Genomic DNA, 57,671 nt, shown 5'->3' with positions numbered 1-57,671 from the left:
CGCCGCGATCGCATTGTCGAGTCCTTCAAGGTTGCTGGCACGTCGGCGTAGTATCCGCTTCGCCGCGCTCGGCATAGCCTCGTTCGCGGTGGCGATCGTCGCGACGCTGCCGGCCAGCCTGATCGCGGGCAATACCGACTGGCGCAGCGGCGTCGGCGGCACGGTGTGGAACGGCGAGGTCGGCATCGCCGGCGGCAGCCGCCTCGAATGGCATTTCGCCCCCTTGCGCAGCCTGACCAGCCTCGGCTTCGCGGTCGACTGGACCGCGACCGGGGCCGATACCGATCTGGGTGGGCAGGCGCTGCTGCGTCCCGGCGGGGTACGGCTCGACCGGGTGAGCGGCTCGGCCGACGCCTCGCTGCTCGCCGCGCTGCAACCCAATCTGCCCTTCGCCTGCGATTCGACGTGGCAGGTCGACCTGCCCGTCCTGTCGACGATCGCCGGGTCGGCGATGGCCGACGGCCGCGTCGCGATCGATCCGGGCAATTGCGTGACCAGGCCCGGCAACGTCGCGACGCCGACTCCCGCGATGCTGCTGACCGCCGAGCATATTGGCACCCAGACCCGCGTGCGGCTGGTGCCCGAAGGGCAACGCCGCCGCACGTTGATGGACGCGACGATCGAGGAGGACGGCGCCCTCCGCTTTGCCATGACCGGCGACGGTGCGGCGATGCTCCCGTTCACCGGCCTCCCCGCCGGCGCGAGCGTCCAGGGCAGCTTCTAGCGTCCTGCTTCCGGCTTGCCCCGGACATGAATTGTCACCGAACTAGGTAGCGTTACCACCATCGTCAGGGCTTGGCGTACGGTGCCGCACACGATAGCCCTCGTCCATGAGCACCAACCCATCCGCCCCCCCCCGATCGCGCCGCCCGCCTGAAGGCGATCATCGGCGGGTCCACCGGCAATCTGGTCGAATGGTTCGACTGGTATGTCTATGCCGCCTTCTCGCTCTATTTCGCGCCGCATTTCTTCCCCAGCGACGATCGCACCGCGCAGCTGCTCGGCACCGCGGCGGTGTTCGCGGTCGGGTTCGTCATGCGGCCGATCGGTGCGTGGGTCATGGGCATCTATGCCGACCGCCACGGACGCAAGGCGGGGCTGTCGATCTCGGTCACGCTGATGTGCGCCGGCTCGCTGATGATCGCGCTGACGCCGGGGTTCGAGACGATCGGCGTCGCCGCGCCGATCCTGCTGGTGATCGCGCGGTTGATGCAGGGGTTGTCGGTCGGCGGCGAATATGGCGCCAGCGCGACCTATCTCTCGGAAATGGCGGGCAAGGACCGGCGCGGTTTCTTCTCGTCGTTTCAGTATGTCACGCTGATCTCGGGACAGCTGCTCGCGATCGTCGTGCTGCTCGTGCTGCAATCGACGATGAGCGAAGCCGCGCTGGATGCATGGGGCTGGCGCATTCCGTTCGCGATCGGCGCGGTACTGGCGGTCGTCGTGTTCTGGATCCGCCGGGGTCTCGCCGAAAGCCATAGCTTCACCAACGCCAAGGCGGCGGGCGCGCCCAAGTCGGGTTTCCTCGAACTCGTGACCAAGCATCCGAAGGAAACCGCGGTCGTCATGCTGCTGACCGCGGGCGGTACGCTCGCCTTCTACGCCTATTCCATCTACATGCAGAAATTCCTCGTCAACACCTCGGGCTTCAGCCGCGAGGTGGCGAGCCAGATCAACGGCGTGACGCTGTTCGTCTTCATGCTGCTGCAACCCGTCGCCGGGGCACTCAGCGACCGGATCGGGCGCAAGCCGCTGATGATCGCGTTCGGCCTGGCCGGCGTATTGTTCACCTACCCGATCTTCTCCACGCTGGAATCGACCCGCGATCCGGTGACCGCCGGGTTGCTGGTGATGGGCGCTTTGATCATCGTCACCGGCTACACGTCGATCAACGCGGTGGTGAAGGCCGAGCTGTTCCCGGCGCACATCCGCGCGCTGGGCGTGGCGCTGCCCTATGCGCTCGCCAACACCATCTTCGGCGGCACGGCAGAATTCGTCGCGCTGAAGTTCAAGGATGCCGGCTTCGAACGCGGCTTTTATTGGTATGTCACCGCGATGATCGGTGTGTCGCTGGTCGTGTATCTGCGCATGCGCGATACGCGCACTAACAGCCAGATTCTGGAGGATTGAGGGAAAGCTCACCCGTTACAAGTGCCGTTTGGTTCGAGTAGCGATCGAGCGAAATCGAGAACGCGGTTCCGCTGGATCGACGTTCTCGACAGACGCTTCTCGACAAGCTCGAAGCTGCTCGAACCAAACGGTTGGCGGGAAGGACGTCAGTCCCACTCCTCCGACGGCAAATCATCCGGCCACCACTCCGGCGCCATATCGTCCTCCTCGGCGACCGGACGCGGCAACACCGGCACCGCGCCATCGAACGCCACCCGGATCGCCGCGCCCATCGGCGTCGCCTGCTGGAACACCGCCGTTACCTCGCGCCCGCCGCGCAGCATGCCCCCGATCCACACCGCCCGGTCGGCGGTCAGGTAACCGATCTGCACGCCGCGCACGCTGACCACCATCACCGCGTTGGGATCGACCGGGTTGCGCGGCTCGGGTAGCAGCGTCACCGCTTCGCCCGGCGAACACAGCAGGATTTCGAATCGCCGATTGCCGCCCCCGCGATTGGGATGATCGGCACCGACGACATGCAGGCTCAATTCACGCAAACCCCACCTCCCGCGCGAACCGCTCGGTCAGACTGCGAAAAGTGATCGACCAGCGCGTTTCCGTCATCGGCGCGATGCCATGTTCCCAGTCCCATCGCGCAGCCCCGGTCATGTGATACGCCGCCCCCGCCACCAGCGGCAGCGCGAACCGCTCGAACCCCTGGGGCCGGCGCCGCCGGAACCGCAACGTCGCCGGCGCGCCGATCGAGACGCCGACGACATGCTCGAACACCGGCCGGTCACGGTGCCAGCCGATTCCGGCGCCCGGATCGTAGCGGGTCAGCAACGCCTGCACGAGCGCCTCGGCCGACACCCCGGCAAACCCCGCCGCCGCCGCGCGTACCGCCAGCAGCCAGTCGGGCATCGGCTCGGCCAGCGCGACCTGCCCGCGTTCGAAATCATAATGCCAGCCATAGGATGCGGTCAGCCGCAGTCCGGTCCATTGCTGAAACCGGAACGGGGTCAGCGGCGCGGCATCGATCGCCGCGGCGATGGCCGACAGCCGGTCGTCGGCCACCACGCCCGTACGGTGCGACAGGCCGGCCAAGCCCGGTTCGGCGGCAAAGAGGTCGAGTTGCGGCATCGATGGAACGCAACATGGGTCGGCGGCGTCTGTCCATCAACAAGGGGCGACGGATACGATCGCCCGGAAACGGGGACACCTTCATGCCACAGCATAGCGCGGGCATCCTGCTCTACCGCCGCACGCCCGAACCGGCGGTGCTGCTCGTCCATCCCGGCGGCCCCTATTGGGCACGGCGGCAAGAGGGCGCGTGGCAGATTCCGAAAGGGCAGGTCGAACCCGACGAAGCGGTCGAGGATGCCGCCCGCCGCGAAGTCGCCGAGGAACTGGGCGTCGCCGTCGTCGCCCCCCTCGCCCCGCTCGGCATGGTGCGACAGGCGGGCGGGAAGTCGGTGTCCGCCTTCGCCGCCGAACAGGATGTCGATACCCAGACGATCACCAGCATGACCTTCGAGCTGGAATGGCCGCCGCGCAGCGGCCGCCGCCGCGCCTTTCCGGAGGTCGACGCCGCCCGCTGGATGCCGGTCGCCGAGGCGCGGACGATGATGCTGAAGAGCCAGTTGCCACTGCTCGACCGGATCGAGCCGCTGCTGGGATAGGCGCCGTCCCCATCCCTGTTCTCCCCGTTCAGTTCGAGCAGGTTCGAGCTTGTCGAGAAGCGTCCGTCGAGAACGCTCCGTTTGGGGCACCCCCTTCTCGACTACGGTTCTCGACAAGCTCGAACCTGCTCGAAGCAAACGGGGGGCATGTAAGGAGAATACGGCGAGAACTAAGGCCGAACCCGAGGTCAGCGCGCGGGCATGCCCAGCCCTCCTCAATCCCCAACCACCAACCCCCAACCGTCATTCCCGCGAAGGCGGGAATCCATACACGCAGAGCCATCGACCCCATCCGCCACCACAGCGTCTATGGACTCCCGCCTTCGCGGGAGTGACGAAGGAAAGGGGAGCACGGCACATCGCCCGCACCGTCATCCCGGCGAAGGCGGGGATCCATTTTGTCAGGCGTCATCGGCGGAAGCGCCACCGTCCCGCTTCCATGAATCCCGGCCTTCGCCGGGATGACGAAAAAAGCTCAGGGCCTGTCCCTCACAACTCCCGAACCGCCACCGGCACCTCAGCCGCCCGCGTCAGCCGATTCTTCAACGGCAGCGTAAACGGCGCAGCCGCGATCTCGAACACATCGCCTTCCTCCGTCCGCACGCCGTCCGAAAACGACAACGTCGCCGTCCCGAAGAAGTGGACGTGGATATCCCCCGGCCGCCGGAACAGCGCATATTTGAAGTGATGATGCTCGAGGTTGGCCAGGCTGTGCGACATGTTCGCTTCCCCCGACAGGAACGGCTTTTCCCATATCGTCGCGCCATCCCGCACGATCCGGCTCGTCCCCTCGATATGCTCGGGCGGGGTGCCGATCAGCAGCTCGGGACCGATCGACGCCTGCCGTAGCTTGCTGTGCGCCAGCCACAGATAGTTGTGCCGCTCGGTCACATGGTCCGAAAATTCGTTGGCAAGGGCCAGGCCGATACGGTGCGGCGTGCCGTCGGGACCGATCAGGTAGATGCCGGCCAGCTCGGGCTCCTCGCCCCCGTCCTGTGCGAAATGCGGCATGGCGAAGTCGCCGCCGGGCGCGACCAGCTGGCTGCCATCACCCTTGTAGAACCATTCGGGCTGCTGCCCGACCGCGCCGGCCGCCGGCTTGCCGCCCTCGACCCCTTCGAGGAACATCCGCATCGAATCGGTCTGCGTCGCCGCTTCCGCCGCCGCGCGGTGCATCTTGTCGCGCCCCTCGGCCGAACCGAGATGGGTGAGCCCGGTACCGGTCATCACCAGATGCGCCGGATCGTCATGGTCGATCGGCGACCCGATCGCGCCGGCATCGAACAGCGCGGGCAGGTCGACCGCCTCGCCTCGCCCTGCGGCGGCGATCGCGTCGGCAATGCCCTGCCCCGCCTCGATCGCGCACAGCGCCAGCGCCCGGACGCTGTCGACGCCGGGGACGAGATACGCGCCGTCGTCGGTCGCGGCGATGACGGCGCGCGACGGGGCGACGCGCTGCAACAGGCGGAGGGACATCGGGGATTCCTTATGCAAAGACGTCGGTGTCGGCGGGCACGTCGGCGATCGGGTTCGTTACCTTCGATCCCCACACGGCATAGAACAGGATGTAGAGCTCGCACGCCGCGGTCAGCAGGAACGAGTTCTGCAGGCCGTAATGATCGGCCAGCCAGCCCTGCACCGCGACCAGCGCACCGCCGGCGATTGCCATGATCAACAGCCCCGACCCTTCTTCGGTCAGCGGCCCCAGCCCCTTGATCCCCAGCGTGAAGACCGTCGGGAACATGATCGAATGGAACAGCCCGACGAGAATCAGCGACCACATGGCAAGCGGACCGGTGGCGAACACCGTTACCAGCATCGTCACGAACGCCCCGACCGCGAACACCGCCAGCACGGTTTCGGCGGGCACTTTCTGCATGATCGCCGACCCGGCGAAGCGCCCGATCATCATCCCGCCCCATAGCAGCGTCAGGTAACGGCCGGCCTGTTCGGTGGTCATGTTGCCGATCTCGGGCAGCGTGACGAAGTTCACGAACAGGTTGCCCACCCCGATCTCGGCGATCAGGTAGATGAAGATCGCGCCCACCCCGAAGACCAGGTTGCGGTGGCTGAGCAGCGAATGGTTCTTGCGCTCGGCCTTGGCGACCCGCGCGGTCGCCGCGCCCATCGCCGGCAGCGGAAAGCGCGCGATGATGATCGCCAGCACCAGCAGCACGACCGCGACCAGCGCATAGGGCAGGATCACCGACTGCGCATCGGCCAGCCGCTCGGCCTCAGTCAGCACCGTGCCGGCCTCCGCCGTCCCGCCCTTCGATCGGCCGAGGATCAGATACGCGCCGAACAGCGGGGCCAGCATCGTACCGGCCGAATTCATCGCCTGCACCAGATTAAGCCGCGACGACGCCGTCTCCGCCGGACCGATCACCGCGACATAGGGGTTGGCCGCGACCTGCAACAGCGTGATGCCGCTGGCGATGACGAACAGCATGAACAGCGTGACGCCATAGGACGGCAGGCTCGCCGCCAGTGTCATGCCCAGCGATCCCGCCGCCATGATGAGCAGTCCGGTCACCAGCGACTTCTGATACCCGATCCGTTCGATCAGCTTGGCCGACGGGATCGAGGCGAAGAAATAGGCGATGAACCATACGCTTTCGATCAGCGCCGCCTGGAAATAGCTCAGTTCGAACACGCTGCGCAGATGCGGCAGCAGCGTGCCGTTGATGACGGTGATGAACCCCCACATGAAGAACAGGCTGGCGAGCAGCGTCAGCGCGGGCGCGTAGCTGGCACCGGCGGGGGCACTCGCCCCGCCCGGGCGCACGGAAATGGGGGCCGGCATCCTGTTCGTCTCCCTGTCGTCGCGGCATCGCGGGACGGTTTGTTCCGTCGCATCGCTTGCCCAATTCTATTTTGTCTGACTATATGCGGCAACGCATGGCGTCAACGGCGCGCGGGAGCGGGCAAACGGGATCAGGCGGGACGACGGTCCGCCGGTTCTTGCCTCCGCTCCGCCCCGGCGGCGTCCTGCGCGCCACCTTGCTGGACCGGAATTCCGATGACCGACATGCCCGCCCTGCGCAGCCGCGCCTGGTTCGACAATCCCGACAATATCGACATGACGGCGCTCTATATCGAGCGTTATCTGAACTTCGGTTTGAGCCAGGAGGAGCTGCAATCGGGCAAGCCGATCATCGGCATCGCCCAGACCGGCAGCGACCTGTCGCCGTGCAACCGCCACCACCTCGTGCTCGCCGAACGGCTGCGCGAGGGGATTCGCGAAGCGGGCGGCATCGTGCTGGAATTTCCGGTCCATCCGATTCAGGAAACCGGCAAGCGCCCGACCGCCGGGCTGGACCGCAACCTCGCCTATCTCGGGCTGGTCGAGGTACTGTACGGCTATCCGCTCGACGGCGTGGTGCTGACGATCGGCTGCGACAAGACGACACCCGCCTGCCTGATGGCCGCCGCGACGGTCAACATCCCGGCGATCGCGCTGTCGGTCGGCCCGATGCTCAACGGCTGGCACAAGGGCGAGCGGACCGGCTCGGGCACGATCGTATGGAAAGCGCGCCAGATGCTGGCCGCCGGAGAGATCGACAACAAGGAATTCATCCGCCTCGTCTCCTCCTCCGCACCCTCGACCGGCTATTGCAACACGATGGGTACGGCGACGACGATGAACTCGCTGGCGGAGGCGCTGGGCATGCAGCTGCCCGGATCGGCCGCGATCCCCGCGCCCTATCGCGACCGGCAGGAAATCGCCTATCGCACGGGCCTGCGCATCGTCGACATGGTCCGCGAGGACCTCAAGCCCTCGCAGATCCTGACGAAAGACGCGTTCCACAACGCGATCAAGGTCAATTCGGCGATCGGCGGATCGACCAACGCGCCGATCCACCTGGCGGCGATCGCCCGCCATATCGGCGTCGACCTGCCGATCGAGGACTGGCAGGAACAGGGGCACAAGGTGCCGTTGCTGGTCAACCTGCAACCCGCCGGCGAATATCTGGGCGAGGATTATTACCGCGCGGGCGGCGTGCCCGCGGTCGTCAACCAGCTGATGGGTCAGGGGCTGATCGCCGAGGACGCGCTGACCGTAAACGGCAAGTCGATCGGCGACAATTGCCGCGACGCCACGATCGAAGACGAAAAGGTCATCCGTCCGTTCGGCCAGCCGCTGAAGGAAGAGGCCGGCTTCATCGTGCTGAAGGGCAATCTGTTCGACGCGGCGGTGATGAAGACCAGCGTCATCGGCCCCGAATTCCGCGACCGCTATCTGTCCAACCCCGCCGACCCGGATGCGTTCGAGGGACCGGCGGTCGTGTTCGACGGGCCGGAGGATTATCACCACCGCATCGACGATCCCGCACTCGGCATCACTCCCGAAACGCTGTTGTTCATGCGCGGCGCGGGGCCGATCGGCTATCCCGGCGCGGCGGAAGTCGTGAACATGCGCCCGCCCGCGTACCTGATCACCGAAGGCGTCCACGCGCTGCCGTGCATCGGCGACGGGCGCCAGTCGGGAACGTCGGGCAGCCCCTCGATCCTCAACGCCAGCCCCGAAGCGGCGGCAGGCGGCGGCCTCGCGCTGCTGCGCACCGGCGACCGCGTCCGCATCGACCTGGGCAAGGGCCGCGCCGACCTGCTGCTGGGCGACGAGGAACTGGCCGCGCGTCGCCGCGAACTGGAGGCAGCAGGCGGGTATCAATACCCGGCGTCGCAGACCCCGTGGCAGGCGATCCAGCGCTCGGTCGTTGGCCAGATGGCCACCGGCGCGATCCTCGAAGGTGCCGAGGCGTTCCAGCAGATCGCCCAGACGCAAGGATTGCCGCGCGATAACCACTAAGGGGTCCGCCCTCTTCACCCTCTCCGAAAAACCCGTTCGGTTCGAGCAGCTTCGAGCGAAGTCGAGAAGCGTCCGTCGAGAACTCCCTGCTTGGGGCACCCCTTCTCGACTTCGGTTCTCGACAGGCTCGAACCTGCGCTCGAAGCAAACGGGGGGGAAGCGGGGGAGTGGGGGTGATGGACACCCCCCGTCTTGCCAATGCAACATCCCCCCGCCACACTCGGCGCAATCAACGGGGGGGATGCGCATGACAACAAAGTGGCTCTTGCTGGCGACGCTGCTCACCCCGCTCCCCGCCGCCGCGCAGGAAATCCTGCGCGACAACCCGCTGCCCGCACCCGCCAGCATGCCGGAAGCGATCGGCGGCAATGCGCAGGGTGACGTGTCGGTCACCATCTATAACGACGACATCGCGCTGGTGCAGGACATCCGTCCGCTCACCCTGCGCACCGGTCAAGTGCGACAGGACTTTCCCGACGTCAGCGCGCAGATCCGGCCCGAAACCGTCTCGCTCGCCGTGCCCGACGCGCGGATCGTCGAACAGAATTTCGACTTCGACCTCCTGTCCCCTTCCAGCCTGATGGAAAAGGCGGTGGGGGAGACGATCACCCTGCTGCGCACCAACCCCGCGACCGGTGCCGAGACGCGCGAACGCGCCCGCGTGCTGGCGGTCAATGGCGGCGTGGTCCTGCAGATCGGCGACCGGATCGAGGTGCTGCGCGACGACGGCCTGCCGGTGCGCGCGATCTTCGACAAGGTGCCCGCGTCGCTGCGCGCCCGCCCGACGCTGTCGGTGACGCTCGACAGTGCCCGCGCCGGCACCCGTCCGGCGACGCTGTCCTATCTCAGCCGCAATCTGGGGTGGAAGGCCGACTATGTCGCGCTGCTCGATCGCAAGAGCGGCACGATCGACGTGCAGGGCTGGATCACGCTTACCAACACCACCGGCACGACCTTCACCAATGCGCGCACGCTGCTGGTCGCCGGCTCGGTCGAATCGGTCGAGGACGATAACGTCTATCGTCCCAACCGTCCGCAGCGGCGCCCGACGATGCAGGCCGGCACCGAGACGAGCAGCCGCGAACAGCTGGGCGATTTCTACCTCTATCCGCTGCCCGAACGCACCACGATCGCCGACAAGCAGACCAAGCAGGTCAGCTTCCTCGACGTGAAGGGCGCGGCGGCGACCAGCGGCTATCGCTTCGTCAACGGCTGGCTCGGCACCGCCGAACAGCCGCGCAGCGCGCAGAGCATCGTGCGCTTCAGCAATGCGGCGAAGGGCGGCCTGGGCGACGCGCTGCCCGCCGGCACCATCCGCGTCTATATGCGCGACGCGCGCGGCCAGTCGCAATTCACCGGCGAAGCGGCGATCGATCACACGCCGCAGGGGTCGAAGATCGCGCTGGCGACCGGCGATGCGTTCGACGTGAAGGTCCGCCCGGTCGTCGAAAGCCGCACCCGCATCAATGCCAACCGCTGGCAGACGAAGATGCGCTACACCCTGACCAACGCCATGGCCGCGCCGGTGACGGTCGAACTGGTGCAGGGCGGGCTCGACTGGAGCGACACCCGCGTCATCGAACAGAGCCGCGCGGGCGAACGCGTCGATGCCGGACAGAATGTCTGGCAGGTGTCGGTCCCCGCCAACGGATCGGCGGTCGTCACCGCGACGTTCGACACCCGCTACTGATGCGCGCGCGTTGTGATTTCTGGTCCCCCGCATCAACGACGTACCCCCGCGTAGGCGGGGGTCCAGGGTTGCCGGGCGCAACGGTTGGTCTGCGTGGCTCTGGCCCCCCGCCTGCGAGGGGGTACGGCCTTAGTATCACACGAACCGCGACCCTTATCCCCATCCTGCTGGCAGTTGCCGTTCCCCTCCCCGCCAAAGAACCCAACTGGACCCCGGCCTTCGCCGGGGTACGGGTAGCAAGCGAAGGGCAGGTTCCGACCGCCATCCCCACCACCGTAACTTCCCCCGCCCCACAAACCGTCGCGGTCACCCTCTACCGCGCCCCCTATCGCGGCGCCCGCGACCCGATGAACCTGCGCAATCTGCAGGGGTACGCGCTGGTCACCGAAACCCGCCGCATCACCCTGCCCCGCGGCCGCGCCGTGCTGCGCTTCGAAGGGGTGGCCGGCGGCATCATCCCCGTCAGCGCGGTGATCGACGGCCTGCCCGGCGGGACGGTCGAAAAGAATCGCGACGCGCGCCTGCTCTCGCCCGCCGCGCTGGTCGACGGCACGCTCGGCAACCGCGTGACGCTCCGCCGGACCGACCGCACCAGCGGGGTGGTGCGCGAGGAAGCGGCGACCATCGTCTCCGGCCCGACCGGCGGCGTGGTCGTGCAGACCGCGAACGGGATCGAGGCGCTGGGCTGTGCCGGCCTCGCCGACAGCCTCAAATACCGCCGCATCCCCGCCGGCCTGTCGGCCAGACCGGTGCTGAGCGTCACCACCGACAGCCCGTCGCGCCGCACCGTCACCGTCCGTTTGTCCTATCTCGCCACCGGGTTCGACTGGTCGGCCAGCTATGTCGGCACGCTCGCCGGCGATCGGCTGAACCTGTTCGCATGGACCACGCTCGCCAACGGCAACGCCGAAGGCTTCGCCGATGCCGAGGTGCAGGTCGTCGCCGGCCGGCTGAACCGCGAACGCGTCGCTGCGCTGGAGGCAGCGGCGACCCGGTTGCAACTGCGCTGCTATCCGCTGGGGACGACGACGTCGGACCTGCGGCTGGAAACCTTCGACGTTGCGGAGGAGATCGTTGTCACAGGATCGCGTCTCCGGGCACCGCCACCGGTGTACGCGCCCTTGCCGGTCGCGGCGCCCCCCGCCCCCCCGGCACCGCCCGCCCCCGAAAATCTCGGCGACGTAAAGCTCTACCGCCTCCCCGGCCGCACCACCGTCGCGGCAAACGGGCAGAAACAGGTCGCACTGCTGCGGCAGGACGGCGTCGCCTATACCCGCGTCTATCGCCGTCGCGTCGGCGTCGGTCAGCCGATCGCGGGCGGCGCGCTCGACATCATGCTGCGCGTGAAGAACGAAAAGGCGGCGGGGCTCGGCATCCCCCTCCCCGCCGGCACTACCGCGCTCTACGCGCCGCGGGGGCAGGCCAATCTGCTGGTCGGCACCGGCACCATGACCGACCGGGCGGAGGGCGAGACGCTACTGATCGGCGCGGGCAGCAGCCGGCAGGTGCTGGTGACGCAGGTCGGGCTCGCGCCCTCTCATGCCCGCCTGACCCTGACCAACGCGCGCGGCGTGCCGGTCGATGTCGAAATCCCGATCGGCTATCCCGGCGCCAAGGTCGAAGGTCCGGGCCTCGAACGGATCGACGGCATCATGACGTGGCGCGTCACGCTCCCCCCCGGCGACACCGCCACGCTAGACTATCGCTATTGAAGCATCCCTCTCCCGCCGGGAGAGGGAGGGAGGCGCGCAGCGCCGGAAGGGTGAGGGCGACCACGCGACCGTCACCCCCCAAAAAACCCCGTTCAGTTCGAGCAGCTTCGAGCTTGTCGAGAAGCGTCCGTCGAGAACCGTCGCCTCGCCCGAAGAGAACCCTTTGCCGGAACACGTCATGCCAGCGAAGGCTGGCATCTCCTGCGGCGAGGCGCGCGCTTCAAAACCGAGAGACCCCAGCCTTCGCTGGGGTGACGTAAAGCCGGTGGGACACTTGAACGACTGTGGCATACGCGCCTTCACTACCCCGCCGCCATCGCCCCCATCGTCACATAATCCAGCTTCCCCGTCCCCAGCACCGGCAGCGCCGCCACCACCCGCACATCCCGCGGCAGCGCCAGTTCGGCGACGCCATTGGCCCGCCCCCACGCCGACAGCGCGCTCGCCTCCGCCCCAGGCTGCGTGGTGAACAGCACCAACTGCTCGCCCTTCCGGGCATCGGGCCGGGTCACCACCGCATGCTCCGCCCCCGGCCAGACCTTCGCCGCATAGCCCTCGACCGCCGGCAGCGAGACCATCTCGCCGCCGATCTTGGCGAAGCGTTTCGCCCGCCCGCGGATCGTCACGAACCCTGCCTCGTCGATCGTCACGATATCGCCGGTATCGTGCCACCCCTCCGCCGGCGGTTGCAGCACGCCCGGCGCGTCGACTTTCAGATACCCCGCCATCACATTCGGTCCGCGGATCGCCAGCCGCGCGCCCTCGGCGATCCCCGGCACCGCCTCCAGCCGCGCCTCGATCCCCGGCAGCAGCCGCCCGACGCTACCCGCGCGAAAATGCATCGGCGTGTTGACCGCAATCACCGGCGCCGCCTCGGTCGCGCCATAGCCTTCCAGGATGCGCAACCCGAACTTCCCGGCATAGACCGCCCGCGTCTCCGCCCGCACCCGCTCGGCCCCGGCAAAGATGTAGCGCAGCGCATAGAAGTCATAGCCATGCGCCATCCGCGCATAGCCCGACAGGAAGGTATCGGTCCCGAACAGGATCGTCGCATTGGCGTCATACGCCAGCGCCGGCACGATCCGGTAGTGCAGCGGGCTCGGATACAGCACCGTCCTCACCCCCGACAGGATCGGCAACAGCGTACCCCCGGTCAGGCCGAAGCTGTGAAACACCGGCAACGCGTTCAGCACCACATCCGCCCGGCTGAAATCGATCCGCGACGACAGCTGCAAACAGTTGCTCAGCAGGTTGCGATGGGTCAGCACCACCCCCTTGGGCACCCCCTCCGACCCGCTGGTGAACAGGATGACGGCGGGCGCATCGGCCGCCACCCGCTGCCGCCGGTGGAGCCGCCCCGCCATCCGCGACCGGACCAGCGCCACGATCTTCGCACCCGCACCGATGGTCTCGCGGATATCCTCCAGATAGCGGACCGCGATCCCTTCGCTCGCCAGCCCGGCGACGACCTCGCCGAGCTTCGCCTGTTCGACGAACGCCCGCGCGGTCACGATCGTCCGAATCTGCGCCGCGGTACATGCCGCCCGCAAATTGGCGAGGCCAGCGGTATAGTTCAGCATCGCCGGCACGCGGCCGGTGGCCTGCAACGCAAAGAAGGTTACCACCACGCCATTGACGTTGGGCAGCAGCACGCCGACCGCCTCCCCCTGCGCCGTCCCCTGCGCCAGTGGAGCGGCAAGCGCCTGCGTCCCCGTCACCAGCCGGTCATAGGTCAGCGGCACGCGCTGCACATCCTCGACCACGGCCATGCCGTGCCCGTGCAGATGCCGCGCGTCGATCAGCGCGTCGTACAGCGTCCGGTCGGTGTCCGACGTCGCGAAGATCATCTCGCTCATCACGTCGTACAGCCGCCGCCCGGCGATCGCCCGCCGCTCGCGCGCGCTCACCCCCTCGGGCAATTCGAAGCGGCGCTGCGGCAGCACGGTCAGTGCGATCTTCGGGAACCAGTGCAGCCGCGCCTTACCCTTCAGGCGCGAGAAACGGGTATATTGCGCGCCATCGATCCTAACCGGCACGATCGGCGCATCGGCGCGGTCGGCGACCATGCCGGGGCCGTCGAACACCTTCATCAGCGCGCCGGTGACGGTGATCCGCCCCTCGGGGAAGATCACCAGCGTGGCGCCATCGCGCACCGCCTTCACCATCGCCTTGGCCGACATCGGGTTGGTCGGATCGACCGGGAACGCGTCGAACAGCTTCAACAGCGGCTGCATCCACCATTTGCGCGCGAAACGGCTGTGGATCGCAAAGGTCGGCTTGCCCGGCAGGAACGCGGCCAGCAGCAGCCCGTCGAGGAACGACACATGGTTGACCACCACCACCGCCCGCTCGCCCGGCGCCGGCATGTTCTCGCTGCCATGGACCTCGACCCGGTAGAACCGGCGCAGCGCCATGCGCACTACGCCCTTGAACACCGTCTCGGGCAGCAGCCAGCACGAGATCAGCGCGATCGACAGCGTGGCGAAGCCCAGCGCGCCGAAAATGCCCGCCACGCTGCTCCCGCCCGCCAGCATTGCCGTCACCACCGCGACCATCGCCACCGTGACGATCGCGTTGATGACGTTGTTCGCGGCGATCACCTGCGACCGTTTCTCCGCCGGGCTCCACGTCTGGAGGATGGCGTAGAGCGGCACGACGAACACGCCGCCGCTGATCGCGATGCCCGCCAGGTCGATCAGCATGTGCCAGCTGCCGGGCGTGGCGAGGAACGCGGCGATGTCCGCGCCCGGCGTCACCACCACGAACCGGCGGCTGGTGATCCACAGATCGATCAGGAACACCGCCAGCCCGATCGCCGCGATCGGCACGTAGCGCGCCGACACCTCGCCCTTCAGCAGCCGGTTGACCAGCAGCGACCCCGCCGCGACCGACAGGCTGAACACCGCGAGGAACAGCGTCACCACCTCCGCCTGCGCATTCAGCGTGCCGGCGACCAGCGGCGCGAACTCCGACAGCACCACCGCACCGACCGAAAAGAACCAGCTGATGCCGAGGATCGCCAGCCACACCCCGCGCCCGCCGTGCGCCGCGCGCAGGATCGCCCAGGTGCTGCGGAGCGGGTTCAGGTCGATCCGCATGTCGGGCGCGGCCGAGGGTGCGGCGGGCACTGCCAGCGCGGCGAGGAACCCCAGCACCGCGACCCCGAACGCCACGATCCCCGCCTCCCATGGCGGGATGATCCCGGCCAGCAATTGCCCGGTCAGGATCGCGACGAACGTCCCCGCCTCGACCAGACCCGTGCCGCCCATCAGTTCATGGGAGCGCAGATGCTGCGGCAGGATCGAATATTTGACCGGCCCGAACACCGTCGAATGCACGCCCATCAGGAACAGGCAGGTCAGCAGCACCGGTACCGATTCGAACCAGAAACCGGCCAGCGCCAGCGCCATGATCGCAATCTCGGCCGCTTTGACGGCACGGATCAGCCACGCCTTGTTCCACGCATCCGCCATCTGCCCGGCAAGGCCCGAGAACAGGAAATAGGGCAGGATGAATAGTCCGGTCGACACCGTCGCCAGCGTCGCCGCCCGCGCCGGATCGGCGCGGTACAGCGTGAAGTTGGCGAGGAACAGCAGTGCGAACTTCAGCAGATTGTCGTTCATCGCGCCCAGGAACTGGACGACGAACAACGGACCGTAGCGACGTTTGGCCAGCAGCGAGAAATCGGGTGCAGACATGTCTTTCCCTCGTCCGGGTGCGATCGTCGTCCCGCCGGTTGGACGGAACCCCCGTCTTCCCGAATCAGACCGTGGGAACAATGCCTAGCATAAATTTATCACTGTTCAATACATCAGTTCGATCGCGTCGGATCGGTCATCGGGTCGGCCATCTCACGCGATCCCGGCAAACGGGTGATCGGCAGCGACCCGGTCTGGCGCTCGATCATGCGGTGGACGCGCGGCGGCTCGGTCCCCTGATGCAGCGCCAGCAACGCCTCGCTGTTGGCGCGATCCGCCTCGGTCCGGCGCTGGTTATGGCGGATATATTCGAGCCAGGTCGACACATGATAGCGCTCGATCCACAGCTCGGGATCGTTCAGGTCGCGCAGCAAGGCCCAGTGATGCGCCCCGTCGCGCCGCCGGATGCGCCGCCGCTCGTTCATCACGCTCAGGAACTGGACGACGTCCGCCGGCGCGATCCGGTAATCGATCGTCACCACCACCGGGCCCGACCGCGGCTCGACCGGCACCTGCGTATCGGGCGCCTCCCACCCGCGCGGCGCGAGGTTGCCGGTCTCGATATCGCGCAACGGCAGCCACAGCCCGGTGACGACGCTCAACAACTGCACCCCCGCCGCCGCCAGCAACGCGACCTGCACGCCCGACCCTTCGGCGATCGACCCGAACAGCCAGCTGCCGATCGTCATGCCGCCGAACGCCGACATCTGGTACAGCGCCAGCGCGCGCGCCACGACCCAGCGCGGTGCGGCCATCTGCACCGATACGTTGAAGGTACTGAGCGCCGACACCCATCCCGCCCCGGCCAGCACCAGCGCGAGCAGCGTCAGCGGCAACCACGGACTGATCGCCACGACGGCGCCCCCGCTCGCCAGCGCGGTCGCCGCGACGCGGACCAGCCGCTCCGGACTCCACCGCCGCCGCAACCGCACGCTGCCCAGCGCCCCGATCACCGCCCCCGCCCCGAACCCGCCGAGCAGCGCGCCATAGGTCAGCGGCCCGCCGGTCACCACGTCGCGCGCGACCAGCGGCATCATCGCCGGCACCGCACTCGCCGCGATCCCGAACAGCGCCGCGCGCAGCAACACCGTGCGCAACGACGGCGACATCCGGACGTACCGGACCCCGGCGGCCATCGCGAGGCCCAGCGTTTCGCGCGGGAGCAGGCGCGGCGCATAGTCCGGTTTCCACCGCGCCAGCACCGCGATCAGCCCGATATAGCTCAGCGCATTGGTCAGGAACGCCGCCGCCGCGCCCGCGATCGCGACGATCGCCCCGCCCAGCGCCGGCCCGACGCTGCGCGCGATGTTGAACCCCATCGAATTGAGCGCGACCGCACTCGGCAACACGCTACGCGGCACCATGTCCCCGACCGATGCCTGCCATGCCGGTCCGTTGATCGCCGTCCCGCACCCGATCAGGAAGGTGAATGACAGCAACAGCCACGGGCTGAGCCACCCCGCCCATGCACACACCGCCAGCGCGACCGACACCAGCAGCATGAAACTCTGCGCCGCCAGCATCACCCGCCGCCGGTCGAGATTGTCGGCCACCGCCCCGGCCCATAGCGACAGCAACATGATCGGCAGCGTCGTCGACGCCTGCACCAGCGCGATCATCTGGGGCGATGCCGCCAGCGACGTCATCATCCACGACGCACCGACCGACTGGATCAGCCCGCCGAAGTTCGACGCCATCGACGCGATCCAGATGGCGCGGAAGATCGGGATCGACAGCGGCGAACTATGCGTCGCCTGCGCGGTCGTAACGGGGGTCGATGCCATGCAGGGGGAATGCGGCAAGCGCCGCTTTGTGCCAAGGATTCGATGCCGGCTTGTGCGTTCGTCCGATCGGGCGCAGGCGCGGTGACGATGCGGCCCCCCTTCACCCTCGACGCCGACGGTGCGACCCTCACGATTCGCGCGACGCCGAAGGCATCGAAAACGGCGGTGACCGGGGTGGTTGCGCTGGAGGGGGATACGACGGCGCTCGGTCTGCGGATCGCCGCGCCGCCGGTCGACGGGGCGGCGAACGACGAAGTGGTGCGCTTCGTGGCGAAGCAGTTGCGGGTCGGGCGGGGGTCGGTGACGCTGGTCGCGGGGCAGGCGGCGCGGGTGAAAAGGCTGCGGATCAGGGGGGATGCGGTGGCGCTGGAGGCGGCGTTGCGGGCGCTCCTCGTTTAATCGTCATTCCCGCGCAGGCGGGAATCCATACACGCCAACGCTGCGGCACCAGCGCAACCGTCAGCGGCAATGGGTTCCCGCCTGCGCGGGAACGACAAAGGGCACCCCTCCGTCATCCCGGCGAAGGCCGGGATCCATTGTGTCGGGTGCTATCGATGGAAACGCAACGTGGCCGCGTCCATGGATTCCGGCCTATGCCGGAATGACGAGGGGCCTAGACAATCGCATGCGGCACGAACCGCGCGAGGTCGCGCGTGATCGGTCCATCATCCTCGCGCACCGACAGCGCGACCGCTTCGTCGCCGACGATCCACGACCCGACCACCGCATGGTTGCCATCGAACACCGGCAGCGGCGCCAACGCCTGCACGACATGCCCTTCCTCGCCATAGCCGCCCTCCGGCCCCCGCGCCGTCGCGGCGCCGTCGACCAGTTCGATATCCCAGCCCTCGCGCGAAAAGATCGGCTTGCGCACATAGGCGTCGCCAATCTCCGCCAGCGCCGCCGTGTCATCGGCAAAGGCGGCAGGCAACAGGTTCGGATGCCCGCGATGCCGCTGCCACAACAACGGCAGGATGCCCTTGTTCGACAACAACGCCTTCCACGCCGGTTCGAGGAACAGCGTCTTCGTCGCCGCCAGTTGCTTGGCGTACGGCTCGCGCAGCATATCCTCCCACGGATACAGCTTGAACAGCGCGCCGATCAGCACGTCGTCGCCATCCACGAACGCGCCATCGCCATCGACGCCGATCCGGTCGATCGCGACGAACGCCGGGTCCAGCCCCGCCTGGCGCGCGACATCCTCCAGATAGCGCACCGTCTGCCGATCCTCGACATGATCGTCGACCGACGCGAAATGCACCGTGCTGCCCTTGGTGAAGAGTGCGCCAAAGCGTTCGACCAGCGCGTCGTGCAGCCGGTTATACTGGTCGGCCCCCGCCGGCAGCGTGCCGTCGGCGATGCGATCCTCCAGCCACTGCCACTGGAACAGCGCGGTCTCGAAAATGCTGGTCGGCGTATCGGCGTTATATTCCAGCATCTTCGCCGGACCGCTGCCGTCGAATGCAAAATCGAACCGCCCGTAGAGCGACGGCGCATGGCGTCCCCACGACGCCGCCACCACGTCGCGCATGTCCTGCGGAATGGCCAGCCGGTGCATCAACGCATCGCTGCGCACCACCTCGTCCACCAGCTCGCGGCACAGGCTGTGCAGCTCGGCACTGGGGGCCTCGATCCCCTGCTCCACCTCGTCGAGCGAGAAGGCGTAATACGCCCCCTCCTCCCAATATTTCTGGCCGTCCTGATGGTGGAAGGTGAAGCCCATCCGCTCGGCGGTCGCCCGCCAGTCGGGACGGGGGGCGACCGCATGGCGCTGCATCAATCGCGCCCGATCGTTCCGCCGTCGCGCGTCCCGTCGGACAGGCGCGGTGCGGCGTCCTTGGGCTGCGACAGCCGGGCGAGAATGTCGTCGGCGCTCGAATTGCCCGGCAACAGCCCGGCGGCCTTCAGCTTTTCGTCGAGATCGGCGCCGGTGCGCATATCCTCCAGCTCGGCCGATGCCTTGAACTTCTCCTCGCGGATCGCCTGCCGTTCCTTGAGGCGAGCGAGGCTGTCCGCCGCCGACCCCAGCGACGACGCCGCGCCGCCATAGCTGCTGGCGACCGAGGCCTGTGCCTTCTGCACGCTCTCGTTCGCGCGGACGACGTCGACCTCGCGGCGCAGCGCGTCGATCTTGCTATCGCCGGTCTTGATGATGCCGCGAATCTTGTCCTCGGCGGCGCGCATGTCGGCGATCTGCGGCGTCTTGAGCGTCGCCTCGCTCTCGATCGTCGCCAGCCGCTGTGCGACCTCACGCGCCAGGTCCATGTCGCCGCGCGCCATCGCGGCGCGTGCCGAGGACTCGTACTTCTCGCGCTGCGAGGTGAGGCCTTCCAGCTCCTTTTCGATCATCCGCCGCTTGGCGGTCAGCGTCGCCAGGTCGTCGCGCGCCTTGGCCTGCAACGATCCGGCATCGCGAATCTGCTGGTCGAGGATCGTCAGTGCCTTGGCATCGACGATCGACTGTCCGGTTTCGTGCGCCGTACCGCGCACCAGCGCCACGAGGTTCTTCCACATCGACATCAGTCTACCTTCCGTTACGCGGCGAATTCGGTGCGCAGCTCGGACGCCGCCTCGATCGCATTCTGCGCCAGCACGCGCAGTTCGATCAGCACGGTACGCAGCGACGATTCGACCGACAGCTCACCCACCAGTTCATAATATTCGCGTCCGCCGACTTCGGCGATGGCGAAATTCGACAGCGGCACCAGCTTCTGCGTTTTCAGCAGGAAGCGGTTGAACGCATCCGGCTCCTCCTGTTCGTCGACCGGCCACAGCAGCGACGACACGATGATCTGCTCGCCCGCGACCGAGGCGAAGATGGCGAGGTCGCCGAACTGATGCATGGTCAATTTAAGGACGGGTTCGGCCTGCTCGATCCGCTCGACGCTCAGTTCGTCGCCAAACTCGGCCCCGCGCAGGGCGTCGGCAAGGCCAGTGATCGTCCAGCTACGGGGTGCGTCGTCCATCCATCCCTCCGAAACGTGTCTGGCCACGGTGTGTTGGCCGCGCTTGACACCCCAAGCATAAGGCGCGACCAAAAAGCAAGGTGCGGGGGCAGTCGAGGGATGAAGCCATTCAGTCTGGGGTCCTATCTGCGGCGGCTCTACCTCGCGGCCAGCGAACTGCACCGTGGCGTGCTGTTCGCGCTGCTCGTGCTGCACATGACGATATCGTGGGAACTGCTGTCGTTCGCCGGCGAAGCCGACCTGCGGCCGCTGCCCGCCTATCTCTACTGGTACGCCACCACCGCCTCGACGGTCGGCTATGGCGATCTGTCGCCGAAATCGGACATGGGTCGGATCGTCACTGCGCTGTTCGTGATGCCCGGCGCGATCGCGCTGTTCACCGTGTCGATCGCCCGCGCCTTTGCCGGGGTGTCGGCGCGCTGGCGGCGGCGGCGCATGGGTCTGGGAGACTATAGCGCGATGCGGGGCCATATCGTCCTCGTCGGCTACGACCCCGACCGCACGCCGCGGATGATCGCGGAGATCGTCGCCGACGGGCAGGGCCACGAACTGGTGCTGGTCGCGACCGAGGAACTGGCGGGCGACGCCACCACCCACCGCTTCGTCCGCGTCCCCTCGTTGACCGCCCCCGCCGACCTGAAGCGCGCCGGGATCGCCACCGCCGAGCGGGTGATCGTCTATGGCCCGTCCGACCCCGATACGCTGGCGGCGACTTTGGCGGTGACCGCGCTTAACGACACCGGCCATGTCGTCTGCTTCCTGCGCGATCCCGACACCGCGCACCTGCTGACCGCCCATTGCCCGCAGGTCGAGGTGGTGCTGACCCCGACCGTCGAACTGGTGGTCAAGGCGCTGAGCGATCCGGGCTCCAGCCGCCTGATCGCGCAGCTCGCCAGCCATACCGACGATGGCGGCACGCTCTACGCCACCACCGCGCGCACGTCGGGCAGTTTCGACGACGCGGCGCGCGATCTGCGGGCGCGGGGCGGAATATTGGTCGCGACCTGTGGCGCGGACGCCCATTCGCCGGTATTCGACCCCGAAGGCCAGGTCGCGGCCGGCGACCGGCTGTTCTACATCGCGCGGACAAGGATCGCGGCATGATTTTCGGCAGCCTGTTCGGCGGCAACACCCGTGAAGAGACCCCCGCGGTGGCGGTCGTCCGCAACATCACCATCGGGCGACAGGTGCGATTGGACGGGCTCGCATGGCGGCGGCTGACCGGCGCCGCCTTCACCCTCGACCGCGACACGCTGGAAATCACCGCGCAGGGACTGATCCGGCTCGACGACGGCAGCCATGTCCACCGTTTCTACACCGACGACGAACTGATGTTGCAGGCGGTGAGCCAGTCGGCCGACGGGTCGGACGCCGACGACTTCACCCTGTTCCGCCCATGGTCCTCGACCTACCCGGTCGACTGGGCCAATACCGGCGCATTCCGCAACCGCCTGTCGCAGCCGGTGTGGGACGAACCCGGCCTCGCCCGCTTCGATCGCTTCTGGTACCCCGACGACGACCGCGCGCAGCCGCCGGTCGAACTGTGGGAAGCGGTATATGAGGAACGCACCGGCCGCCCGGTCCGCCATATCAAGCAGGCCTGCATGCTCTATGCCCGCGAAGTCCCGCCCGAGGGGCAGGAACTGCTGCTGGCGCTGGCGATGCAGCCCGAGGGTGGCGACCTGACGCACGAAATCATGGTCGGGCTGCCGCTGCTGCCTGCCGAATTCAACGCCTGAGCTTGGGCGACCAACAGGGGATCGGGATGTTCGATATTGCCTATTTCACGAACGGGGCGGTGCATTTCATCGTCGCCTTCGGCCTTGCCTGCCTGTTCCTCACCGTCTTCAAATGGCTGTACCAGGTCTCGACCCCCTATGACGAACGCGCGCTGATCGCCGCCAACAATACCGCCGCAGCGGTGGCGCTGGGCGGGGCGATCCTCGGTTTCGCCCTCCCGCTCGCCTCCGCGCTGGAAGTGACCAGCAGCATCGTCGAATTCGCCGCGTGGGGCCTGCTCGCCGGCGTGATCCAGATCGTCGCCGCGTTCATCATCCGCCGCCTGATCGTCCGCGACATGACGGCACGGATCGAGGGCGGCAACATCGCCAGCGCGATCTACAGCGCGGCGACCTCGATCGGCGTCGGGCTGCTCAACGCCGCGTCGATGACCTATTGAGGGGTTTGCCATGACCACCCTGCCCCCCCGCCGCAAACGCTCGGTCGCCGCCGGCCTCACCGCCGTCGGTGCGGTCGCGATGCTGTCGGGCTGCGACGACAACAACGAACAGGCGCGCTTCGGCCCGCCGACCGAAGTCGCCGCGTTCCAGACGATCCAGCAATGCGTCGACAGCGGCCAGTACGACCGGGCCACCTGCACCGCCGCCCAGCAAAAGGCGTTCAATGAGGACGGCAAGGTCGCGCCGCGCTTCGACAGCCAGCAATTGTGCGAGGAACAGTTCGGCGCGGCGCAATGCCAACGCCGCAGCGAAGGCGGGCAGAGCTTCTTCACGCCCCTGCTCACCGGCTTCCTGATCGGCCAGATCCTCAACAACAATTCGTCGCGCTACACCTATGGCGGCCTCTACCGCGACCGGCGCCAGCAGGGTGGCGGCTGGTACACGCCGGGCGGCGCGTATCTCAGCCCCAGCAACGGCTATCGCTACAATGTCGGGCGCGAGGCGATCACGACCCCGGTCACGACCCAGCGCATCCAGACGCGCAGCTCGGTCGTCTCCCGCGGCGGCTTCGGTGGCCGGGTGAGCGCAAGGTCGAGCGGCGGCTGGGGCGGCGGACGGTCGTTCGGGGGGTAGGCCAACCCACCGCAGGCAAGACCACCCCCACTCTTCCCACCCGGCTGCGCCGGGCGGGCCCCTTCCTCTCCCAATGGGAGAGGGAGGGAGCGGCGAAGCCACGGAAGAGTGAGGGTGAACCGATACTAGCGAGAAACGCGCTCCCCTATCCACAAACGTCACCCCAGCGCAGGCTGGGGTATCCCTGTCACAACAGGGCACAGGCGCCGCACGAACCCCAACCCATCTGCGTCATTCCCGCGCAGGCGGGCATCCATACACGCTGACGTCCCGGCTCTGATCGCAGCCTCGGCGTCTATGGGTTCCCGCCTCCGCGGGAACGACGATCCGGGACCAACCCCGCCACGATCGCCTCAGCCGCCGCCGACACATCCGCCCATGTGACGTCGAACCCGGCAGCGTCCCCATAATAGGGATCGGCCACCGCCGCCCCCTCCCGCCCCGGCAGCACATCCAGCAACAAACCGATCCGCGCGGTCGCATCCGCCGGCGCCCGCCGCCGCAACTCGGCCAGATTGTCGCGATCCAGCGCAAGGATATCGGTAAACCGCCAGAAATCCGCCGCCGCCACCTGCCGCCCGCGATAGCGCGAAATGTCGATGCCGTGCGCCAGCGCCACCGCCTGCGCCCGCCGGTCGGGCGGATCGCCGACATGCCACGCCCCGGTCCCCGCCGAATCGACCTCGATATCGACCCCGGCCCGCGCCGCCGCAGCACGCAGCGCCGCCTCCGCCAGCGGGGAGCGACAGATATTGCCGAGGCAGACGAGCAGGAACGAGCGGGTTTGTATCATCGATTTCTCTATTGACCCCTGCTCCAACCCTCCCCGCTCGGTTCGAGCAGCTTCGAGCTTGTCGAGAAGCGTCCGTCGAGAACGCCGTAGTTTGAGGCACCCCCTTCTCGACTTCGGTTCTCGACAGGCTCGAACCTCCGCTCGAAGCAAACGGCAGGGGTAATCATAACGAGGTTACGAAACCCATGGCATCCCCCGCCACCTTGCGCCAAGTGTATCCCAAAAGGGAGAGGCGCATGGCAACGGCAGCACGAACACCGATCGCACCCACCAGCATCGGCGGCTGGCTCGGCTGGGCGGCGGTAGCGATCGTCGGCGCGGTGGCGCTCGGCTGGATCGCGCTGATGCGGGGCGAGCCGGTCAACGCGCTGTGGATCGTGGTCGCGTCGCTCTGCGTCTACGCCATAGCCTACCGCTTCTACGGCCTGTTCATCGCCAGCCGCGTACTGCGCGTCGATCCCTCCCGCCCCACCCCGGCGGTTCGCCGCGACGACGGCCTCGACTATGTCCCGACGCACAAGGGCGTGTTGTTCGGCCACCATTTCGCCGCCATCGCCGGCGCCGGCCCGCTGGTCGGACCCGTGCTCGCCGCGCAGATGGGCTACCTCCCCGGCACGCTCTGGCTGCTGGCCGGGGTGGTGTTCGCGGGCGCGGTGCAGGATTTCCTGATCCTCTATTTCTCCACCCGCCGCGATGCGCGCTCATTGGGCGACATGATCCGCAGCGAAATGGGGCTGATCCCCGGCACCATTGCCCTCGTCGGCGTGCTGATGATCATGGTCATCCTGCTCGCGGTGCTGGCGCTGGTGGTGGTCAAGGCGCTGGCGGGCAGCCCATGGGGCACCTTCACCGTCTTCGCGACGATCCCGATCGCGATCCTGATGGGGCTGTATGGGCGCTTCCTGCGTCCCGGCAAGATCGCCGAAATGTCGGTGATCGGCTTCGTCCTGCTGATGGCGGCGATCGTCGGCGGCGAACCGGTCGCCCATTCGCCGGTCTTCGCACCGATGTTCACCTATTCGGGCACCGCCCTCGCGCTGATCCTGATGGCCTACGGCTTCGTCGCCTCGGTCGCGCCGGTATGGCTGCTGCTGGCGCCGCGCGATTACCTGTCGACCTTCCTCAAGATCGGGGTGATCGCTGGTTTGGCGCTCGGCATCCTGATCGTCCGCCCCGACCTGCAGATGCCGGCCGTGACGAGCTTCATCGACGGCACCGGCCCGGCCTTTTCGGGCAAGCTGTTCCCGTTCCTGTTCATCACCATCGCCTGTGGCGCCGTCTCCGGCTTCCACGCGCTGATCGCCAGCGGCACCACGCCGAAAATGGTGGCGAGCGAGGGCGACCTGCGCTTCATCGGCTATGGCGCGATGCTGACCGAGAGCTTCGTCGCGATCATGGCGCTGATCGCCGCCTGCGTCCTCGACCCCGCCGTCTATTTCGCCATGAACGCCCCGCCCGCCCTGATCGGCACCACCGCCCAGTCGGCGGCACAGGCGATCGCCGGGTGGGGCTTCGTCGTCACCCCCGACATGCTGACCCAGCTGGCGCGCGACGTCGGCGAAAGCAGCATCCTGTCGCGTGCGGGCGGTGCGCCGACGCTGGCGGTCGGCATGGCGCATATCCTGTCGCAGGTCATCGGCGGACAGGCGATGATGGCGTTCTGGTATCACTTCGCGATCCTGTTCGAGGCGCTGTTCATCCTGACGACGGTCGATGCCGGCACCCGCGTCGCCCGCTTCATGATCCAGGACCTGCTCGGCAGCTTCATTCCCGCGATGAAGGAGACGCAGAAGCTCGGCCCCAACCTGATCGGCACCGCGCTCGCCGTCGCCGCCTGGGGCTATTTCCTCTACAGCGGCGTCACCGATCCGCTGGGCGGCATCAACACGCTGTGGCCGCTGTTCGGCATTTCGAACCAGATGCTCGCCGCCATCGCGTTGATCCTGTCGACCGTGCTGCTCTTCAAGATGAAGCGCGACCGCTATGCGTGGGTCACGATCGTCCCGACCGCGTGGCTGCTGATCTGCACGCTGACCGCGGGCTGGCAGAAGCTGTTCGACGCCAATCCGAAGATCGGCTTCCTTAGCCATGCCCGCGTCTTCTCCGACGCCTTGGCCCGAGGCGAAATCCTCGCCCCCGCCAAATCGGCGGCGGAGATGCAACGGATCATCCTCAACGACCGCATCGACGCGGCACTGTGCGTGCTGTTCATCGTCGTCGTGCTGTCGATCCTCGCCTACGGCATCGGCGCGATCCGCAAGGCCAAGGCATCGCCGACCCCGACCACGCAGGAGGTCGGCGATGCCATTCCTGCATAAGCTCGCCGAAACCGCACGGCTGATGGTCGGCGTCCCCGACTACGACCGCTACGTCGCGCACCGGACCGCGCACCATCCGGGCGAACCGGTGATGACGCTGAAGGAATTCCACCGCGACCGCATCGCAAGGCGCTACGGCACCGGCCCCGGCGCCCCGCCAAAGTGCTGCTGAGAGGCCCAAGCCAAAATCGTCACCCCAGCGCAGGCTGGGGTCTTCCGCGGCTCCTGTCCCGTCCGACAACCGGGAGATCCCAGCCTACGCTGGGATGACGTGGTTGGTGCGCGATCACCGTAACCCAACAAACAACCGTACCCCCGCGCAGGCGGGGGTCCAGAGCCAAGCCAAGCTTCGATAGCGTGTGCCGCCCTGGACCCCCGCCTGCGCGGGGGTACGGTCGTTTCAGTTGCCCCTAATCCCGAATATTCCGCCGGAACGTCTCCGGCAGGAACAGCACCCCCAGCACCAGCGTCACCACCGCCAGCACCACCGGATACCACAGCCCGTAATAGATATCCCCGGTCGCCGCGACCATCGCGAACGCCGTCGTCGGCAGGAACCCGCCGAACCAGCCATTGCCGATATGATAGGGCAGCGACATCGACGTATAGCGGATGCGGCTGGGGAACAGTTCGACCAGCAGCGCGGCGATCGGACCATATACCATGGTCACCAATATCACCATGAACCACAGGATCAGGATCACCAGCGGCTTGTCGATCGTCGCCGGATCGGCCTTCGCCGGATAGCCCGCCGCGCTGAGCGCCGCCGCGACCTCGCCCTGATAGGCCGTGATCGCCGCCGCCCGATCCGCGCCGGTCACCTCCGCCGGGTTCGGCGCCACCAGCACCCGGTCGCCGACCGCGACGCTGGCGATCGTCCCCGCCGGTGCCTCGACATTGGTGTAGCTGATGCCGTTCTTGGCCAGATACGACTTGGCGATGTCGCAGCTTTTCGCGTCGAACTTGTTGCGCCCGATCGGATCGAACTGCACCGAACAGTCCTCGTCATGCGCCGTGACCCGCACCGGCGAGGCGACCTGCGCCGCCGCCAACGCCGGATTGGCCGCATCGGTCAGCGCCCCGAACAGCGGGAAATAGGTCAGCGCCGCCAGCGCACAGCCGGCCATGATGATCCATTTCCGCCCGATCTTGTCCGACAGCCAGCCGAAGAACACGAAGAACGGCGTCCCCAGCGCCAGTGATACGGCAAGCAGCACGTTCACCGTCGCGCCATCGACCTTCATCATCTTTTCGAGGAAGAACAGGACGTAGAACTGCCCGGTGTACCACACGACCGCCTGTCCCATCGCCGCGCCGAACAGCGCGATCAGCACGACCTTCAGGTTCGGCCAGCGCAGGAACGCCTCGGTCAGCGGCGCCTTCGACGTCTTGCCCTCTTCCTTCATCTTCAGGAACACCGGGCTTTCCGACAGCTGCAGCCGGATCCACATCGACACGCCCAGCAGCAGGATCGACACGAGGAACGGCAGCCGCCATCCGAACCCGCCGAACGTTTCCTCGCCCAGCAGCGTGCGGAACCCGATCACCACCAGCAGCGCGGCGAACAGTCCCATCGTCGCCGTCGTCTGGATGAAGCTGGTGTAGAGGCCGCGCTTCCCGTCGGGCGCATGTTCCGCGACATAGGTCGCCGCCCCGCCATATTCGCCGCCCAGCGCCAGCCCCTGCAAAATCCGCAGCAGCACCAGGATGATCGGCGCCGCGACGCCGATACTGGCGTAGGACGGCAGCAACCCGACCGCAAAGGTCGACAGGCCCATGATGCCCATGGTGACGAGGAAGGTGTTCTTGCGCCCGACCAGATCGCCGATCCGCCCGAACACCAGCGCCCCGAACGGCCGCACCGCGAAACCGGCGGCGAATGCGCCGAGCGCAAGGATGAACCCGGTCGTCTCGTTCACGCCCGAGAAGAACTGTTTCGAGATGTACGTCGCCAGCAGCCCGTACAGGTAGAAGTCGTACCATTCGAACACGGTGCCCAGCGACGACGCCGCGATCACCAGCTTCTCGTTCTGGCCCTTGGGGGCTCCGGCAATCGCCTCTGCCATGGCGGCATCCTCTCGTTTTTCCGGTGCAGTCTGTCGCCACACCTCGTGCCGCGCCAGTGTCATGTCCGCGCGCCATGGCGGCCAGTACGACCTTGGTCGTAGCCGCGTGGCGCTTGACGCGCGCGCCTGCGACCGCACATCAGGCGCACAGGAGAGCGATATGACCCAGACGATCCATGCGGCACCGCAGGACGCCGCCGCCCGAGTGGACAAGGCCGAGTACGACGCGCGCTACGCCGCATCGGTTGCCGATCCGGAAGCCTATTGGCGCGAGGGCGGCCGCTGCATCGACTGGTCGCGACCCTATACGCAGGTGAAAGACACCTCGTTCGACGAGGCCGATTTCCGCATCCGCTGGTTCGCCGATGGCCAGACCAACGTGTCGGCCAACTGCCTCGACCGCCACCTCGCCGAACGCGGCGACCAGGTCGCGATTATCTGGGAAGGCGACGAACCCGGCGAAACCAAGCGCGTCACCTACCGCGAACTTCACCAACAGGTCTGCTGCTTCGCCAACGTCCTCAAGGCGAAGGGCGTGAAGAAGGGCGACCGCGTCACCCTCTATCTGCCGATGGTGCCCGAAGCGGCAGCGGCGATGCTCGCCTGCACCCGCATCGGCGCGATCCATTCGATCGTGTTCGGCGGCTTTTCCCCCGACAGCCTCGCCAACCGCATCGTCGATTGCGACAGCCGTCTGGTCATCACCGCCGACGAAGGCTGTCGCGGCGGCAAGCGCATCCCGCTCAAGGCCAATGTCGACAAGGCGCTGGAACACGCCCCCGGCGTCGACACGGTGATCGTCATCCGCCGGAGCGGCAGCGACGTGCCGATGGTCAAGGGCCGCGACTTCTGGCTGCACGACCTCCTCGCCGACGCGTCGCCCGACTGCCCGCCCGAACCGATGGACGCGGAGGACCCGCTGTTCATCCTCTATACCAGCGGGTCGACCGGCAAGCCCAAGGGCGTGCTCCACACCACCGGCGGCTATCTGGTCTGGGCGCACACCACCTTCCGCGACGTGTTCGATTACCGCGACGGCGAAATCTTCTGGTGCACCGCCGATATCGGCTGGGTCACCGGGCACAGCTATGTCGTCTACGGCCCGTTGAGCAACGGCGCGACCACCGTGATGTTCGATGGCGTGCCCAACTACCCGGACCATGGCCGTTTCTGGGAAACGATCGATCGCCTCGGCGTCAACATCTTCTACACCGCCCCCACCGCAATCCGCGCGCTGATGCGCGAGGGCGACAGCTGGGTCACGAAGTCCAGCCGCCAGTCGCTCCGCCTGCTCGGATCGGTCGGCGAACCGATCAATCCGGAGGCATGGGACTGGTATCACCGCGTCGTCGGCGACCGCCGCTGCCCGATCGTCGATACCTGGTGGCAGACCGAAACCGGCGGCATCCTCATCTCGCCCCTCCCCTATGCCACCGACCTGAAACCCGGCAGCGCGACCAAGCCGCTGCCCGGCGTGCCGCCGATGATCGTCGATGCGGAGGGCAAGGAGCTGACCGGCGCGACCGAGGGCAATTTGTGCATCACCGACAGCTGGCCCGGCCAGATGCGGACGGTGTGGGGCGATCACGACCGCTTCTTCCAGACCTATTTCACCACCTATCCCGGCAAATACTTCACCGGCGACGGCGTGCGCCGCGATGCGGACGGCTATTACTGGATCACCGGCCGCGTCGACGACGTCATCAACGTCAGCGGCCACCGCATGGGCACCGCCGAAGTCGAAAGCGCGCTTGTATCGCACCCCAAGGTCGCTGAAGCGGCGGTGGTCGGCATGCCGCACGACATCAAGGGGCAGGGCATCTATGCCTATGTGACCTTGAACGCCGGCGAGGAACCCGGCGACGATCTCCGCGCCGAACTGCGCCAGTGGGTCCGCAAGGAAATCGGCCCCGTCGCCACGCCCGACGCGCTGCAATTCGCCCCCGGCCTGCCCAAAACCCGCTCGGGCAAGATCATGCGCCGCATCCTGCGCAAGATCGCCGAGAACGACACGTCGAATCTGGGCGACACCTCGACGCTCGCCGATCCGTCGGTGGTCGACACGCTGGTGTCGGAACGCATCCGGCCGGCGTGAAAAAAGTCTAGCTGACGGCGAGCAGATCACCCTCACCCTTCCCACCCGGCTGCACCGGGCGGGCCCCTTCCCTCTCCCTCTGGGAGAGGGAAGGAGCGGCGAAGCCGCGGAAGGGTGAGGGCGACCGGAAAGGACGTAATGACCACCATCCTCGTCGCCGACGACCACCCCCTGTTCCGCCAAGCGCTGACGCTGGCGGTAACCCAGGTCCGCCCCGACGTGCACATCGTCGAGGCCGGCTCGCTCGACCGCGCGGTAACGGCCGTCCGCGAAGCCAGCGACCTCGCCCTCATCCTGCTCGACCTGAACATGCCCGGCGCGGTCGGCTATAGCGGCGTGGCGCTGCTCCATGCCGAGGCGCCCGACGTCCCCATCCTCGTCGTCTCCGGCGCCGACCGCGCGGCGGCGTTCGGACAGGTCGCCCGCTTCGGCGCGGTCGGTTTCGTCGGCAAGGACGCCCCGCTCGAACAGATCGAATCCGCCATCGCCGCCGCCCTGAACGGCGACCGCATGCCCGCCGACGCCGACCACCAAGACGACATCGCTGCCCGCGTCGCCGCGCTCACCCCGATGCAGCTCCGCGTCCTGATCGGCGTCCTCGCCGGGCGTCTCAACAAACAGATCGCCCACGACCTCGGCATCGCCGAAGCAACGGTCAAGGTCCATATGACCGCACTGCTGCGCAAGCTCGACGTCGGCAACCGCACCCAGGCCGCCGTCGCCGCCGGCGCGCTGGGGCTGGAAGTGACGGGCTGAGGCCCGGCCGCACATTGCGCGCATCGCGCCGTTCGCGGTACCCATGGTGCAAAGGGAGCCACCGCACCATGCAACGACGAGACATGATCGTGGGAATGGCAGCTACCCTGGCCGCCGGGACGATCCCCGTCGCGCGCGCCGCCGCAGCCGCCGGCGGATCACTGCTGCCGGTCCGCGGAACCCGGCTGTGGGTCGACGACAGCGGACCGCGCGACGCCCCGGTCCTGCTCTACGTCCATGGCGGTCCGGGCATCGGCGCGCTCGATTTCGAACGCTATATGAAACCGGTGCTGGCGGGAAAGCTGCGGCTGGTCAGCGTCGACCAGCGCGGCGTGCTACGCTCCGATCCGATCGCTGCCGGAACCCGCGTCACCGTCGACGACCTCATCGCCGATTTCGAAGCGGTCCGTTCGGCGCTGGCGATCCCGCGCTGGCAGCTGCTCGGGCACAGCTTCGGCGGCATGGTCGCACTGCGCTATGCCCTGGCGCATCCCGACCGGGTCACGCGGCTTATCCTCGAATGTCCTTCGATCGATCTCGCCAGTTCGTTCCGCTGGCTATGCGCCGCGGCGGCACAGGCCCTCAACGGACGCGACGTTGCCGCCGCACTCGAAGCGAACCGCCTCGCAAACCCGGCGACACCGTTCGACGACCGCTTCATCGCCGCCATGGACCGAACGCTCGCCGCGCTGGGGCCGCGCCGTCAGGACCTCTATGTCAGCGCGCCGCAGAACCGCGATATCTTCACACGCCTCGCCGCCACCGCCGGCCTGCCCGACGCCCGCTGGGCACAGGGCGCGGTGCCGGGCAAGGCGCTGCTGGCTCAGCCTTCGACGCGGCAACCGATGCTGTCGTCGATCGCCGCGTGGAAGGGGCCGCTGCTGCTGGTCCGCGGCGACGGCGATCACGTCACCAGCCCGCAGGAACTGCACGCCGTCGAACAGGCCGGCGGCAAGGTCGTGACCATCCCCGCGGCGGGGCATTTCGTCCATGTCGAACAACCGGCGGCGCTGGCGGACCTGATTACCCGTGCCCCGGCGGAACGACGGTAGCGTTCGCGGCAAACGCCTTTCCTACACGCGCATTCCCTGCAACGCTGCGGGTCCGCTCTTTCCTACCGTCGATACCTGCCGGTCGTGCCCGACTCTCCGGTCCTGACGTCATCCCAGCGAAGGCTGGGATCTCCCCGTGAGGACACGCAACCGCCGCCGCACAGCCGACCACCGACCTGCTGCGAAGTACGCCGCAAACCGCGGCGAGTGTGAACTTCGTGAACTTTGACCACATCGTGGACATTCCCGGCCCCGCCACGGGCAAAGCCCGCGTCGTCGGGCGGCGCTGCCAGCGCCGCCGGCCGGCCGCGCCTTCTGGCTCGGCCTAGCTTCGCTACGCCTTGCCCGGCGCGGCGCGAGTGTGAACTTCGTGAACTTTGACCACATGGTGGACATTCCAGCCCCGCCACGGGCAGAGCCCGCGTCGTCGGACGGCGCTTCCCGCGCCGCCGGCCGGCCGCGCCTTCTGGCTCGGCCTAGCTGCGCTACGCCTTGCCCGGCGCGGCGCGAGTGTGAACTTCGTGAACTTTGACCACATGGTGGACATTCCAGCCCCGCCACGGGCAAAGCCCGCGTCGTCGGACGGCGCTTTCCGCGCCGCCGGCCGGCCGCGCCTTTCTGGCTTGCCGTAGCTTCGCTACGCCTTACCCGGCGCGGCGACCCACGCATCGAACGCCTCCCCCGACAACGGCTTCAGCAACACCGCCACCCCCGCACCTTCCGCCGCCTCGGCCAGCGTCCGGCTGGCATCCGCCGTCACCAGCGCCGCGCGCAACCCCGGCCGCGCCGCCCGCAACCGCGCGATCAGCGCCAGCCCGTCGACCTCCCCACCCAGGTCGTGGTCGACGAACGCCACCTCCTCCGCCACCCCGGCCAGCGCCTCTTCGACCGTTGCGGCGACGCGCACCGCATGCCCCCGGCTCCCGGCCAGCGCCGCCATCGCCCGCCGCACCCCGGCATCGTCGTCGACGATCAGGCACGACAACGGCCCGACCTCACGCGCCGCCGCCCGTACCGGCACGGCCGCCACCGCCCCCTCGGCCAGCGGCAGCGTCACCGCAAAGCGACTGCCCCGCCCGACCCGGCTGTCGAGGTCGACGCCCGCCCCCAGCAACGCCGCGGTCCGCGCAACGATGGCGAGGCCGAGGCCCAGCCCGGCATCCTCGGCATTGGCCAGCCGCTCGAACTCGCGAAACACCCGCGCCCGGTCGCTTTCCACAATGCCCGGCCCGCTGTCGACCACCTCGATCCGCGCGACGCCGCCCCGCCGCCGCACCCCGATCACCACCCCGCCCCGCGCGGTATAGCGCACGGCATTGCCCAGCAGGTTCTGCACGATCGATCGCAGCAGCACCCGGTCGGTCGCGACCACCGCATCCCCCGGCGCCAGCCGCAGCGTCAGCCCCTTGGCCCGCGCCTGATCGGCAAAGCTGTCGACCAGCTCGACCAGCAGGTCGCGCACCCCGAACCGCGTCGCCACCGGCACGATCCCCCCGGCGTCGAGCTTCGAGATATCGAGCAGCGCCCGCAGCAGCTGGTCGGCCGCCGCGATCGACTGGTCGATCCGCTCGGCCAGCGGCTTGGCCCTATCGTCCGCCCCGCGCGCCAGCGCCGCGGTGAACAGTCGCGCGGCGTGCAGCGGCTGCAACAGGTCATGGCTCGCGGCGGCGAGGAACCGGGTCTTGTCCGCCGTCGCCCGCGCCAGCGCGGCGTTCGCATCCGACAGCGCCCGCGTCCGCTCCTCGACCCGCCGCTCCAGATCGGCGCGCGCCGTCTCCACCGCGCGCAGCGCCTGCGCCTCGGCGGTTATGTCCGAAAAGCACATGACGTAGCCGCCGCCCGGCATCGGCCCGCCGACAGTCTTCAACACCCGCCCGTCGTTCCGCACCCGCTCGAACCCGTGCCGCGTGCCCCGCCGCATATGCGCCAGCCGCCGGGCGACATGGTCGTCGACCTCGCCCGGCCCGCAATCGCCGCGCAGCGCATTGAACGCGATCGCATCGGCCACCGGGGCGCCGACCCGGATCATGCCCGGCGGAAAGCCGAACAGGTCGAGGTATCGCTGGTTCCACGCGACGAGGTTCAGCTCGGCATCGACCACGCTGACCCCCGGATCGATATGCTCCAGCGTCGCGGCCAGCAGCCCCTTGGAAAATTGCAGGCTCTGTCCGCTGGCATCCAGCATCCGCGCGACGTCGTCCGCGCCCAGCCCCTCGCCCGACAGCGCCGACGCCACCAGCCGCCGCGCCGACGACACGCCGACCACCTGCGCCACCAGCCGTTCGGCCCGCCTGGCGGCGCGGGAATCGACATGGGTACCCGTGCCCAGCTCGGCCTGCGCCCGCTCCTCGCCCACGAAGCGCGCGACCAGCTGCGTCAGCTCGGGCAGGTCGCGCACCGGCGGCACCCGGTCGTCGCGCACGAACGGCAGGCGCGGCGCACGCGAGGTGGCGACGATCGCATGGACGATCAGGTTCGCGGCCAGCGTTACCACCGCCCCCGTGGCGACCGCCCCCATCCCCGCCAGCGCCGGGATCGGCAACGTCGCACCGCTCAGCGTCGGCACGAACAGCAGCAGCGTCCACCCCGCAAGGCCCGTCGCCAGCCCCGCCTTCGCCGCCAGCGGATCGCGCCCCCCGCCCGCCACCGCCAGCAGCAGCGCCGGCGCAAACTGCGCCATCGCGGCAAAGGCGACGAGGCCGATCGACGCCAGCCCGCGCGTTGCCGGGATCAACAGCGCGGTCAGCAGCGCGACGCCGATGATCCCGCCGATCACTCCGCGGCGCACCCACAGCAATGTCCGCCCGACATGCGCCGCGCGGGCCATGCGCGGACTGCGCAGCAGCAGCGGCGCGATCAGGTCGTTCGACACCATCGTCGCCAGCGCGACCGTCTCCACGACCACCATCGCCGTTGCCGCCGAAAACCCGCCGACGAACCCCAGCAGCGCGACGACCGGCGCGCCCGCTGCCAACGGCATGGCGATGACCAGCAAATCGGGCCGCGCGATCCCGCCCTGCACCAGCGCCGCCAGCGTGATCGGCACGACCAGCAGCGCGGTAGCAGCCAGATAGGCGACGAACGGCCAGCGCGCCTGCGCCGGGTCGTCGGGGCTGGCGGCGGCGATCACCGTCACATGGAATTGCCGCGGCAGGCACAGCATCGCCGCCGCCGCCAGCGCGGTCGCGACGCAGAAATCGGCGATCGCCGGCGCCCGCGCGAACCCGCCCGCCAGCCGCGCGACGCCCGCACTGCGATCGGCCGGCGCCGCCTGCATCACCAGCCACACCGCGAACCCCGCCACCGCGACGAACGCCGCCAGCTTGACCAGCGACTCGACCGCCACCGCCGCCAGCAGCCCGCTATCCGCCTTCGCCTGTCCCCGCGTCCCGAACGCGACGGCGAACCCGGCAAGCAGCAGCGCGGTCGCGATCATCGGCCCCGTCGCATCGCCCATCCCCGACAGCGCGGCATAGCTGGTCGCGACCGACCGCAGCTGCAACGCGACATAGGGTATCGTACCGATCAGCGCGATCAGCGTGACCAGCGCCGCGACGCCGCGGCTGCGCGAGAACCGCCCGCCGATGAAATCGGCGATCGATGTCGCCCCATCGGCCTGCACCGCGCCCACCAACCGCACCAGCAACCGCCTGCCGCCCGCGAACAACAGGATCGGCCCCAGATAGATCGGCAGATACGCCCAGCCATCGGCCACCGCGCTGCCGACCGCGCCGTTGAACGTCCAGCTGCTGCAATAGACCGCCAGCCCCAGCGTATAGACGACCCGCCGGTCGCGGGCGCGCATGCCCCGCCGCCGCACGCCCCAAGCGACCGCAAACAGCAGCGCGGCATAGCCGATCGCGACGACGAACAGCAGCAACCCGTTCATGCATCCCCCCTGCGTCACCCCGGGCTTGACCCGGGGTCCCGCTTCTTCTCTACGGCCGGGAAAGGAAGCGGGACCCCGGATCAAGTCCGGGGTGATGATGAACCTGTCCGATCCGCCCCGTCCTACCCGCGGCGGGCATGGGCTGTCAGTGGAAATCGCGCGACTTGGGCACCAGCCGCACGTCGCGCGGGTGGCGCGACGCGATCGGGCGGACCGCCTCGCTCCCCGCCGGCGCCGCCTCGCCCAGCGTGTCGAGCAGGTCGCTGCGATCGCGCACCTGCGCGCCCATCAGGTGGACGATACCCTCGCGGCTGCGCTGCACCTCGCCCTCGACCAGCATCAGCCGCGCGCCCATCACCTCGCGCCGATACGCCTCGAACAGCCGCGCCCACAGCACGACGTTGGTGATGCCGGTATCGTCCTCCAGCGTGACGAAGATCGCATTGCCCTTGCCCGGTCGCTGCCGGACGAGGACGAGGCCGGCGGCGATCACCTTGCTCCCCGCCTTAGCCCCCATGATCCCGGCGCAACTCGTCACCCCCATCCGCGTCAGCCGATCGCGCAGGAATTGCAGCGGATGGCCTTTCAGCGACAGGCGCAGCGTCTGGTAATCGGTCACGACATGCTCGACATCGGGCATCGCGGGCAGCGTCATCTCCGGTTCCGCGCCCAGTTCGGCGGCGCGGGCGTGGGCGAACAGCGGCAGCTCGGCATCGGGCGTGCGCCGCACCTCCCACAACGCCTCGCGCCGGTCGTACCCGATCGACCGGAACGCATCGGCATCGGCCAGCAGTCGCAGCGCCCGCTGCGGCAACCGCGCCCGCCGCGCCAGTTCCTCGACACTGGCAAAGGGCCGCGCGGCGGCGATCGCGTCTGCCCAGCGCTCGCGAAACCCATCCATCTGCCGAAAGCCGAGCCTGAGCGCGAGGGGTGTCCCTTCCAGCGCATTGTCCCACCCGCTGACATTCACATCGATGCCGCGCACCTCGACACCATGGTCGCGCGCATCGCGCACGATCTGCGCCGGCGCATAAAACCCCATCGGCTGCGAATTGAGCAGCGCACAGGCGAACACCGCCGGGTGATGGCACTTGATCCACGACGACACATAGACCAGCCGCGCGAACGACAGCGCATGGCTCTCGGGAAAGCCATAGCTGCCGAACCCCTCGATCTGGCGAAAGCAGCGTTCGGCGAAGTCGGGTTCGTACCCCCGCCGCGTCATGCCATCGATCAGCTTCCTCCGCAGCTTCTGGATCGTGCCGGGATTGCGGAACGTCGCCATCGCCCGACGCAGTTCGTTCGCCTCGCCGGGTTTGAAATCGGCGGCGACGATGGCGAGCTTCATCACCTGTTCCTGGAACAGCGGCACGCCATAGGTCTTGTCCAGCAGCGTCTTCAATTCGTTGGGATCATGCGGCGGTTTGGGCGAGGGATAGGTCACCACCTCCTTCGCGGCACGCCGCCGCAGATAGGGATGGACCATGTCCCCCTCGATCGGCCCCGGCCGCACGATCGCGACCTGCACCGACAGGTCGTACAGGCTGATCGGCTTCAGGCGGGGCAGCATGTTCATCTGCGCACGGCTCTCGACCTGGAACACGCCGATGCTGTCGCCCTTGTGCAGCATCTCATAGACCTCCTGGTCGTCGGCCTTCAGATCGACGGTCAGGTCATGCTCGCCCAGATCATGCCGCCGCAGCAGGTCGAACGCCTTGCGGATGCAGGTCAGCATGCCCAGCGCCAGCACGTCGACCTTCATCAGCCCCAGCGCGTCGATATCGTCCTTGTCCCATTCGATGAAGGTCCGCCCCGCCATCGCGCCGTTATGGATCGGCACCATCTCGTCCAGCCGCCCCTGCGTCAGCACGAATCCGCCGACATGCTGCGACAGATGCCGGGGGAATTTCAGGATCTGGTCGACCAGCCAGCGCAGCTGCGCGATTTCCGGATTGTCGATGTCGAACCCCGCGCTGGTATAGCGCCGCGCCTCCATCTCGCCCGCAAAGCTGCCCCACACGGTACTGCCCAGCCGCTGCGTCACGTCGCGGGTCAGGCCCAGCACCTTGCCGACCTCGCCCACCGCGCTCCTCGGCCGGTAATGGATCACGGTCGCCGCGATGCCGGCTCGCTCGCGGCCATAGCGGGCGTAGATATACTGGATCACCTCCTCGCGCCGTTCATGCTCGAAATCGACGTCGATATCGGGCGGCTCGCCACGCTGTTCGGACACGAAGCGCGAGAACAACAGGTCATGCTCGCTCGGATCGACCGAGGTGACGCCCAGCAGGAAACACACGATCGAATTCGCCGCCGACCCGCGCCCCTGGCACAATATCGGCGGTTCGCAGGTCCGCGCGAACCGGACAAGGTCGTGCACTGTCAGGAAATAATGCGCGTATTTTTCCTTGCGGATCAGCGCGAACTCCTCATCCAGCCGCCGCTGCACACCGGCTGGCAACTCGGAACCATAGAATTTGTGTGCGGCAGTCATCGTCAGATGCTCCAGCCAGTCCTGCGCCTCCCACCCTTCCGGCACCGGCTCGTGCGGATATTCGTACTTCAGGTCGGTCAGACGAAACTCGATCCGCTTCAGCAACGCGACGCTCTCTGCCACCGCTTCGGGACAGTCACGGAACAGCCGCACCATCTCCTCCGGCGATTTGAGATGGCGTTCGGCATTGGCCGCCAGACGCCGTCCGGCGGCGGCGATCGTCGTGCCCTCGCGGATACAGGTCAGCACGTCATGTAAGGGGCGCTGCTCGTGCGTCGCATAGAGCGCATCGTTGGTCGCGAGCAGCGGCACGCCGATGCTGTCGGCCAACGCGATCAGTGCCGCCAGCCGCCGCCGATCACGCCCGCCACGCGGCATCGCCGCCGCCAGCCACACCCGCCCCGGACAGGCATCACGCAGCCGCGCCAGCAACGGCGCATCGGGCGCGGTGACGATCAGCAGCAACCCCTCCTGCCATGCGAGCAGGTCGGCCAGTTCAAGGTGGCAATCGCCCTTCTTCGCCCGCCGGTTGCCGGTACTGAGCAACCGCGTCAGCCGCCCCCATGCCGCCCGGTCGACCGGATAGGCGACGATGTCCGGCGTCCCGTCGACGAACACCAGCCGCGTGCCGACAACGAGGTCGAAGGCATAGTCGGGCAGCCCCGCCTCGCACCGCTTTTCATTCGCCTTCTTGAGCGCGAGAAACGCCTGCACCACCCCTGCCACGGTGTTTCGGTCGGCAATCCCGATCCCGGCCATTTTCAGCTCGTTCGCGTGTCCCACCATGTCACACGGCGGCGACGCCCCCCGCAAGAACGAGAAATGCGTCGCAGCGATCAGTTCGGCAAAGGCCATCTCACGAACACGCCGCGCCCGCCACGCCGCCCTTCGTCATCCGGGCGCAGGCCGGGATCCGCCGGCCCGCATATCCGATGGTTTCGGCGTTTGCGGAACCTTGGATCCCGGCCTTCGCCGGGATGACGAAGAAAGAAAGAACCCGCATTACCGCGTCATCCTTCGTCATTCCCGCGCAGGCGGGAATCCATTCACGCCGACGCTGCGGATGGAATCGAGACGTCAGAGCATATGGATTCCCACCTCCGCGGGAATGACGAGGTTGAGGCGTCGTCACGCAAACACCCCGTGCACATACCACAGCGGATCGGGCGTCTCGCGCTCATACAGCCCATGCCGGAAAATCCAGTACCGCCGCCCACGCACATCTTCGACCCGGTAATAGTCCCTCGTCCGCACCTTCGCCTGCCCCCTGCGCCACCACTCCGCCGCGATCCGTTCCGGCCCTTCGAAGCGGATCACGTCGTGCAGCACCCGGCGCCAGCGGAAGCGATGCGGCGGGCCGTCGGGCACCTCCGCCATCACCTCGATCCGCTGCGGCGGGTCGAACAGGTGGATCGGGCGCAGCGGCGGCTCGCCCGCCTCGGGTGTGTCCCAGCCGGTCGGCACCGGCGTGTCGATCGCGTCGATGGTCAGCACCCCCTGTTCGGGCATGTGGCTGTCGCCCGGAGCGACCCGCGCGATCCGCCCGCGCCCCAGCCGTGTGGTCAGCCGATCGACCAACGCCGCCATCGCCTCCTCGCTGACCGCCCCCCCCTCCAGCTGCAACTGCGTGGCGGCAAGCGGTTCGAGCGCAGGGACGCTCATGCGGATCATGTCGAAGCCGAAGCCCGGATCGATCGGATCGGCCAGCGCATCGATCCGTTCGCGGAACAGCCGCAGGATCGACGGCGGATCGCGCAAGGGAAGCCCGCTTTCGACCGCCAGATCGCGCAGCGCGCCATCGGCCCGGTACAGCCGCACCGCAAAGCGCCGCCCGCCGCGATCGCGCGCGGTCAGCTCCGCCTCCGCCTCGACCGCCAGTTCGCCGATCGTCGCCAGCACATCTCCGTCACGCGCGATCGGTTCGGCGAAGCGCCGTTCGAAGAACAACGCCGGCAGAGCCCGGCGCGGTCGCAGCCTTTGGTCGGCATCGCCCAGCAACCGCGCGAGCGCCGCCACCGTCTCCTCGCCGAACCGCGCCGCGATCGGCGCGGTTGGACGGCTCGCCAGATCGCCGATGGTGCGCAGACCCGCACGGCGCAGCGCCACCGCGATCTCGTCGTCGAGCCGCAGCGCCGCCACCCCCAGCCGCCGGACCGCCGCCGCCTCGCTCGCCGCAGGGGCACTCTGGAACCGCGCCAGCGCCTGCGCCGCATCGGGCGTGTCGGCCAGCGCGTGGCGCAGCGTCCCGAACCGGGCAAGTCGCGCCTCCACCTCGGCGACCAGCGCCGCCTCCCCGCCGAACAGATGCGCGCAGCCGGTGATGTCCATCGTCACCCCGTCACCGCCATCGAGCGCGACCAGCGGCGTGAACCGGTCGCAGGCATCGGCGATCCGCTCCAGCCAGCCATGATCGGCGAACGGGTCGGCATCGACCACCGCCAGTTCGGGCAGCTGCGCCCGCGCATCGGCCAACGCCATGCCGGGGGCAAGGCCCTTGTCCAGCGCCTGTGGGTCGACGGCGGCGATGCGCAGGGCGCCGCGCACCGTCTCGACACAGACGAACGGTGCGTCATCCGGCACGCCGCAGGGGGATTGGCGCAGCAACCGGTCGCTGGGCAGGAACGGCCACCACAGCGCCAGATGGCGTCGGGCTGGTGAAGACGGCTTGCTCACGGTTCCACTCCACTTGCCAGCGGCCATCGGCACCCCGGCCGCGCTGACGCAATAATTCGAGGTCGAAGGTCGGATGGCCTGGCGCATTGGCGGGCAAGGGCTGCGAGGCGCACGACCGCACTGCCCAGCGGGTATCGGCCGCGCTCGCCACCGGCGTCGCGGCGATGCGCAGCAACAGCGCGGTCACCCCGCTCTCCTCCGCCGCAAGTGCCAGGCGGCGGCTGGCGGTCAGGTCGAGCGCCTTGGGATCGCGGTGCAGCTCGATCACCGCCACCCCGACGCCGGCACAGCGCACGACATCGGCGGCGGCGCGCAGCACCGACAGCGGGTCGGGCAGCAGTCCCAGCAGCAGCCGTGCGGGATCGACGCCGATCTCGACCAGCCCCGGCGCGTGCAGATGCCCGCCGCTTGGCACCACCGCCGCCTCGCGCAGCCACACGATGCCGCCGCCCAGCCGGACCGCCAGCATCCCCGCAAAGCCGGTTGCGCTGCCGGCATCGCCCACATCCAGCGCGAAAATCTCGTGCACCCGCCCGCGCGCGATGCCACCGGACAGCGCGGCATCGATATCGCCATGCCCGGTCGCCACCCGCACCGCCTTGCCTGTCGGGGCACGCCGCTCCATGGCGGCGACGCGACGCTTCAGCGCGACAAGGGTAGACGACTCTAAGTTCATGATTTGTTCTTATCGCGCGTCCGTTGCGGATTCGTCAATCCGGTTGGATTGGAATGATTTTTACGCGAAGGCGCGAAGGTCGCGAAGAAGGGAAGTTAGATTTCGCGCAGAGACGCGGAGGCGCAGAGAGGGCTTGCGGCTTGGCAATCGGGTGCGTTCGGCAGACCATTCGCGCGCGGATGCCATGGAATAAGGCCGCTGACGCGGGGGACGCTGCGGCAGGCGCAACCCCTCTGCGCCTCCGCGCCTCTGCGCGAAATCTACCTTCTTCTTTCTCTTCGCGTCTCCGCGCCTTCGCGTGAAAACCCCTCAACCGACCGGCAAAGGCTCCACATCGACCGACACCTGCATCGTCTGCGCCCCCGACCCCAGCACCACGCCGTCGATCGGCGCGATGTCGGCATAGTCGCGGCCGATCGCCATCACGACATGGTCCTCGGCCATCCAGATGCCGTTGGTCGGATCGACGCCGACCCATCCCAATACGGGACCGGCCCACACCAACACCCACGCATGGGTCGCATCGGCGCCGACGAGTCGTTCCTGCCCCGGCGGCGGCAGCGTGCGCAGATAGCCCGAGCAATAGGCCGCGGACAGCCCCGCCCCGCGCAAGCCCGACAGCATGATCTGCGCAAAATCCTGACACACCCCGCCACGCTTCGCAAAAGCCTCGGCAATCGGGGTATCGACCAGCGTCGCGGTCGGATCGAAGGCGAAGTCGCGCTGGATGCGCCGGGCCAGCGCGATCGCCACGTCGAGGATACCGCGATCGTCGGCCAGATCTTCGGCACACCATGCCGCGATCTCGGGCACGATAGGCACATGGGCGGAAGGAAAGAGATAGCTGACCGGGCTGGCCGGGCCGGCATCGGCGACCTCCGCCATCATCGCACGAATCTCGGCCAGCGTCGGGTCGGTCGGCGACGGCAGCGGGATCGGGCGTTCGACGCGCACCGTCGCCCGGCTCTCAATCGTCAGCATCCGCTCAGGCCGTTCGACTACCAGCCGGGTGACGTTGGCTAGGCCGGCCTGCGCCCGTGCGGGTTCGGTATGGCCACCCGGTTCGACCAGCAGCGCATAATCCTCCAGTGCCTGCCCCGACCACAGGATCGGCCGCAGCCGCAGGTTGCAGCGGGCGAACCCGGCCGCCTCGGCATAGTCGAAGCGGGTGATGTGGCGGATGGCATAGCGCATCATGCGAGGGTCAGTCCGGCTTCGCGCAGCGGTTGCGCACCTTGCAGGAAATAGCGGGTGGCGATCGCGTCGGACAGTTTCTGCAGCTGCTGGTTGATTTCCAGCACCCAGCCACGGTCGAGCCGTTCGGCGGAGGTCATCGCGATGCTGGCGGTCAGCCGCGCGGCGATGCGTTGCTGCGGTTCGGCGATCCCTGCGTCGTTCAGCACCGGCAGCTTCGCCAGATGGCCGACGATCGTTTCCACCTGGAACGCGATGCCGCGCGGATTGCCGGGGTCGAGCGCGATCAGGTCGATCACCGGCACCCGTGCGAACCCCATCAGGTAGCGCTGACGATAGCTGATCTGGCTGTCGGCAAGGTCGAGCAGCGTCGACAAGTCCTCGGCACTCGCCCGGCGCAGATCGACCCCCAGCAGCGTGCGCGTCGCCGCCATCGCCCGCTCGATCCGCCGCCCCAGGTCGTGGAACCGCCACGCATCGGTCCGCCCCATATGTTCGGCCGACAGCCCGGCGAGCGCGGCATAGCGCCGCTGCAACGTGCCCGCGCGGTCGAGCAACGTGCCGGTGACCGGGTACGGCGCATCGAGCAGCCGCACCATGTCCAGCGACAACCGGTCGCGCGACACCCCACCGATGCCGGTCGCCAGGCGGTTGATCGCGCGCACGCTGCCCCAGCCGTCGACCGATTCCATCGCCTCGCGCGCGAAATCGACGAGGTCGCGGCGGCGATGGCTGGGCGGGCGCCCCGCCGCGCCGGTATCGGCGATGATCGTCACCAGCCGCTCGACCGTCGCCGGGGCCAGCGCCGCGCCGGTATCGGCCGAGATCGAATGGCCGAACAACACGCGGATGACGCCCAGCAACGCCTCGCCCCGCTCCAGATAGCGGCCCAGCCAGAACATGTTGTCGGCGACCCGGCTGGGTAGCGTGCCCGGATTGCGGCGCAGCTCGACGCTGTCGGTCGGTTGGAGGAGCGATACCGGCGCGACCGGATCGGGGCCGTGGACGATGACGTCGGCCGACCACGACCCCTCACCCATCACCGCGGCGCGCGCGTCGGGCTGATCGCCGATCCGCACGAACCCGCCGGGCAGCACGACCCAGCGCCCGTCGCCGCCGCGCGCCGCGAATACCCTGAGCGAAAAGGGCCGCGGCAGCAGCCCGCCGTCGCACACGGTCGGCATGGTCGACAGTTCGGCGACCTCCTGCCCGACATAATCCTGCGGCCGGAGCGCCATCGCTGTCGCCAGCCGCCCGCGCGCCGCTGCGTCCAGCGATGCGCCCAGCACCGGCCCGGCCAGTTCCGCCACCGGCCCGGCAAAGGCAGGGCCGACCACCAGCTGGTCGAGCGACGCCAGCACCCGCGCCCGGTCTTCTGCGCGCCCGCACCACCACGTCCCGATCGACGACAGCGACGGTGCGCGACCCAGCAACCGCTCGCCCAGTGCCGGCAGGAACGCGGCGAAGGCCGGTGATTCGAGCACGCCGACCCCCGGCGCATTGGCGATCACGACATTGCCCGCCGCCATCGCATCGACGAGGCCGGGCACGCCGATCGTCGAATTGGCGTCGAACGCCAGCGGGTCGATCAACCGCGGGTCGATCCGCCGCCACAGCGCATCGATCCGCTTCAGACCCGCAATGGTGCGGACATACAGCTGGTCGTCGCGCACCGCGAGGTCGGCACCCTCGACCAGCAGGAACCCCAGATAGCGTGCCAGATGCGCCTGTTCGGGATAGCTGGGGTTGAGCTTGCCCGAGGTCAGCAGCCCGATGCGCGGCTCGGCCCGCCGGCATGCGGCGGCGATCCCCGCGCGCATCGCAGCGAAGAACGGCGCATGGCGTTCGATATTCATCCGCGAGGGTAGTCCGCCGAGCGTCCGGCCGATCGCCAGCCGGTTCTCCAGCGCATAGCCCGCCCCCACCGGCACGCGGACATGGTCGGCCAGCACCCGCCAGCGCCCGTCGGGCCCGCGACACAGATCGGCGGCCATGAAATGCAGCTGATGCCCGCCCGGCGGGACCAGCCCGACCATCGGCCGCAGGAACAGCGGCGAACCGGTGACCAGCATCGCCGGCAGCACGCCATCGGCCACCAGCCGCTGTCCGCCATGAATGTCGGCGATGACGCTTTCGAACAGGTCGGCGCGTTCGGCCATGCCATCGGCGATGCCGCGCCATTCGTCGGCGCCGATCAGCAGCGGGACCGGCGACAACGGCCAGCGGCGCTCCTCATTCTCGCCCGCCGCACGATAGGCGGTGCCGATATCGTCGGAATGGCGCTGCGCCCGTTCGCGCGCGGCGGCCAGCGTGTTGCCGGGCACCCCGGCCAGTTCCTCGAACGCCGCCTCCCATGCTGCGCGATCCTGCGCGGTCGCATGGCACAGCATGTCGCCCGTCGGTGCGGCGGCACAATATGCGTCGAGCCAGCGCCCACCGGTCGCGCCAGCATCGAACCGTCCGTTGATTGCGCGGCTGGCCATAGAGTTTCCCGATCCCCGCGCATTCCCAAGCACGCGCGCCGCCGGGGTGCAACCGCTTTGCGCTGTGGGTACGGATGTGGGGGAGGCGCTCAGGAGCAAACCCGCCACACCCGTCATCCCAGCGAAGGCTGGGATTTCCCCGTGGCCGAAACGCGCGCCTGGCCGCAGGAGGCCCCAGCCTGCGCTGGGGCGACGTATGGTCTCTTACGACAATATCCCTTCGTCATTCCCGCAAAGGCAGGAATCCGTAGCTGCTGACGATCGTAAGGAGCCGCACCCTAGCGTGTACGGATTCCCGCCTTCGCGGGAATGACGGTCACTATTTCATCATTCGCTCACGCCGCCGCCAGCCGCTGCTGCATCCGGTGTACCTCGTTGCCACTGTCGCCGCCCTCCAGCCGGAACCGGGCGACCTCTGCCGCCAGCACTTCGGCCTCCTGCGCCAGTATCCGCGCGGCGGCGGTCGCTTCTTCGACCATCGCGGCGTTGCGCTGCGTCACGCTATCCATTTCCGACACGGCGGTATTGACCTGTTGCAGCCCGATCGACTGTTGCGCCGCAGAGGTGGCGATGCCCGATACCAGTTCGCTGATCTCGCCGATCCGGCCGATGATACGCTGCAACGCCTGTCCGGTCGCGTTGACCAGGTCGACCCCGGCCTCGACCTGTTCGGACGACGACAGGATGCGGGTCTTCACGTCCTTGGCCGCTTCGGCCGAGCGCTGCGCAAGGGCCCGGACTTCCGACGCGACGACGGCAAAGCCCTTGCCCGCATCGCCTGCGCGCGCCGCCTCGACCCCGGCGTTCAGCGCCAGCAGGTTCGTCTGGAACGAAATGCCGTCGATGACCGAGATGATCTCGCTGATCTCGTTCGACGACCGCTGGATGCCGTCCATCGCCTCGACCGCGCGGCGGACGATCTTGCCCGAATCCTCGGCCTCGGTGCGCGCTTCGCCGACGATCCGGTCGGCACGCGACGCCCCGTCGGCGGTCTGGCGGACGGTGCCGGTGATCTGCTCCATCGCCGCGGCGGTTTCTTCGAGGCTCGCCGCCTGCTGCTCGGTCCGCTGCGACAAGTCGTCGGAGGCATGGCGGATATTGCCCGAACCGATGCGGATCTGCTCGCCCGAACGGGTGACCATGCCCAGCGTCTCGCACATCTGCTGGCGCATCGCTTCGAAACTGTCGGCCAGCGCCTGATATTCGCGCGGCAGCCCGTCGAGCGACACGGTCAGGTCGCCCTGCGCCATCCGTTCGAACGCCGCCCCACAGCGTTCGATGACGGCGCGACGCCCGGCCTGTTCCGCCTCGAAATAGGCGGCGAGCGCGATGTCCATGTCGATCAGCGACGCCTTGACCAGCGCGGTCGCGGCCCGCGCGCGGCGGCGGGCGCCGAACGGCCAGCCGATCCGGCCGAGCACGAGGCGCGGCAGGACATGCTCCAGCATCCGCGCATAGCCGCTGATATACCATGTCGGCGCGAGGCCGATCCGGGCATGGACCTGCCCGATGTTCGACGCGGCGGCGGCATAGTCGCGGTCGATCGGACCGGAGAACAGCTTGCGCCAATGTTCCAGCTGCTTGTCGCGGGCATGGTCCATCCGCGCGGGCGAAGTGAACATGTCGCGAATCGACGGCGTATTGGCGATGTGCCGGTACAATGCGGTCAGCGCAGCGGGCGCGTGGCGCTCGATCGCGCGCTTGATCATCGGAAACGTGCCATAGCTGCGCGCGTCGTAATCGAACGCCGCCAGCCTCTTCTCGAAATCGATCTCTTCCGGTCCGCTCATAAACGCCCTTCCACGGTACGAAACGTATCTAACGGCGAAGGAGTTAACGACGCGTAGCCGGACGAATTCGATACTTGGGCGAATGTCAGCCCGGCACCGCCGCGCGCCGCAACCGGTCGTTGATCGCCGCGCCCAGGCCATGGTTGGGCACCGGCGCGACAGCGATTCGGGCGCAAGGCGCTACATCGGCGACATGCAGCGCATCGAACAGCCGCGCCGCCGCCTCGACCAGATCGCCCGCGGCCGAGAGCGTCGCATCGCCCGCGACCGGACCGAAGCCGATCAGCCATTCGTCGCCTTCGCGCTCGGCGGCGTTCAACCGGACCGGCTTGGACGGCGCGTAATGGCTGGCGAGCTGCCCCGGCGCCTCGATCCCGGCCCCGCCGCCGCCGACCATGGTGCCCAACAGGTCGGCGACCGTCTCACGCGCGATCGGGCCGGGGCGCAACTGGCGCACCGCGCCGTCGACACAGGCGATGATCGTCGATTCGATCCCGCTCGTGGTCGGGCCGGCATCGATCACCATCGGGATTCGCCCGTCCAGGCTGCGCAGCACATGCCCGGCGCGGGTCGGGCTGATCGATCCGCTGGCATTGGCCGACGGGGCGGCGAGCGGGCGGCCGGTCGCGTGTAGCAACGCCTGCATCGCGTCGTGCGCCGGCACCCGGATCGCGATCGTCGCCAGCCCCGCCGTCACCAGCGACGCGATACCCGAGCGCTCGCGGATCGGCAGCACCAGCGTCAGCGGCCCCGGCCAGAACGCATCGGCCAGACGCCCTGCCGCATCGTCGAATACCGCCAAGGCCTCTGCCGCCGCGCGGGTCGGCACATGGACGATCAACGGATTGAAATCGGGGCGTCCCTTGGCGGCATAGATGCCCGCAACCGCGCGCGAATCGGTGGCGTCGGCGGCAAGGCCATAGACCGTCTCGGTCGCTACCGCGACGCAGCCGCCCTCGGCAATCACCGCCGCCGCCGCCGCGATCGCCGCCGTGCCGTAGGGTAAGAGAACGGTCGGAATCGAAGCGTTTGAAGCGGTCATGATTGCGTGGCTATACCGGGAAAAACCGCCGATCGAGAGAGGGCAAATGGACCTGACCCCCGCCACCGCCGAACAGCGTTTCGCGCTGACCCACGCCGCCGGGATCGATGCGATCGCCGCGACACCCCGGTTCGCGGATGCGACCCCCGACCTGCTCGATGCGATCCTGACCGGGATCGGCGATTTCGCCGCGGGCGAATGGCGACCGCTGGCGCGCAAGGGCGACACGGTCGGCGCGCGCTGGACCCCCGATGGCGTGGTGATGCCCGATGGCTATCGCGCCGCCTATCAGGCCTATGTCGCGGGCGGTTGGGGCACGATCGGGTCGCCGGCCGATTTCGGTGGACAGGCACTGCCCTTTGCGGTGGCGACCGCAGTGCTGGAGACGCTCGGCACCGCCGATCTCGGCTTCGCACTGGCCCCGACGCTGACCGTGGGCGCAATCGAGGCGCTGACCCATCACGGCACGCCGGAGCAGCAGGCACGGTACCTGCCCAAGCTCGCGACCGGCGAATGGACCGGCACGATGAACCTGACCGAGCCGCAGGCCGGATCGGATGTGGGGGCGCTGACGACGCGCGCCGAACCGGTCGGCGACGGCAACTGGCGGATTCGCGGCACGAAAATCTACATCTCGTTCGGCGATCACGACATGGCCGACAATATCGTCCACCTCGTCCTCGCCCGCACGCCGGGGGCTCCTGCGGGGACCAAGGGGATTTCGCTGTTCCTCGTGCCCAAGTTCCGCCTCGATGCCGATGGCAATCCGGGCGAGGCGAACGACGTCCGCGTCGTGTCGATCGAACACAAGATGGGGCTGCATGCCTCCCCCACCTGCGTCCTGTCGTTCGGCGACAATGGCGACTGTATCGGCGAGCTGATCGGCGCCGAGGGTGGCGGCATGCGCGCGATGTTCACGATGATGAACAACGCCCGCCTGAACGTCGGCCTGCAAGGCGTGCAGGTCGCGGAGGCGGCAACGCAGCGCGCGGTCGCCTATGCCCGCGAGCGTGTCCAGTCGGCGCGCGCGTCGACCGGCGGCGCGCCGGTCGCGATCGTCGAGCATCCCGATGTCCGGCGCATGCTGTTGCGCATGACCGCGCAGACCATGGCGGCACGCGCTTTGGTCTATTACGTCGCCGGGCAGGTCGACCGTGCGACGCTGGGGATCGACGGGGCGAAGGCGCGGCTCGATCTCGTCACGCCGCTGGCCAAGGCGCATGGCACCGACATCGGCTGCGAGGTGGCGAGCCTCGGAGTGCAGGTGCATGGCGGCATGGGCTATGTCGAGGAAACCGGCGCCGCGCAGCATTATCGCGACGCGCGCATCACCCCGATCTACGAAGGCACCAACGGCATCCAGGCCGCCGATCTGGTCGGCCGCAAGCTGTCGGGCGATGGCGGCACCGGTATGGACGCGCTGTTCGCCGAGATGCGCGGCGAGGTGGTCCATGCGGCCCTGAACGACCTGCTCGGCGATACGCAGGCGGTCGCGCGCTGGATGCTGGAGGCGAGCGTCGACGACCGGCTGGCGGGCAGCTATCCGTTCCTGACGATGCTGTCGACCTGCGTCTGCGGCTGGCTGCTGGAGCGGCAGGCGCGCGCGCTGGACACGGTCGAAGATCGCGATTTCGTTGCCCGCAAGCGCGCGGCGGTCGGCTTCTATCTCGACCGGATCGTGCCCGAAGCACGCGGGCTGGGCATGGCAGCGATGGCCGGCGCCGGTGGGTTGTACGCACTGAGTGCGGAGCAGTTCGCGGCGGGGTGAGCGCGGCGGGACTGTTGCCATCACCGGCACCGGTCAGCAGAAAAGCCGTATCCCCGCGCAGGCGGGGGTACAGAGCCACATGCGGCGTCCTGCCGTTACCCTAGCCCCCCGCCTGCGCGAGGGTACGCGCCGAATGTCGATCCGTTCTCCTTCGCTGAGGCGACGTTGGTGCGGATCGGATAGCCTCACCCTTTGATCGTCACCCCAGCGAAGGCTGGGGTCTCCCGCGGCAGGCAGACCTTGCCATCCCCGAGAGATCCCAGCCTTCGCTGGAATGACGCTCGCGGGGAAGCGCCCAGTCCGCTAGCCACCCCAAACGAACGGGGCCGGCATCGCGCGTTGCGATACCGGCCCCGATTTCGTGTCGGCAACGCCCGGATCAGGCGGCGGGTGGCACGGCCTCTTCGTCGTCCGCGCGGACGCGGCGGCGACGGCGCGGACGCTCCGCACCATCGTCGTTCGCCGACAGCGCAGGCGGCAGGCGATCGGCGTCGATCGACGGCGCGACCTCCGCCTCGACCGGCGCCGCTTCGACGCGGGCACGCGGGGTGCGGCGACGGACCGGCTTGGCTTCGGGTGCCGCTTCGGCTTCCGCCGCTACGACCTCGTTCTGCTGCGTGCCGACTTCGCCTTCGATGCCGCGCAGTTCGGCGCCGTCATTGGCCGGCGCGCTGCGCCCGCCGTCCCGACGGATGCGTTCGCGGGGCTGGCGGTCCTCGCGCGGGCCGCGATCGTCGCGCGCCTGGCGTTCTTCACGCGGCTGGCGCTCCTCGCGGGGCTGACGCTCCTCGCGGGGCTGACGCTCTTCGCGGTTGCCCCGGTCGTCGCGCTGGGCGCGCGGCTGGCGATCGTCGCGATTGCCACGATCGTCGCGATTCCCGCGATCGTCCCGGTTGCCCCGATCGTCGCGCTGGCCACGATCCTGACCGCCAACGTCGGCGCCCATGTCGCCGTCGCCGTCGAAATCCTCGTCGTCGTTACCATCGAATTCGTCGCGGGTGCGACGCTGTTCCTCGACGCGCGAACGCCCCGCTTCCAGCACGCGGAAATAGTGATCGGCGAACTGAAGGTAGTATTCGGTGTTCACCCGGTCGCCGGCGCGTTGTGCATCGGCAGCGAGGTTCTTGTATTTTTCCAGCAATTGCGCGGCGTTACCACGCGCGCGGTTGTCTATGCGATTGCCGTTATCACGCGGATTGCCGCCGCCGCTTCCCGGCTGACGCTGGCCACCGCGACCGCGACGGCGGCCGGCCTGACGATTGTTCATCAAGGGTTGGTTGTCCTGTCCTTACCTGTCCGTCGATCTCGCGATCCCGGGTGCGAGCCACTTCGCGAAACGATGCACGGGCACCGTCCGCCTGCCATGACCACCGGACGACAGTGGTTCACATGACGATGGAAAGAGCCACGCCCCGCAATCAACGCCTAGGTCGATGGTGCCTGCCCCGCTGCCGGTCTTAGCGGCTGCGTCGGGCTTCTCCAAGCGGAAAGATGGGGTCGGTGCACGAGAGGATCAACCTGCGACCACACAGCGTGGCCGGCCGCCGAGATCGCGGACCAGTCGCGCAGGCAATCCTGCCGCCTCAACCAGCGCCAGCACGGCGTCGCCCTGTTCGTGCCCGATCTCGATCGCGGCGATGCCGTCGGGGTTGAGCAGGCGCGGCAAGTCGGGGATGATCCGGCGATAGTCGTCGAGCCCGTCTGCGCCAGCGAACAGCGCGCCGGCCGGTTCGTGGCCGGTGACCTCCTGCGGCAATACCTCGCCGGTGCCGATATAGGGCGGGTTGGCAAGGATCAGGTCGAAGCGGCCGTCGATCCCGGCGGTCCAGTTGCCCAGCGCCCATGTCACGCGCCCGGCCATGCCCAGCGCCTCACCGTTGCGCCGGGCATAGTCGAGCGCCTGCGCCGACGCATCGACGCCCAGCCCGGTCGCCGCCGGCCATTCCGCCAGCGCCGCCAGCAGCAACGTGCCCGGACCGGTGCCGAGATCGAGGATGCAGGCAGGCGCACGTCCGCCAAAATCGTCGACCGCCGCCTCGATCAGCGTCTCGCTGTCGGCGCGTGGCACCAGCACGCCGGGACCGACCAGCAGGTCGATCGTCCAGAAGGCGCGACTGCCGATGATGTACGCGACCGGTTCGTGGGTCAGGCGGCGTTCGACCAGCATTTCGAAACCGGCGGGGGCCAAATCGTCGAGGCGGGCGAGCAGCATGGTTTCACGGCTGCAGCCAAGCGCGTAGGCGGCGAGAAGTTCGGCGTCGAGGCGGGGAGTATCCGACACCGTCGCGATTCGCTGCGTCGCCTGCGTCAGCGCACGCCGCAGCGTGGTCGCCTCACCCATCCAGCGTCGCCAGCCGCTCCGCTTCGTCCTGCGCGATCAGCGCGCCGAGCAGTTCCTCCATTTCGCCTTCGAGGATTTCGGGCAGTCGATGGAGCGTCAGGTTGATGCGGTGGTCGGTCACCCGCCCCTGCGGAAAGTTATAGGTGCGGATACGCTCGGAGCGGTCGCCCGAGCCTACCATAGAGCGACGCGTGCCGGCGCGTTCGTCGGCCAGCCGCTGGCGTTCGGCCTCGTACAGGCGGGTGCGCAGGACCTTCAGCGCCTTCGCCTTGTTCTTGTGCTGCGACTTTTCGTCCTGCTGGATCACGACCAGCCCGGTCGGCAAGTGGGTGATGCGCACCGCCGAGTCGGTCGTGTTGACCGACTGGCCGCCCGGCCCTGACGACCGGTAGACGTCGATGCGCAGGTCCTTGTCGTCGATCTGCACGTCGACGTCCTCGGCCTCGGGCAGGACGGCGACGGTCGCGGCGCTGGTATGGATGCGCCCGCCGCTTTCGGTGGCGGGCACGCGCTGCACGCGGTGGACGCCGCTTTCGAACTTCAACCGTGCGAACACGCCCGCGCCGGTGACGCTGGCGACGACTTCCTTGTAGCCGCCCGCGTCCGATACCGATGCCGAGATCAGCTCGACCCGCCAGCCGCGATTGTCGGCATAGCGCTGGTACATGCGGAACAGGTCGCCCGCGAACAGCGCCGCCTCGTCGCCGCCGGTGCCGGCGCGGATTTCGAGCATCGCCGCGCGTTCGTCGGCCGCATCGCGCGGCAGCAGCGCCAGCGCGAGGGCACGTTCGGCCGACTCCAGCTGGGCGCGGTTGGCATGGAGTTCCTCCACCGCCATCGCCCGCAGGTCGTCATCGGCGTCCTGCGTCATGAACGACAGGCTTTCGCTTTCGGCGCGCAGCCGCCGGACTTCGCCCGCCGCCGCCGCGACGGGTTCGAGTTCGGCATATTCCTTCGACACCGCGACGAAGCGATCGCCGGGCAGGTCGCCCGTCGCCATCTGCGCGGCCAGCTCGTCGCGCCGCGCCTCGATCTGGGCGATGCGTTCGGGGGCGATGGTCATGCCGCGCCCCTGTAGTCATTCTTGCGAAGGCGGGAATCCATTGCCGCAACGGCCACGGATTCATCGAAAGGCTGCCGTGTATGGGTCCCCGCCTGCGCGGGGATGACGAAGCAGATCATCGAGCCGACAGCCTCTCCGCAAGTGCGGGAAGCGCCGCGTCATTATCCTCGGCCAGTTCATCCTCGAACAGCAGGTCGAACATCCCCTGCGGTAGCCAGTTCAACGGCATCTTTGCCTGTTCACCCGACCGCAGCGCTTTCACGACGATCTCCTGCTGCGCAAGTTCGTCGTCGCCCAGGATCAGGGCGTAGCGCGCCCTGGCGGTATCCGCCTTGGCAAGTCGCCGCTTCATATTGCCCTTGTACGCCATGTCGGCGGCGATGCCCGCACGGCGAAGGTCGGCAAGGATCGCGGTCGCGTGGGTTTCCGCCGTGCTCCCCATCGGGATCACCACCGCGTCGATCGCCTGTGCCTCCGGCTCCTCCAGCAGCATCGCCAGCCGCTCGATCCCGGCCGCCCAGCCAACGCCGGGCGTCGCCGGCCCGCCCAGGCTTTCGATCAGCCCGTCATAGCGCCCGCCGGCCAGCACGGTGCCCTGTGCGCCCAGCCGGTCGGTGACGAACTCGAACGCAGTGTGGCGGTAATAGTCGAGCCCGCGCACGAGGCGGTCGTTGCGCGTCCATTGGACCCCCGCCGCGTCCAACCCTGACGTGACCGCCGCAAAGAACTCCGCCGCTTCCGCCGTCAGGAACGAATCGATCCCCGGTGCCGAATCGGCGATCGGGCGGTCGCGGGGGTCTTTTGAGTCGAGGATACGCAACGGATTCTTGTCGAGGCGCTTGAGGCTGTCCTCCGACAGGTCGCCGCGATGCGCCTCGAAATGCTCGACCAAGGCCGCGCGCCACGCGTCGCGCGTCTCGGCATCGCCCAGCGTGTTGAGCTGCAGCGTCACGCCATCGGCGATGCCCAGCTCCTTCAACAGCTGGTCGGCCATCGCCAGCAGTTCGACGTCAGCCATCGGCTCGGCCGCGCCGATCACTTCGGCGTCGATCTGGTGGAACTGGCGGTAGCGGCCCTTTTGCGGGCGTTCGTAGCGGAACACGGCCCCATGCGTCGCGAGCTTGAGCGGCGCGAACTGCTGCCACCCTTCGGTCAGGTAGGCGCGGGCGATGCCGGCGGTGAATTCGGGGCGCAGCGTCAGCGTATCGCCGCCGCGATCCTCGAACGAATACATCTCCTTCGACACGACGTCGGTCGTCTCGCCCAACGACCGGGCGAAGACGGCGGTCGATTCGAACACCGGCACTTCGACGCGGTTGAAGCAATAGAGCCGGCGAACCCGCTCGAACGTCTCCGCCACATGGGTGAAGCGCCGTTCGAAGTCGCCGAAAATATCCTGGGTGCCGCGAACCGGGCGCGGGGTCGTGATCTTTGCCATTATGCGCGCGATTTATGGCGTCCGGGGGACGAACGCCAGCGTTTACGCAGGCACCCCGCCCAGTTCGCCGCTGGCGCGGGCCTGCCTGCCATAGACCGCTTCGAACAATGGGGTCGCCATGACGGTCGTAATGATCGCCATCAGCACCAGCATCGCGAACAGCGTGGGACCGATAATCCCCTTTTGCAGGCCGATATTGATGATGATCAGCTCCATCAGCCCGCGCGAGTTCATCAGCGCGCCGATGCCGAGCGCGGTGCGGTTATCCTCACCGGCAAGGCGCGCTGCCGCCCAGCAGGCACCGAACTTGGCGAGGATCGACACCGCCAATACGCCCAAGGCAATCAGCAGCAGCGGCAGCGAGCTGACCGTGTCCATCCGCGTGTTCAGCCCCGAATAGGTGAAGAACATCGGCAGCAGCAGCACGACCGCCAGCGGTTCGACCTTGCGCTTCAGCTCCTCGACGAACAGCCCGCGCGGCATGAACACGCCGAGGATGAAGCCGCCGAAGATCGCATGGATGCCGATCGCGTCCATGAAGAACGCCGACAGGCAGAACAGCATCAGCGTGATCGACAGTATGGTCATGCTCATCTCGCCCTTCGCCTCGACGGCGCGGCCGAGAGGCGCAAGCAAGCGCTTGCCGAACAGCAGCAGGAACGCGGCGTAGACCACCGCGCCGCCGATCGCCAGCACCGCGACGCCCGGCCCCGCGCCGAAGGTCGCCAGCACGATCGCCAGCACGCACCACGACACGGCATCGTCGAACGCCCCGGCGGTCAGCGACAGCGTGCCGAGCGCAGTGTCGGCAAGGCCACGTTCGTGGATGATCCGTGCCAGCATCGGAAAGGCGGTAAGCGCGATGCAGGCGCCCATGAACAACGTCGCGCTGCCGGTGGAGATGCCTTCGGCGAACAGGCCGGGGACGCGAAGCAGGAGCGGAGTAACGAGGAAGGCGAGCGCGAACGGTACGGCGATGCCCGCCGCCGACACCAGCGCCGCGCTCTTCGCCTTGGTCTGGAAATGGTCGAGCCTGAGCGTCAGACCGACGAGGAACATGTAGAGGCCGACGCCGAGCTGTGCCCCGGCATAGAGGACACCGCGCGTTTCCTTGGGGAAGATCGCAGCCTGCAGGTCGGGAAAGAACAGACCGAGCAGCGAGGGGCCGAGGACGACGCCGGCGATCATCTCCCCTACCACCTGCGGCTGGTTCAGGAAGCGCTTGCCCACCCAGCCGACGACGCGGCAGGCGAGCAGGATCACCGCCAGTTGCAGGAAGAAATGGATCGAATAGTCGGATGGCGCGAAGCTTTCGGCAGCCTGTACCGCAGGGCCATGCGGGTTCAGCACATCGCCGACCGTCGCGATCATTTCGTTCAGCAAACCACCCTCCCCAGGACCGATTCGAACCCGCCATAGGACTTTTGGATGCCATGGCAAAGGCTTGCACGCGGCAGTTGACCGCCCCCGCCCGGCTGTGGCAGTGGCGATGCCTTCGCGCGGCAAGCGTGCGGGCGGGTATAGCACAATGGTAGTGCAGCAGCCTTCCAAGCTGAATACACGGGTTCGATTCCCGTTACCCGCTCCAGCCGCGCTCCTTTTCCCCCGACAGTGCGGCGGCGATCGACGCCATGGCACCGGGGCTGCTCCGCAGCGTGATCTGCACCAGTTCCTCCGGTCGCAACGCGGCGAGATTGAGATAGTCATCGGGCTCGTGCAGGCCGGGGGTGACGTTCATCGCCTGCAACCGCATCGGTAGCACAGCCAGCGACAGGGCGGGCACGGCCCCCGCTTCATCGCGGAACGCGACCAGCCGGGTCTGGTCGGCGTTATTCATCGGATACATCAGCCCCAGAAAGAAGGTGCCGCCGTCGTGATACACCGGCCAGCTCGGCCCGGCGACATGCCCTGCCAGTATCGGCCGCACGCCATGGCGTTCCGCTTCGGTGTCGCCGAACTGACCGGTATCGGGGGCGGGGGTGGCAGCGCGCAATACCGCGATCATGCCCGGCATCGATCCGGTGCGCGGACGGTTCCACGGGGAAGGCGGGAACACCTGATTGCCGCAGCGATGCCGCAGGCCTCCGCCTGAGCCCAGCAACAGATCGCCGAACCGGGGATCGTTCGACCGGACGGTGTTGCCATAGCCCTGATAGACGAACGGCCCGACCCGCAGCACCGCGTTATTTTCCGGATCAGGAACCGCGCCGATCGCCGCCGGAGACAGGGTGGTGACGATCACCGGAATATTCTGCGACGCGATCGGACAGGTCGCAGCGGCAAGCACGGTCGGCAACAGCAACGTCCACGGCATTCGCTATCTCCGGTTCAACGCGGCCCGAACAATATCACCCCGCATCCGACGATGCACAGCGCCGCCCCCGCTGCATCGAACCGGTCGGGCACCAGCCCCTCGACCGCCCAGCCCCACAGCACCGCGCCCAAGACATAGACGCCGCCATAGGCCGCATAGGCG

Annotated in this window: 45 protein-coding genes and 1 tRNA gene (2 of these 46 cut by a window edge); 18 read left to right on the top strand and 28 right to left on the bottom strand. The window is 68.3% G+C overall.

Translation table 11 applies throughout. From position 1 onward, the window contains the following. Window positions 1-14 carry the beginning of an ABC transporter substrate-binding protein gene (locus MF610_RS15915; RefSeq protein WP_242200078.1) on the bottom strand. 1,006 nt of this gene lie to the left of the window's left edge, so the window shows 14 of its 1,020 coding nt (coding positions 1-14); the start codon lies at window positions 12-14; its stop codon lies off the left edge, out of view. A gap of 17 nt (window positions 15-31) precedes the next feature. On the opposite strand from MF610_RS15915, the gene gspN reads away from it, so the two are divergent. Then, the gene (gspN, locus tag MF610_RS15910) at window positions 32-724 is read left to right on the top strand and encodes a type II secretion system protein N (RefSeq protein WP_242200070.1); all 693 of its coding nucleotides are present in this window, start codon (window positions 32-34) and stop codon (window positions 722-724) included. A gap of 149 nt (window positions 725-873) precedes the next feature. Further along, the gene (locus tag MF610_RS15905; protein ID WP_242200352.1) at window positions 874-2,130 is read left to right on the top strand and encodes an MFS transporter; all 1,257 of its coding nucleotides are present in this window, start codon (window positions 874-876) and stop codon (window positions 2,128-2,130) included. A gap of 146 nt (window positions 2,131-2,276) precedes the next feature. On the opposite strand, the gene MF610_RS15900 is transcribed toward MF610_RS15905, so the two are convergent. Together MF610_RS15900 and MF610_RS15895 are read right to left on the bottom strand one after the other, a co-directional pair. Further along, the gene (locus MF610_RS15900; RefSeq protein WP_242200068.1) at window positions 2,277-2,669 is read right to left on the bottom strand and encodes an HIRAN domain-containing protein; all 393 of its coding nucleotides are present in this window, start codon (window positions 2,667-2,669) and stop codon (window positions 2,277-2,279) included. Beyond that, on the bottom strand, window positions 2,662-3,252 hold the full coding sequence (locus MF610_RS15895; RefSeq protein ID WP_242200065.1) for an alpha-ketoglutarate-dependent dioxygenase AlkB: 591 nt from the start codon (window positions 3,250-3,252) through the stop codon (window positions 2,662-2,664). The genes MF610_RS15900 and MF610_RS15895 overlap by 8 nt, the downstream gene beginning before the upstream one ends. 83 nt (window positions 3,253-3,335) lie before the next feature. On the opposite strand from MF610_RS15895, the gene MF610_RS15890 reads away from it, so the two are divergent. After that, entirely contained in the window at window positions 3,336-3,791 is a 456-nt protein-coding gene (locus MF610_RS15890; protein WP_242200062.1) for an NUDIX hydrolase, read from the top strand. Window positions 3,792-4,280: 489 nt separating this feature from the next. On the opposite strand, the gene araD1 is transcribed toward MF610_RS15890, so the two are convergent. Beyond that, on the bottom strand, window positions 4,281-5,267 hold the full coding sequence (araD1, locus tag MF610_RS15885) for an AraD1 family protein (protein ID WP_242200060.1): 987 nt from the start codon (window positions 5,265-5,267) through the stop codon (window positions 4,281-4,283). Window positions 5,268-5,277: 10 nt separating this feature from the next. Further along, the gene (locus MF610_RS15880; RefSeq protein ID WP_242200059.1) at window positions 5,278-6,594 is read right to left on the bottom strand and encodes a sugar MFS transporter; all 1,317 of its coding nucleotides are present in this window, start codon (window positions 6,592-6,594) and stop codon (window positions 5,278-5,280) included. A 216-nt stretch (window positions 6,595-6,810) separates the two neighbouring features. Between MF610_RS15880 and MF610_RS15875 the strand changes: the two genes are divergently transcribed. The 3 genes from MF610_RS15875 to MF610_RS15865 all read left to right on the top strand — a co-directional run bounded on the left by MF610_RS15875 (window position 6,811) and on the right by MF610_RS15865 (window position 12,003). Continuing rightward, a complete protein-coding gene (locus MF610_RS15875; protein WP_242200056.1) occupies window positions 6,811-8,601 on the top strand; it encodes an IlvD/Edd family dehydratase in 1,791 nt (596 codons plus the stop codon). Between the two features lie 247 nt (window positions 8,602-8,848). After that, window positions 8,849-10,291: a DUF4139 domain-containing protein gene (locus tag MF610_RS15870; RefSeq protein WP_380870599.1), complete on the top strand. Its 1,443-nt coding sequence runs from the start codon at window positions 8,849-8,851 to the stop codon at window positions 10,289-10,291. A gap of 347 nt (window positions 10,292-10,638) precedes the next feature. Beyond that, window positions 10,639-12,003 carry a DUF4139 domain-containing protein gene (locus MF610_RS15865; RefSeq protein ID WP_242200053.1) on the top strand — a complete coding sequence of 455 codons (1,365 nt, stop codon included), beginning with the start codon at window positions 10,639-10,641 and terminating at the stop codon, window positions 12,001-12,003. A gap of 302 nt (window positions 12,004-12,305) precedes the next feature. Here MF610_RS15865 and MF610_RS15860 read toward each other — a convergent pair whose 3' ends face one another. Further along, the gene (locus MF610_RS15860) at window positions 12,306-15,701 is read right to left on the bottom strand and encodes an acyl-[ACP]--phospholipid O-acyltransferase (protein WP_242200052.1); all 3,396 of its coding nucleotides are present in this window, start codon (window positions 15,699-15,701) and stop codon (window positions 12,306-12,308) included. 113 nt (window positions 15,702-15,814) lie between these two features. Beyond that, window positions 15,815-17,485, bottom strand: coding sequence for an MFS transporter (locus MF610_RS15855; protein ID WP_242200051.1), 1,671 nt, complete (start codon window positions 17,483-17,485; stop codon window positions 15,815-15,817). 87 nt (window positions 17,486-17,572) lie between these two features. On the opposite strand from MF610_RS15855, the gene MF610_RS19105 reads away from it, so the two are divergent. Then, window positions 17,573-17,884 carry a DUF167 domain-containing protein gene (locus MF610_RS19105; protein WP_277924172.1) on the top strand — a complete coding sequence of 104 codons (312 nt, stop codon included), beginning with the start codon at window positions 17,573-17,575 and terminating at the stop codon, window positions 17,882-17,884. A gap of 214 nt (window positions 17,885-18,098) precedes the next feature. On the opposite strand, the gene MF610_RS15840 is transcribed toward MF610_RS19105, so the two are convergent. The 3 genes from MF610_RS15840 to MF610_RS15830 are packed head-to-tail and all read right to left on the bottom strand — an operon-like array spanning window position 18,099 to window position 20,451. After that, window positions 18,099-19,262, bottom strand: a complete 1,164-nt coding sequence (locus MF610_RS15840; protein ID WP_242200048.1) for a glutathionylspermidine synthase family protein — start codon at window positions 19,260-19,262, stop codon at window positions 18,099-18,101. Continuing rightward, window positions 19,262-20,005 carry a PspA/IM30 family protein gene (locus MF610_RS15835; protein WP_242200046.1) on the bottom strand — a complete coding sequence of 248 codons (744 nt, stop codon included), beginning with the start codon at window positions 20,003-20,005 and terminating at the stop codon, window positions 19,262-19,264. Before MF610_RS15835 ends, MF610_RS15840 begins: the two co-directional genes overlap by 1 nt. Window positions 20,006-20,019: 14 nt before the next feature. Beyond that, window positions 20,020-20,451 carry a YjfI family protein gene (locus tag MF610_RS15830; protein ID WP_242200043.1) on the bottom strand — a complete coding sequence of 144 codons (432 nt, stop codon included), beginning with the start codon at window positions 20,449-20,451 and terminating at the stop codon, window positions 20,020-20,022. Between the two features lie 99 nt (window positions 20,452-20,550). Between MF610_RS15830 and MF610_RS15825 the strand changes: the two genes are divergently transcribed. The 4 genes from MF610_RS15825 to MF610_RS15810 are packed head-to-tail and all read left to right on the top strand — an operon-like array spanning window position 20,551 to window position 23,264. After that, window positions 20,551-21,555, top strand: coding sequence for an ion channel (locus MF610_RS15825; RefSeq protein WP_242200042.1), 1,005 nt, complete (start codon window positions 20,551-20,553; stop codon window positions 21,553-21,555). Then, the gene (locus MF610_RS15820; protein ID WP_242200038.1) at window positions 21,552-22,190 is read left to right on the top strand and encodes a DUF2491 family protein; all 639 of its coding nucleotides are present in this window, start codon (window positions 21,552-21,554) and stop codon (window positions 22,188-22,190) included. The genes MF610_RS15825 and MF610_RS15820 overlap by 4 nt, the downstream gene beginning before the upstream one ends. A 26-nt stretch (window positions 22,191-22,216) precedes the next feature. Beyond that, window positions 22,217-22,630 carry a DUF350 domain-containing protein gene (locus tag MF610_RS15815; RefSeq protein WP_242200037.1) on the top strand — a complete coding sequence of 138 codons (414 nt, stop codon included), beginning with the start codon at window positions 22,217-22,219 and terminating at the stop codon, window positions 22,628-22,630. Between the two features lie 10 nt (window positions 22,631-22,640). Beyond that, window positions 22,641-23,264 (top strand): DUF1190 domain-containing protein, encoded by a 624-nt coding sequence (locus tag MF610_RS15810; protein ID WP_242200035.1) that lies wholly within the window; start codon window positions 22,641-22,643, stop codon window positions 23,262-23,264. 295 nt (window positions 23,265-23,559) lie between these two features. Here the strand turns inward: MF610_RS15810 and MF610_RS15805 are convergent, their stop codons facing one another. Further along, window positions 23,560-24,057: a low molecular weight protein-tyrosine-phosphatase gene (locus MF610_RS15805; protein ID WP_242200033.1), complete on the bottom strand. Its 498-nt coding sequence runs from the start codon at window positions 24,055-24,057 to the stop codon at window positions 23,560-23,562. Between the two features lie 236 nt (window positions 24,058-24,293). On the opposite strand from MF610_RS15805, the gene MF610_RS15800 reads away from it, so the two are divergent. Both MF610_RS15800 and MF610_RS15795 read left to right on the top strand, forming a co-directional pair. Then, on the top strand, window positions 24,294-26,375 hold the full coding sequence (locus tag MF610_RS15800; RefSeq protein WP_380870597.1) for a carbon starvation CstA family protein: 2,082 nt from the start codon (window positions 24,294-24,296) through the stop codon (window positions 26,373-26,375). Further along, window positions 26,359-26,547 carry a YbdD/YjiX family protein gene (locus tag MF610_RS15795; protein ID WP_242200031.1) on the top strand — a complete coding sequence of 63 codons (189 nt, stop codon included), beginning with the start codon at window positions 26,359-26,361 and terminating at the stop codon, window positions 26,545-26,547. Before MF610_RS15800 ends, MF610_RS15795 begins: the two co-directional genes overlap by 17 nt. Before the next feature lie 238 nt (window positions 26,548-26,785). Here MF610_RS15795 and MF610_RS15790 read toward each other — a convergent pair whose 3' ends face one another. Beyond that, window positions 26,786-28,441, bottom strand: a complete 1,656-nt coding sequence (locus MF610_RS15790) for an MFS transporter (RefSeq protein ID WP_242200028.1) — start codon at window positions 28,439-28,441, stop codon at window positions 26,786-26,788. Window positions 28,442-28,601: 160 nt separating this feature from the next. Here MF610_RS15790 and acs point away from each other — a divergent pair, with 160 nt between their 5' ends. The 3 genes from acs to MF610_RS15775 all read left to right on the top strand — a co-directional run bounded on the left by acs (window position 28,602) and on the right by MF610_RS15775 (window position 32,344). Continuing rightward, on the top strand, window positions 28,602-30,536 hold the full coding sequence (gene acs / locus MF610_RS15785; RefSeq protein WP_242200027.1) for an acetate--CoA ligase: 1,935 nt from the start codon (window positions 28,602-28,604) through the stop codon (window positions 30,534-30,536). A gap of 138 nt (window positions 30,537-30,674) precedes the next feature. Beyond that, window positions 30,675-31,292, top strand: a complete 618-nt coding sequence (locus tag MF610_RS15780) for a response regulator (RefSeq protein WP_242200026.1) — start codon at window positions 30,675-30,677, stop codon at window positions 31,290-31,292. 95 nt (window positions 31,293-31,387) lie between these two features. After that, a complete protein-coding gene (locus MF610_RS15775; RefSeq protein ID WP_242200024.1) occupies window positions 31,388-32,344 on the top strand; it encodes an alpha/beta fold hydrolase in 957 nt (318 codons plus the stop codon). Between the two features lie 637 nt (window positions 32,345-32,981). On the opposite strand, the gene MF610_RS19100 is transcribed toward MF610_RS15775, so the two are convergent. The 9 genes from MF610_RS19100 to MF610_RS15725 form a co-directional block, all read right to left on the bottom strand. Continuing rightward, entirely contained in the window at window positions 32,982-36,233 is a 3,252-nt protein-coding gene (locus tag MF610_RS19100) for a PAS-domain containing protein (protein ID WP_277924155.1), read from the bottom strand. 145 nt (window positions 36,234-36,378) lie between these two features. Further along, window positions 36,379-39,582 carry an error-prone DNA polymerase gene (locus MF610_RS15760; protein ID WP_242200022.1) on the bottom strand — a complete coding sequence of 1,068 codons (3,204 nt, stop codon included), beginning with the start codon at window positions 39,580-39,582 and terminating at the stop codon, window positions 36,379-36,381. A gap of 1 nt (window position 39,583) precedes the next feature. Next, window positions 39,584-39,751 (bottom strand): hypothetical protein, encoded by a 168-nt coding sequence (locus MF610_RS15755; RefSeq protein ID WP_242200014.1) that lies wholly within the window; start codon window positions 39,749-39,751, stop codon window positions 39,584-39,586. Between the two features lie 104 nt (window positions 39,752-39,855). Further along, a complete protein-coding gene (locus MF610_RS15750; protein ID WP_242200012.1) occupies window positions 39,856-41,400 on the bottom strand; it encodes a Y-family DNA polymerase in 1,545 nt (514 codons plus the stop codon). After that, window positions 41,297-42,076: an ImuA family protein gene (locus tag MF610_RS15745; protein WP_242200011.1), complete on the bottom strand. Its 780-nt coding sequence runs from the start codon at window positions 42,074-42,076 to the stop codon at window positions 41,297-41,299. The genes MF610_RS15750 and MF610_RS15745 overlap by 104 nt, the downstream gene beginning before the upstream one ends. 309 nt (window positions 42,077-42,385) lie before the next feature. Then, the gene (locus tag MF610_RS15740) at window positions 42,386-43,270 is read right to left on the bottom strand and encodes a transglutaminase family protein (RefSeq protein ID WP_242200334.1); all 885 of its coding nucleotides are present in this window, start codon (window positions 43,268-43,270) and stop codon (window positions 42,386-42,388) included. Then, window positions 43,270-45,753, bottom strand: coding sequence for a circularly permuted type 2 ATP-grasp protein (locus tag MF610_RS15735; protein WP_242200004.1), 2,484 nt, complete (start codon window positions 45,751-45,753; stop codon window positions 43,270-43,272). Before MF610_RS15735 ends, MF610_RS15740 begins: the two co-directional genes overlap by 1 nt. 335 nt (window positions 45,754-46,088) lie before the next feature. Further along, on the bottom strand, window positions 46,089-47,543 hold the full coding sequence (locus MF610_RS15730; protein ID WP_242200003.1) for a methyl-accepting chemotaxis protein: 1,455 nt from the start codon (window positions 47,541-47,543) through the stop codon (window positions 46,089-46,091). 85 nt (window positions 47,544-47,628) lie between these two features. Further along, window positions 47,629-48,585, bottom strand: a complete 957-nt coding sequence (locus tag MF610_RS15725) for an L-threonylcarbamoyladenylate synthase (protein ID WP_242200001.1) — start codon at window positions 48,583-48,585, stop codon at window positions 47,629-47,631. Between the two features lie 46 nt (window positions 48,586-48,631). Between MF610_RS15725 and MF610_RS15720 the strand changes: the two genes are divergently transcribed. Next, a complete protein-coding gene (locus MF610_RS15720) occupies window positions 48,632-50,353 on the top strand; it encodes an acyl-CoA dehydrogenase family protein (RefSeq protein WP_242199990.1) in 1,722 nt (573 codons plus the stop codon). Window positions 50,354-50,732: 379 nt separating this feature from the next. Here MF610_RS15720 and MF610_RS15715 read toward each other — a convergent pair whose 3' ends face one another. The 5 genes from MF610_RS15715 to MF610_RS15695 form a co-directional block, all read right to left on the bottom strand. Beyond that, window positions 50,733-51,620, bottom strand: a complete 888-nt coding sequence (locus MF610_RS15715) for a DUF4167 domain-containing protein (protein WP_339328540.1) — start codon at window positions 51,618-51,620, stop codon at window positions 50,733-50,735. A 246-nt stretch (window positions 51,621-51,866) separates the two neighbouring features. After that, the gene (prmC, locus tag MF610_RS15710; RefSeq protein WP_242199983.1) at window positions 51,867-52,694 is read right to left on the bottom strand and encodes a peptide chain release factor N(5)-glutamine methyltransferase; all 828 of its coding nucleotides are present in this window, start codon (window positions 52,692-52,694) and stop codon (window positions 51,867-51,869) included. Beyond that, window positions 52,687-53,757, bottom strand: coding sequence for a peptide chain release factor 1 (gene prfA / locus MF610_RS15705; RefSeq protein ID WP_242199965.1), 1,071 nt, complete (start codon window positions 53,755-53,757; stop codon window positions 52,687-52,689). The genes prmC and prfA overlap by 8 nt, the downstream gene beginning before the upstream one ends. A gap of 115 nt (window positions 53,758-53,872) precedes the next feature. Further along, entirely contained in the window at window positions 53,873-55,195 is a 1,323-nt protein-coding gene (hisS, locus tag MF610_RS15700; protein WP_242199963.1) for a histidine--tRNA ligase, read from the bottom strand. A gap of 42 nt (window positions 55,196-55,237) precedes the next feature. Then, window positions 55,238-56,566 carry a cation:proton antiporter gene (locus tag MF610_RS15695; RefSeq protein ID WP_242200332.1) on the bottom strand — a complete coding sequence of 443 codons (1,329 nt, stop codon included), beginning with the start codon at window positions 56,564-56,566 and terminating at the stop codon, window positions 55,238-55,240. 143 nt (window positions 56,567-56,709) lie between these two features. Here MF610_RS15695 and MF610_RS15690 point away from each other — a divergent pair. Beyond that, window positions 56,710-56,783: transfer RNA gene (locus MF610_RS15690), tRNA-Gly, on the top strand. On the opposite strand, the gene MF610_RS15685 is transcribed toward MF610_RS15690, so the two are convergent. Then, on the bottom strand, window positions 56,772-57,509 hold the full coding sequence (locus tag MF610_RS15685; protein ID WP_242199961.1) for a hypothetical protein: 738 nt from the start codon (window positions 57,507-57,509) through the stop codon (window positions 56,772-56,774). The genes MF610_RS15690 and MF610_RS15685 overlap by 12 nt on opposite strands. Before the next feature lie 14 nt (window positions 57,510-57,523). Beyond that, on the bottom strand, window positions 57,524-57,671 hold the final stretch of the coding sequence (locus MF610_RS15680; RefSeq protein WP_339328539.1) for a YnfA family protein. 197 nt of this gene lie beyond the right edge of the window; the window shows 148 of its 345 coding nt (coding positions 198-345); its start codon lies beyond the right edge, outside the window; its stop codon occupies window positions 57,524-57,526.

The sequence above is a fragment of the Sphingomonas hankookensis genome, from assembly GCF_022664465.1.
GTDB lineage: Bacteria > Pseudomonadota > Alphaproteobacteria > Sphingomonadales > Sphingomonadaceae > Sphingomonas > Sphingomonas hankookensis.
Note: the sequence above shows the minus strand (reverse complement) of the source record. Positions and strands in the feature narration are given on the sequence as shown.

Excerpts from the sequence above, each read along its gene's own strand:
- MF610_RS15895 (WP_242200065.1), bottom strand. The coding sequence starts at position 3,252 with ATGCCGCAACTCGACCTCTTTGCCGCCGAACCGGGCTTGGCCGGCCTG.
- MF610_RS15890 (WP_242200062.1), top strand. The coding sequence starts at position 3,336 with ATGCCACAGCATAGCGCGGGCATCCTGCTCTACCGCCGCACGCCCGAA.
- araD1 (WP_242200060.1), bottom strand. The coding sequence starts at position 5,267 with ATGTCCCTCCGCCTGTTGCAGCGCGTCGCCCCGTCGCGCGCCGTCATC.
- MF610_RS15880 (WP_242200059.1), bottom strand. The coding sequence starts at position 6,594 with ATGCCGGCCCCCATTTCCGTGCGCCCGGGCGGGGCGAGTGCCCCCGCC.
- MF610_RS15875 (WP_242200056.1), top strand. The coding sequence starts at position 6,811 with ATGACCGACATGCCCGCCCTGCGCAGCCGCGCCTGGTTCGACAATCCC.
- MF610_RS15870 (WP_380870599.1), top strand. The coding sequence starts at position 8,849 with ATGACAACAAAGTGGCTCTTGCTGGCGACGCTGCTCACCCCGCTCCCC.
- MF610_RS15865 (WP_242200053.1), top strand. The coding sequence starts at position 10,639 with ATGAACCTGCGCAATCTGCAGGGGTACGCGCTGGTCACCGAAACCCGC.
- MF610_RS15860 (WP_242200052.1), bottom strand. The coding sequence starts at position 15,701 with ATGTCTGCACCCGATTTCTCGCTGCTGGCCAAACGTCGCTACGGTCCG.
- MF610_RS15855 (WP_242200051.1), bottom strand. The coding sequence starts at position 17,485 with ATGGCATCGACCCCCGTTACGACCGCGCAGGCGACGCATAGTTCGCCG.
- MF610_RS19105 (WP_277924172.1), top strand. The coding sequence starts at position 17,573 with ATGCGGCCCCCCTTCACCCTCGACGCCGACGGTGCGACCCTCACGATT.
- MF610_RS15840 (WP_242200048.1), bottom strand. The coding sequence starts at position 19,262 with ATGCAGCGCCATGCGGTCGCCCCCCGTCCCGACTGGCGGGCGACCGCC.
- MF610_RS15835 (WP_242200046.1), bottom strand. The coding sequence starts at position 20,005 with ATGTCGATGTGGAAGAACCTCGTGGCGCTGGTGCGCGGTACGGCGCAC.
- MF610_RS15830 (WP_242200043.1), bottom strand. The coding sequence starts at position 20,451 with ATGGACGACGCACCCCGTAGCTGGACGATCACTGGCCTTGCCGACGCC.
- MF610_RS15825 (WP_242200042.1), top strand. The coding sequence starts at position 20,551 with ATGAAGCCATTCAGTCTGGGGTCCTATCTGCGGCGGCTCTACCTCGCG.
- MF610_RS15820 (WP_242200038.1), top strand. The coding sequence starts at position 21,552 with ATGATTTTCGGCAGCCTGTTCGGCGGCAACACCCGTGAAGAGACCCCC.
- MF610_RS15815 (WP_242200037.1), top strand. The coding sequence starts at position 22,217 with ATGTTCGATATTGCCTATTTCACGAACGGGGCGGTGCATTTCATCGTC.
- MF610_RS15810 (WP_242200035.1), top strand. The coding sequence starts at position 22,641 with ATGACCACCCTGCCCCCCCGCCGCAAACGCTCGGTCGCCGCCGGCCTC.
- MF610_RS15805 (WP_242200033.1), bottom strand. The coding sequence starts at position 24,057 with ATGATACAAACCCGCTCGTTCCTGCTCGTCTGCCTCGGCAATATCTGT.
- MF610_RS15800 (WP_380870597.1), top strand. The coding sequence starts at position 24,294 with ATGGCAACGGCAGCACGAACACCGATCGCACCCACCAGCATCGGCGGC.
- MF610_RS15795 (WP_242200031.1), top strand. The coding sequence starts at position 26,359 with ATGCCATTCCTGCATAAGCTCGCCGAAACCGCACGGCTGATGGTCGGC.
- MF610_RS15790 (WP_242200028.1), bottom strand. The coding sequence starts at position 28,441 with ATGGCAGAGGCGATTGCCGGAGCCCCCAAGGGCCAGAACGAGAAGCTG.
- acs (WP_242200027.1), top strand. The coding sequence starts at position 28,602 with ATGACCCAGACGATCCATGCGGCACCGCAGGACGCCGCCGCCCGAGTG.
- MF610_RS15780 (WP_242200026.1), top strand. The coding sequence starts at position 30,675 with ATGACCACCATCCTCGTCGCCGACGACCACCCCCTGTTCCGCCAAGCG.
- MF610_RS15775 (WP_242200024.1), top strand. The coding sequence starts at position 31,388 with ATGGCAGCTACCCTGGCCGCCGGGACGATCCCCGTCGCGCGCGCCGCC.
- MF610_RS19100 (WP_277924155.1), bottom strand. The coding sequence starts at position 36,233 with ATGAACGGGTTGCTGCTGTTCGTCGTCGCGATCGGCTATGCCGCGCTG.
- MF610_RS15760 (WP_242200022.1), bottom strand. The coding sequence starts at position 39,582 with ATGGCCTTTGCCGAACTGATCGCTGCGACGCATTTCTCGTTCTTGCGG.
- MF610_RS15755 (WP_242200014.1), bottom strand. The coding sequence starts at position 39,751 with ATGACGAAGGATGACGCGGTAATGCGGGTTCTTTCTTTCTTCGTCATC.
- MF610_RS15745 (WP_242200011.1), bottom strand. The coding sequence starts at position 42,076 with ATGAACTTAGAGTCGTCTACCCTTGTCGCGCTGAAGCGTCGCGTCGCC.
- MF610_RS15740 (WP_242200334.1), bottom strand. The coding sequence starts at position 43,270 with ATGCGCTATGCCATCCGCCACATCACCCGCTTCGACTATGCCGAGGCG.
- MF610_RS15735 (WP_242200004.1), bottom strand. The coding sequence starts at position 45,753 with ATGGCCAGCCGCGCAATCAACGGACGGTTCGATGCTGGCGCGACCGGT.
- MF610_RS15730 (WP_242200003.1), bottom strand. The coding sequence starts at position 47,543 with ATGAGCGGACCGGAAGAGATCGATTTCGAGAAGAGGCTGGCGGCGTTC.
- MF610_RS15725 (WP_242200001.1), bottom strand. The coding sequence starts at position 48,585 with ATGACCGCTTCAAACGCTTCGATTCCGACCGTTCTCTTACCCTACGGC.
- MF610_RS15720 (WP_242199990.1), top strand. The coding sequence starts at position 48,632 with ATGGACCTGACCCCCGCCACCGCCGAACAGCGTTTCGCGCTGACCCAC.
- MF610_RS15715 (WP_339328540.1), bottom strand. The coding sequence starts at position 51,620 with ATGAACAATCGTCAGGCCGGCCGCCGTCGCGGTCGCGGTGGCCAGCGT.
- prmC (WP_242199983.1), bottom strand. The coding sequence starts at position 52,694 with ATGGGTGAGGCGACCACGCTGCGGCGTGCGCTGACGCAGGCGACGCAG.
- prfA (WP_242199965.1), bottom strand. The coding sequence starts at position 53,757 with ATGACCATCGCCCCCGAACGCATCGCCCAGATCGAGGCGCGGCGCGAC.
- hisS (WP_242199963.1), bottom strand. The coding sequence starts at position 55,195 with ATGGCAAAGATCACGACCCCGCGCCCGGTTCGCGGCACCCAGGATATT.
- MF610_RS15695 (WP_242200332.1), bottom strand. The coding sequence starts at position 56,566 with ATGATCGCGACGGTCGGCGATGTGCTGAACCCGCATGGCCCTGCGGTA.
- MF610_RS15685 (WP_242199961.1), bottom strand. The coding sequence starts at position 57,509 with ATGCCGTGGACGTTGCTGTTGCCGACCGTGCTTGCCGCTGCGACCTGT.